We start from the raw sequence: 42,825 nt of genomic DNA, 5'->3' as shown, positions 1-42,825 counted from the left end.
CCCCACCCCCTAAACAACCCAAAAAACCCGGCGCTGGGGTGCTTGTCAAGGCATCTTTCCCGCCTTGACAAGCACCCCAGCGCCGTAGTCGCACTAAAAAATCGGGGTGCCCAGCCTCACCGCCGGGGCGCAATGTCGCCGCCAGGCGACGAGCCACCCGAGAACTCAGGAAGCAAACCCTCCAGCCCCAGCCCAATCCAACGCAAAGGCAGGCAACACACCAAGCACCAACGTAACCACAACACCCAAAGCAATAGCCGCAGTAGTAAACCCACCCGGCACCGTAACGGTAGGCCCATCAGCAGCAGGCTCAGAGAAATACATCAACACGATGACCCGCAGATAGAAGAACGCAGCCACCGCACTAAACACCAGCGCGACAACCACCAACGGCGCCATCCCATCCGACAACGCCGCCGAAAACACCACGAACTTCCCAACAAACCCACTGGTCAACGGAATCCCAGCCAACGCCAGCAGCAAGAACGTAAACACCCCAGCCAAAACCGGCGACCGCTTGGCCAACCCAGCCCAAGCGGAAAGATGCGTAGCCTCCCCGCTGGAGTCGCGAACCAGGGAAACCACACCGAACGCAGCCAACGTAGTGAACCCGTAAGCCAGCAAGTAGAACAGCGTGCTGGACAACCCATCCTCGGTCATCGCAATAGCACCCACGAGCAAGAACCCAGCGTGCGCCACAGACGAGTAAGCGATCATCCGCTTAACATCAGTCTGCGTCAGACCGAGAATCGCCCCGAGCGCCATAGAAATAATGGCCACGGCCCACATAACCCCGCGCCACTCCCAGCTAGTCGAGGAAAACCCGACGCTGAGCACACGCAAGATCGCCCCGAACGCGGCAACCTTCGTACAAGCAGCCATAAACCCGGTAACCGGAGTAGGCGCACCCTGGTAGACGTCCGGCGTCCAAGTATGGAACGGCCCAACCGACCCCTTGAACAACAGACCCACCACAAGCAGCCCAAGACCGGCGAACAACAACGTGTCCGACCGATCCGACCCAGCAGCAGCATGCGCGATGTCAGCAAGCTTCACCGAGTCCGCGTACCCGTACAGCAACGCCAGCCCGTACAGGAAGAACGCCGAAGAGAACGCCCCCAGCAGGAAGTACTTAACCGCCGCTTCCTGCGAGATCAACCGACGACGGCGAGCAAGACCACACATGAGGTACAACGGCAGCGACAGAACTTCCAACGCAATGAACATCGTCAAAAGATCATTAGCAGCACAGAACGTCATCATCCCGCCAAGCGCAAACAGCGTCAGCGGAAAAACCTCAGTCTGCGACGTAGTAGCCGCCTGCGCCCGATCCTGCACAGTCCCGGGCCGGATCGCCGCCTGAGCCACAAACGCACCACCAGGCTCAACCTTGCGGTCAGCGATGAGGAACACCGCCCCAAGCCCAAGCAGCAACAAAGTGCCCCACAGGAACAACGACGGCCGGTCCACCGAAATAGACCCGGAGAACGTCGTCGTACCAGCCTTAGAAGCAGAAGCACCAGTCGCGTACAGGATCAGCGAGACCCCGGCGGCGATGATCGCGCCGAGGGAGATCGTGACCTGGATCCCCCATCGCGTCGCCTTCGGTGCGAACGCTTCCACCAGCACGCCGATGCACGCGACGCCGAAGACGATCAGCATCGGCAGCACGGCCGCGTAATCGACTGAAGGCACTTCGATCGGCGCTGCCGGCGCCTGCGCCAGGAACATGTCGAGCACGGTTTACTTGCCTCCCTGCACGGCAGACAGCGTCGCCTGCACCGACGGGGTGATCGTGTCGAGCATCGGCTTGGGATAGAAGCCCAGTCCGATGATCAGGATGACCATGGGCGCGAGGATCGCGATCTCGCGTTTGCCCAGGTCGGTAATGGCCTTGCGAGCGCCGAGTTCCGGCGCGATCGCGGTGCCCGGACCGCCGCCGACGCCCACCAGGGCGTCGCCGCGAACCGGGCCTTGCATGATCCGCTGGTACAGCCACAGCACGTACGCCGCGGCGAGCACCATGCCCACGGTCGCGAGGATCGTGTACACCGGCTGGTCCACAAAGGACCCCAGCAGCACGAGGAACTCGCTGATGAACGAGTTGGTCCCGGGCAGCGACAGCGCGGAAAGCCCGGCCAGCAGCAGCATTCCGCCGAGCAGCGGGGTCACCTTCGCCATGCCGCCGTAGTCCGAGATCTTGCTCGACCCGCCGCGCATCACGATCAGGCCGATCACCACGATCAGCATCCCGGTGGAGAGGCTGTGGTTCAGCATGTACGACACCGAACCGACCATCGCCTGCTCGTTGAAGGTGAAGATGCCCAGCGCGATGAACCCGAAGTGGGCGATCGACACGTAGGCGATGAACCGCTTCATGTCGCGCTGCCCGGCCGCGAGGATCGAGCCGTACAGCACGCCGATCACCGACAGGATCAGCACCAGCGGCGCGAGCGCCTTGCTGCCCTCCGGGAACATCGGCAGGCAGTACCGCAAGAAACCGAACGTGCCGACCTTGTCCAGCACGCCGACCAGCAGCACCGCGACGCCGATCGGGGCCTGGCCCGCGGCGTCCGGCAGCCAGGTGTGGAACGGGACCAGCGGCGCCTTGATCGCGAACGCCAGGAAGAAGCCGAGGAACAGCCAGATCTGCGTGCCGGTCGGCGCGTCGCGCACCACCGTGACCAGCGTGGCCCAGTCGAACGTGCCCTTGCCGAGCTTGTCCGAGGCCAGCGAGTACGCCCCGATCGCCGAGGCCAGCATGATCAGGCCGCCGAGGAACGAGTACAGGAAGAACTTCACCGCCGCGTACTGCCGGTTCGCGCCGCCGTATCCGCCGATCAGGAAGTACATCGGGATCAGCATGATCTCGAACAGCACGTAGAAGAGGAACACGTCGGTCGCCGCGAAGACGCCGATCGTGATCGCCTCCTGCAGCAGGATCAGCGACAGGAACCCGCCCGCGCTGCGGCCGGCGGGCAGCTTGTCGGTGAGCCCGAGCGCGCCGACGACGATCGGCACCAGGAGCGCGATCACCGCGATCATGATGAGCGAGATGCCGTCGGTGCCGAACGAGATGTGGATGCCGAAGTTCGGGATCCAGTCCATCGTCGTGGCCTGCTGGATGCGCTCGCCCGATGGCGAGTAGCTCGCCCAGAACGGGATGATCAGCAGGAACTCCACAATGGACACGACGAGCGCCGTGGCGACCGCGGCCCGGTCGTTCCCCTTGAGGAACGCCAGCACCAGCGAGCCGGCCAGCGGCAGCAGGATGAGCGCCAGAAGCCAAGTCATGTCAGGAGAACCTCACCAGCAGAAGGGCCGCGAGAAGCAGGAACGTGCCGCCGAGCATGGACAGTGCGTACGACCGCACGAATCCGGTCTGCGTCCGGCGCAGCCGCCCGGACCCGCCGCCGAGTGCCGCGGCCAGGCCGTTCACCGCGCCGTCGACGCCGCGGTTGTCCACGTACACCAGCGCCCGCGCCAGCCAGGTGCCCGGACGGGCGACCAGGGTTTCGTTGAGCGCGTTGCCGTACAGGTCCTTGCGCGCCGCGCGGACCGGCCAGGCCACCCGCTCCGGGCGTTCGACCGGGACGTCGCGCGAGGGACGGAACAGCCAGACCGCCAGCAGCACGCCGAGCGCGGCCAGCACCAGCGTCGCCGCCGGGACCGTCCACGAAGGAATCGGGGTGTGCTCGGCCTCCTCGAACTGGCCGACCACCGGGGACAGCCAGTCGACGAACCGGTTGCCCAGCGCGAAGAACGCACCGGCGCCGACCGAACCGACCGCCAGGATCGCCATCGGGACCCACATGATCGGCTTGGACTCGTGCGGGTGGAAATCGCGTCCGTCCGAAGACTTGATGTCCTTCCAGCGCTGCTTGCCGAAGAAGGTCATCATCATCAGCCGCGTCATGTAGAACGCGGTGAGCCCGGCGCCGATCACCGTGGCGAGCCCGAAAGCCCAGCCGCGCCAGCCTTCCTGGCCGAACGCCGCCTCGATGATCGCGTCCTTCGTGTAGTACCCGGTGAGGAACGGGAAGCCGATGATCGCCAGGTAGCCGAGGCCGAAGGTGACGAAGGTGATCGGCATCTTCTTGGCCAGGCCGCCGAACTTGCGCATGTCGACCTCGTCGTTCATGCCGTGCATGACCGAACCGGCCCCGAGGAACAGCCCGGCCTTGAAGAAGCCGTGCGCCACCAGGTGCATGATGCCGAGCGCGTAAATCCCCGGCCCGAGGCCGACCGCCAGCATCATGTAGCCGATCTGGCTGACCGTCGAGTACGCGAGCACCTTCTTGATGTCGTCGTAGGCACAGCCGACGATGCACCCGAGCAGCAGCGTGACCGCGCCGACCAGGGTGACGACCAGCCGTCCGTCCGGCGTCGCGGTGAAGATGACGTTGGAGCGGGCGACCAGGTAGACGCCCGCGGTGACCATCGTCGCCGCGTGGATGAGCGCCGACACCGGGGTCGGGCCTTCCATCGCGTCCGGAAGCCAGGCCTGCAGCGGGAACTGGCCCGACTTACCGCAGGCGCCCAGCAGCAACAGGATCGCGATGGCGGTGATCGCGCCCGGCGGGATCTTGCCCTGCGCGACGCCCTCGAAGACCTGCGCGTAACCGGTCGACCCGACGTACTTGAACATCAGGAAGATCGCCAGCGCGAGCCCGACGTCGCCGACGCGGTTCATCAGGAACGCCTTCTTCGCCGCGGTCGCCGCGGACGGGCGGTTCTGATACCAGCCGATCAGCAGGTACGAGGCGAGACCCACGCCCTCCCAGCCGAGGTACAGCGTCACGAAGCTGTTGCCCAGCACCAGGATCAGCATCGAGGCGACGAAGAGGTTCAGGTACGCGAAGAACCGGTACCGGCCCTCGTCGTCGGCCATGTAGCCGATCGAATAGAAGTGGATCAGCATGCCGACGCCGGTGATCAGCAGCACGAACGTCAGCGACAGCGCGTCGATGCGCAGCCCGAAGTCCACTTGCAGCTGGGTCACCGGGATCCACGAGTAGATCTTGGTGTCGGTGACCGAGTGGCTGTCGGTGGAGAAGAACAGGATCACGGCGTACACGAAGGCGAGCGTGACGGTGGCACAGCCGAGCAGGTGCCCCCACGCCTTCGCGCGTTTTCCGGATAGCAGCAGAACCAGGGCGCCGAGGGCGGGAAGGGCCACCAGCAGCCACGATGATGCGGTCACTCGGTCGTCTCCCTCAGTACTTCAGCAGGTTCGTGTCGTCGACCGAAGCCGAGCGGCGGGTGCGGAAGATCGCCATGATGATCGCCAGCCCCACCACGACCTCGGCGGCCGCGACCACCATCACGAAGAACGCCATCACCTGGCCGTGCAGCCCGCCGTTGATGCGGGCGAAGGTGACCAGGGTCAGGTTCACCGCGTTCAGCATCAGCTCGATGCACATGAACACGACGATCGCGTTGCGGCGGACCAGCACGCCCACCGCGCCGATGCAGAACAACAGCGCGGACAGCAGCAGGTAATAGCTCGGGGTCACTTTCCGTCCCCTTCTTCTTCCTCGGCGGGCTCGGCCTTGCCGACGCCGCCGACCAGTGCGTGCGCGTCGGGCTTGGGGCCCTCGTCCGCGATGAGCTTGCGCTCGCGCATGAGCCGGATCGCCGAGGTGGACTCGATGATCTCCGACAGCGATTCCGGCGCGACCGAACCGTCCGGCAGCAGCGCCGGGGTCGACACCGAGCTGGCGGTGGCGAACACGCCGGGACCGGGCAGCGGCGACGGACGGTCGTGCTTGCCCTGGAAGCGCAGCTTGACCAGTTCGCGCTGGGAGAGCTTGGTCTTGCCGGTGCGGCCGGTGAAGGCCAGCACCATCGCGCCGAGCGCGGCGGTGATCAGCAGCGCCGAGGTGAGCTCGAACGGGAACAGGTACTGGGTGAAGATCAGCCGGCCGAGACCGCCGGGGCCGCCGCCGGTCTGCTGGTACGGGTCGAGCGGTTTGGCCGGGGTCACATTGACCATCGCGCGGAACACGCCCGCGGCGATCAGCGCGGCGAGCCCGATGCCGAGCACCGACGCGGCGAGCCGTTGCCCGCGAAGGACTTCGACCACCGAGTCCGAGCTGTCCCGGCCGACCAGCATCAGCACGAACAGGAACAGCATCATGATCGCGCCGGTGTAGACGATGATCTGGGTGAACCCGAGGAACGGCGCGGACTGCGTCATGTACAGCGCGCCCAGCGTCAGCATCGTGAGCACCAGCCACAGCGCCGAGTGCACGGCGTTGCGGGAGAAGATCATCCCGAGCGCGCCCAGCAGCGAGAGCGGGCCGAGGATCCAGAACGCGATGGCCTCGCCGGTCGTCACGGACGCGTCGACGCCGGACGCCGGTGCCTGCGCGAGAAGGGCGGCGATCACTTCTTCGCCTCCTGCTGCTGCGCGTTCGCGGCCAGCTCGGGACCGTTCACGTAGTAGTCCTGCTCGTTGTCGCCGAGCCGCATCGGGTGCGGCGGCTGCTCCATGCCCGGCAGCAGCGGGGCGAGCAGGTCTTCCTTGGTGTAGATGAGCCGCTGCCGGTCGTCGTCGGCGAGCTCGTAGAAGTTGGTCATGGTGAGCGACCGGGTCGGGCACGCCTCGATGCACAGGCCGCAGCCGATGCAGCGCAGGTAGTTGATCTGGTAGTCCGCGCCGTACCGCTCGCCCGGCGAGTACCGCTCTTCGTCGGTGTTGTTGCCGCCCTCGACGAAGATCGCGTCCGCCGGGCACGCCCACGCGCACAGCTCGCAGCCGACGCACTTCTCCAGCCCGTCCGGATGCCGGTTGAGCTGGTGGCGGCCGTGGTAGCGCGGTGCGGCCGGAGCACCCGCCTCGGGGTACTCCTCGGTCGCGACCTTCTTGAACATCATCCCGAAGGTGACGCCGAATCCCTTGATGGGATTGAGGAAGTCAGTTGCCGCCATCTTCTGTTCCTTCCTGTGCGGCCGCCGCGGTGACGCCGGCCGGCTTGCGCCGCGCGGCCTTCGCCTCCGCCTTGGCCAGCGCCTTCTGCCGCGGCGTCGCGTCCGGGACCCGCAGGTCCAGCGGCGGCAGCGGGTAGCCGCTTCCGGCCAGGTCGACGTAGTCCGATTCGGGCAGCTTCTTGTCCGGCAGCGCGAGGCTCAGCAGCACGAGCACCACCAGCACGATGCCGACGCCGACGAGGATCTGCGGCCAGCTCCACTGGATGGTCTTGATCGCGACCACGACCACGATCCACACCAGGTTGACCGGGACCAGGACCTTCCAGCCCAGTCGCATGAACTGGTCATACCGCAGCCGGGGCAGCGTGCCGCGCAGCCAGATGAAGCCGAACAGCAGGAGGAAGGTCTTGGCGAAGAACCAGAGGATCGGCCACCAGTTCTGGTTCAGCGGCGAATCGTCGCCGACGAACGGGAACCGCCAGCCGCCGAGGAACAGCGTGGTGCAGAACGCCGAGACGATCACCATGTTGACGTACTCGGCGAGGAAGAACATCGCGAACTTCATCGAGCTGTACTCGGTGTGGAACCCGCCGACCAGTTCGGATTCGGCCTCCGGGAGGTCGAACGGCGCGCGGTTCGTCTCGCCGACCATCGAGATCACGTAGATCACGAAGCTCGGGATGAGCATGTAGAAGTACCAGCCGTGCGTCTGCGCCTGCACGATCTCCGACGTCTGCAGCGAACCGGAGTAGAGGATCACCGCGACGATCGAGAGGCCCATCGCGATCTCGTAGGAGATCACCTGCGCCGCCGAGCGCATGCCGCCGAACAGCGGGTACGGCGAGCCGGAAGCCCAGCCCGCCAGCACGATGCCGTACACGCCGACCGACGAGCAGGCGAGGATCACCAGCACGCCGACCGGGAGGTCCATCAGCTGCAGCACCGTGCGGTGCCCGAAGATCGAGACGACCGGGCCGAACGGGATGGCCGACAGCGCGATCAGCGCGGGGACCGCGGACAGTACCGGCGCGAGGAAGTACACCTTGCGGTCGGCGGTGTCCGGGATGATCTGCTCCTTGAACGGGAGCTTGACCGCGTCGGCGAGCGACTGCAGGTAACCGCCGGGGCCGACCCGGTTGGGGCCGGGCCGGTTCTGCATCCGGCCGATCGCCTTGCGCTCCCACACGATCAGGAAGATCGTCAGGACCGGCCCGATCAGCAGGACCACGACCGCCTTGATCAGGACGAGCCACCACGGGTCGTCGGCGAGCAGCCGGGCGCGTTCGGCCGCGTCCGGGTACTCGGCGAGGAACTGCGTGAGCTGCGGGCTCACTGGTCACCTCCGGAGATCTGCACGAGCGCGCCGTGTCCGGCGGCGAGTGCGGCGCGGACGGCCGAGCCGTCGGAGTTGCCGGGCAGCCACACCACGCCGTCCGGCAGGTCGGCGACCTCGACCGGCAGAATGATCGACCCGCGCTCGTTCGACACCCGGACGGTTCCGCCTAGTCCTTCAGCGGTTTTCGCCGAAAGCCGCGCGACCGGCGGCCGCTGGGTGCCCTTGAGGTGCGGTTCGTCGTCCTGCAGCGAGCCGTTGTCGATCAGCTGCCGCCAGGTGGCGAGCACTGCCTTGCCGTTCGGGACCGGGGCCGTGGAGGCGGCGACCGAAGGTGCGATCACCGACGGGGCGACCGGCGCGAGCTTCGCGAAGTCGCCCGCGGCGGCCGCCGGGGTCTGGGTGAACAGGTCGGCGTCCATCTCGACGGCCAGCGTGTCGAGCACCCGGCCGTCTGACAGGGAACCGGTGCCCTCCAACGTGATGTCGAAGTCGCGGCGGCGGCCCTCCCAGTTGAGGTAGCTGCCGGACTTCTCGACCGCCGGGGCGATCGGCAGGACCACGTCGGCCCGTTCGGTGACCTCGCTCGCCCGCAGTTCCAGGCTGACCACGAATCCGACGTTGTCGAGCGCGCGGCGGGCCAGGTCCGGGTCCGGCAGGTCGTTGGGGTCGACGCCGCCGACCACCAGCGCGTCCAGCTGTCCGCCGGAAGCGGCCTGGAGGATTCCGGTGACGTCGCGGCCCGGTTCGGCCGGAAGCTCGGCGCCCCACTGCTTGCCGACCTCGGCGCGAGCCGCGTCGTCGGCGACCGAGCGGCCGCCGGGCAGAAGCGTGGGGACACAACCGGTTTCGAGTGCACCCCGGTCGCCCGCTCGGCGCGGGATCCACGCCAGCCGGGCTCCGGTGCGGGCGGTGAGCCGCACCAGTGCGGAGAACAGGCCGGGGATTTCCGCGGCCCGCTCGCCGACCAGGATCACCGCGCCCTCGCCGCTGAGCGCCGCGTCGACGTCGGCCGCGTGCTGCGCGATGCCGTCCACCGCGGCCGCTTCGCCACCGGGTACGCAGGCCAGCAGTTCGCCGAAGGTCTTGCGCACCGAGGAGGTTGTCCACTGTCCCAAGTGGACAACGCGGGTGCGGTTCTTGCGGGCCGCCTTGCGCAGCCGCAGGAACACGATCGGCGCTTCGTCCTCGGGTTCGAACGCCACGCACAGCACCGTCTTGGCCTGTTCGAGCTCGCCGAACGTCACGCCGGTTTCCGGCGTGGTGCCCACGACCGTCGAGCCGAGGAACGCCAGCTCCTCGTCCGAGTGCGCGCGGGTGCGGAAGTCGATGTCGTTGGTGCGCAAGGCGATCCGGGCGAACTTCGAGTACGCGTAGGCGTCCTCGACGGTCAGCCGGCCACCGGTGAGCACCGCGCCGCCCTTGCCCTCGCGGGCCTTCAGCAGCCCGGCCGAGGCGATCCGGAGCGCGTCGGTCCAGGACGCTTCCTCCAGCTCGCCGTGCTCGTTGCGGACGAGCGGACGGCGGATCCGGTCACCGGCCTGCACGTAGCGGAACGCGAAGCGGCCCTTGTCGCACAGCCATTCCTCGTTCACCTCCGGGTCGTCGCCAGCCAGCTTGCGCTGGACCTTGCCGCGGCGGAAGTCGGTGCGCTCGGCGCAGCCGGACGAGCAGTGCTCGCACACGCTCGGCGCCGACACCAGGTCGAACGGCCGCGACCGGAACCGGTACGCCGCGCTGGTGAGCGCGCCGACCGGGCAGATCTGGATCACGTTGCCGGAGAAGTAGCTCTGGAACGGCTCGCCGCCGGTGGTGCGGGAGGCCAGATCCAGCACGTCGGCGGTTTCCGCGGTGCCGATTTGCTGGTGCGCGCCGCGTTCGAGCAGCGCGATGAACGGATCGCCGGCCACCTGGTCGGAGAACCGGGTGCAGCGCTGGCACAGCACGCAGCGTTCCCGGTCGAGCAGCACCTGCGACGAGATCGGCAGCGGCTTCGGGAACGTGCGCTTCGTGTCGACGAACCGCGATTCCGCGCGGCCGTGCGCGAGCGCCTGGTTCTGCAGCGGGCACTCGCCGCCCTTGTCGCAGATCGGGCAGTCGAGCGGGTGGTTGATGAGCAGCAGCTCCATCACGCCCTGCTGCGCCTTGTCCGCGACCGGCGAGGTGAGCTGGGTCTTGACCACCATGCCGTCGGCGACCGTCATCGTGCACGAGGCCTGCGGCTTCGGCATCGGACGGCCGCCCATTTCGACCTCGACCAGGCACTGGCGGCACGCGCCCGCCGGGTCGAGCAGCGGGTGGTCGCAAAACCGCGGGATGCTCGTGCCGAGCCGCTCGGCGGTGCGGATCAGCAGTTCGCCCTTGGGGGCGATGACCTCTTCGCCGTCGATGGTCAGCTTCACGTGACCTTCGGGGACCGGCGTTTCAGCCGTCTCAGGCTTGTCGGGGGCGATCGTCATGATGCCTGCGCTCCCACCAGTTCTCGCTTGTTGCTCTCACACAGAGCCAGGAACTCGTCCCGGAAGTACTTGATGCCGCTCTGGATCGGCGACACCGCGCCGTCGCCGAGCGCGCAGAACGAGCGGCCGAAGATGTTGTCGCACACGTCGAGGAGGGTGTCGATGTCCTCTTCGGTGCCGTGTCCCTCGACCATCCGCTCGAGGATCTGCGCCAGCCAGTACGTGCCCTCGCGGCACGGGGTGCACTTGCCGCAGGACTCGTGCTCGTAGAACTGCGTCCACTTCATGACCGCCCACGGCACCGAAACGGTCTCGTTGAAGACCTGCACCGCGGTGGTGCCGAGCATCGAACCGGCCTCGGCCGCGCCCTCGAAGTCGAGCGGGACGTCGAGGTGCTCGGCGGTGAACATCGGGGTCGACGAACCGCCCGGAGTCCAGAACTTGAGCGGGATGCCGTCCTTCATGCCGCCGGCCAGCTCCAGCAGCTCGCGCAGCGTGGTGCCGAGCGGGCATTCGTACTGGCCGGGCTTTTCGACATGACCGGAGATCGAGTAGATCTTCGGGCCGGGCGACTTCTCGCGGCCCATCTCGCGGAACCACGACGAACCGGCGTTGATGATGTACGACGCGCTCGCGATGGTCTCGACGTTGTTCACCGTCGTCGGCGCGGCGTACAGCCCGGCGGCGGCGGGGAACGGCGGCTTGAGCCGGGGCTGGCCGCGGCGGCCTTCGAGCGAGTCCAGCAGCGCCGTTTCCTCGCCGCAGATGTACGCGCCGGCCCCGGCGTGCACAGTCAGCTCGAGGTCCCAGCCGCTGCCGAAGATGTTCTTGCCGAGGTAGCCCTTCGCGTACGCCTCGCGGGCGGCCGCGTTGAGCCGGCGGATGCAGTGCAGCGCCTCGCCCCGGACGTAGATGAAGCAGTGGTGCGACCGCATCGCGTACGAGGCGATGATGCAGCCCTCGATCAGCGAATGCGGGTCCGCCATCATCAGCGGAATGTCTTTGCAGGTACCGGGTTCGCCTTCGTCGGCGTTGATCACCAGGTAGTGCGGCTTGTCTTCGTTGGGCGGCATGAACGACCACTTCACGCCCGCCGGGAAGCCCGCGCCGCCGCGACCGCGCAGGCCGGAGTCCTTGACCACCTGTACGAGTTGCTCGGGCGTGGCGGCCAGCGCCTTGCGCGCCGCGGTGTAGCCCTCGAGCGCTTCGTAGGTCTCGATGCGCCAGGATTCCGGGGACAGCCAGCGCTTCGTGAGGACCGGAGTGATGGGATCAGCCATTACTTCTTCTCCACTTCGGGGAGTGGGACGTCCTGCATGCCGGGAGCGGACCAGCCGCGGTCGGCCGCGATCTGCGCGCCGCGCAAGGTCTCGACCGCTTGCGACGGACCGTCCACCGCACTGCGGTACGCGACCTCGTCCTCCGGCCAGAACCCGGCGAGTTGCCGCTCCGCGCCCTTGAAGTCAGTCAGCGCCGCACCGCGCGTCGGGGCGGGCTTTTTGCCTGCCTGCAACGCATCGACGAGCGCGACCGCCTGCTCCGGCGTCTGGTTGTCGAAGTACTCGTAGTTGACCTGGAGCACCGGCCCGAGGTCGCACGCGGCGAGACATTCCGCGTGCTCCAGCGTGATCGAGCCCTGTTCACCCGGCGTGCCCGCGGTTTCCTCGTGCCCCAGCGGCTTTTCCGCCGAACCGAGGTGCGTCTGGAGCTTCTTGTAGATGTCGTCGCCGCCCAGCGCCGCGCACAGCGTGTTGGTGCAGACGCTCACCAGGTGCTCGCCGCACGGGCGGCGCTTGTACATGGTGTAGAACGTCGCGACCGCGCTGACCTCGGCGTCGGTCAGGTCGAGGTGCTGTGCGCAGAAGGCGATGCCTTCCTGGCTCACGTAGCCCTGCACCGACTGCACGAGGTGCAGCATCGGCAGCAGCGCCGAACGCGACATCGGGTAGCGGGCGATGATTTCCTTCGCCTCGCGGTGCGTGTCCGCGTCGAACACGTCCACCGCCGGGGTGTCGGCGAGAATGTCCTCGGCCAGCGACGGGTCGGGCGCGATCGCGGCGACATCGGTGTCGGCTCCCGCGGCCGCGTACGTCTTCGTCGCGTCGTGCGGACCCGGCTCCGGGACTGCGGTCGGGTTCGTCATCGGTCAACTCCCCCCAGAACCGGGTCGATCGAAGCGATCACGACGACGAGGTCGGCGACCAGGCCGCCTTCGGCCATCGCGGGCATCGCCTGCATGTTCACGAAACTCGGCTCCCGCAGGTGCACGCGCAGCGGGCGGGTGCCGCCGTCGGACACCAGGTGCGCGCCGATCTCGCCGCGCGGCGATTCGACCGGCGCGTAGACCTGGCCCGGCGGCACGTGGAAGCCCTCGGTGACGAGCTTGAAGTGGTGGATCAGGGATTCCATCGACTGGCCCATGATCTTCTTGACGTGGCCGAGCGAGTTGCCCATGCCGTCGCTGCCGATGGACAGCTGCGCGGGCCAGGCGATCTTCTTGTCCTCCACCATGACCGGGCCGGGCTCGGCCATCTTCGCGACCTGCTTCATGATCCGCAGGCTCTGGTGGATTTCCTCCAGCCGCAGCAGGTACCGCGCCCAGCTGTCGGCGTCGGTCGAGGTCGGGATGTCGAACTCGAGTTCGTCGTAGCGCGAGTACGGCTCGGTCTTGCGCAGGTCCCACGGCAGGCCCGCGGCGCGCAGCACCGGGCCGGTGACGCCGAGTTCGAGGCACGCGTCGAGCGGCAGCACGCCGACGTCCTTGAGCCGGTTGCGCCAGATCGGCTGGCCGGTGAACATCTTGTCGTACAACGGAAGCCGCTTGTCCATGATCTTGCAGAAGTCGAGGACCTTCTCGGCCCAGTCCTCCGGCAGATCCTGCGCGAGCCCGCCGGGCCGGATGAACGCGTGGTTCATCCGCAGCCCGGTCAGGTACTCCAGCAGGTGCATGGCTTCTTCGCGCTCGCGGAAGCCGAGCGTCATCGCGGTGGTGGCGCCGAGGTCCATGCCGCCGGTCGCGATGAACACCAGGTGCGAGGTGATCCGGTTGAGCTCGAGGAGCAGCACCCGCAGGATCTCCGCGCGCGGCGGAGCCTTGATACCGAGCAGCTTCTCGACAGCGAGGCAGTAGGCCATCTCGTTCGACAGCGGGGCGAGGTAGTCCGCGCGCGTCACGAAGGTGACGCCCTGGGTCCAGTTGCGGAACTCCGCGCTCTTCTCGATGCCGGTGTGCAGGTAGCCGACCACGGCGCGCAATTGCGTGACCGTCTCGCCTTCCAGCTCCAGCACGAGCCGGAGCACGCCGTGCGTGGACGGGTGCTGCGGGCCCATGTTGATGACCATGCGGTCGTCGTGCTGGGCGTCGCCGAGAACTTCGTCCCAGTCTCCGCCGGAGACGTGGTAGACGGGGCCTTCAGTGGTGTCCCGGACTTCCGCGTACTCGGCTTCCGTCGTTTCGTCGTTGATGGTCACGAGTACGACCTCCGCTGGTCCGGCGGCGGGATTTCCGCGCCCTTGTATTCGACCGGGATCCCGCCGAGCGGGTAGTCCTTGCGCTGGGGGAAACCGTCCCAGTCGTCCGGCATGAAGATGCGGGTGAGGCCGGGGTGGCCGTCGAAGACGATGCCGAACATGTCGTAGGCCTCGCGCTCGTGCCAGTCCGCCGTCGCGTAGACCGGGACCAGGGACGGGACGTGCAGATTGTCCATGTCCATGGTGATCTCGAGCCGGATCCGGCGGCGGTAGGTCATCGACAGGAAGTCGTAGACCGTGTGCATCCGCTGCGGAACATCGACGCCGTAGTCGACGCCGGTGACCGCCAGCAGCATTTCGAACCGCAGGCCCGGGTCGTTGCGCAGCACCTTGGCGATGTCGACGAGGTGCTCGCGGCTGACGTAGAAGGTGATCTCGCCGCGGTCAACCGTGGTCTGCAGGACTGCCGACGGCGGGATCTTGTTGTCCGCCAAGGCCGCCATGAACTCGTCGGCGAACTCGTCGAACCAGCCGCCGTACGGACGCTCCGCGGGCGGCGGGCTGTACGCGGGCAGCCGCAGGCCGCCGTAACCGGAGGTGTCCCCGCTGCCGCGGACACCGAACATGCCCTTGCGCTCGCGACCGGCGACGACCGGTTCGGCCGCTCCCGGGCCGTGCGCTTCGAGGCCGGCTTCGGGCCGCTCCGCGCTGGACTGCGGGCCGCCGGTTTCGGGAGTCTCTTCGGGGTTCTCAGGCACCGGTGCTCACTTCTTCGCGTACTTGATCGAGGACGGGATCAGCTCGGTACGGGCCCCGCTGGCCGCGCGGATCGCGGCGCGGCGGGCGTTGATCGGCTCGTCCTGGATCTTGGCGTGCAGCTTGAGGATCGCGTCGAGCAGCATCTCCGGCCGCGGCGGGCAGCCCGGCAGGTACATGTCGACCGGCACGATGTGGTCGACGCCCTGCACGACGGCGTAGTTGTTGAACATCCCGCCGGACGAGGCGCAGACGCCCATGGAGAGGACCCACTTGGGCTCGGCCATCTGGTCGTAGATCTGGCGCAGCACCGGGGCCATCTTCTGGGTCACCCGGCCGGCCACGATCATCAAGTCGGCCTGGCGCGGGGTCGCGGAGAACCGCTCCATGCCGAAGCGCGCGATGTCGTAGCGCGAACCGCCGACCGACATCATCTCGAACGCGCAGCAGGCGAGCCCGAAGGTCGCCGGCCACAGCGAGTTCTTGCGTGCCCAGTTGACCAGTCCCTCGAGGCTGGCCAGCAGGATGCCGTTGGGGAGTTTTTCTTCCAGGCCCATGGGTTCAGTTCCAATCCAGGCCGCCGCGCCGCCACACGTAGGCGTACGCGAACCCGACCGTCACGATGAACAGCACGATCTCCACCAGGCCGAAGACACCGAGTGCGTTGGCGTTCACCGCGAACGGGTAGAGGAACACCATCTCGATGTCGAACAGGATGAAGAGCATGGCCGTGATGTAGTAGGCCACCGGCATCCGGCCGCCGCCGACGAGCGGCTGCGGCGACGGTTCGATGCCGCACTCGTACGCCGCGGTCTTCGCGCGGTTGTACCGCTTCGGCCCGACGAGCGGCCCCAGCAGCACGGAGAACACGGCGAACCCCGCCGCGAGCACGAAAAGCAGGACGAGCGGCAGATACACGTTGAGTCCGGGCGCCGCCGGTCCGGGATCGGCCTGCGCCAGCACGGGCACCATCAGCACGGGGTCTTCGCCATCCTTTCCGCGCCGCTGCGGGTTGTTCTCGGGTGGTGGTCCGAGTCCTCGGTTGCGCACCCTAAGGGAGCTGGGTCACACCGCCGAGGGTCAGGGCGCCCTTACGGCCCGTGTCCGGCCCACCGTCTGCTTGTGAAATAGTTCACAAGCGACGAGTCGCGGTTGTGAAGCGATTCACAAAGCATGGGGGGAGTGTAGGACGTGAGTCACACTCTTGTCCCGAGGGGTTGCGGACTAAGGCAGTCCTTACTTGACCGGCCGGTTTCCCAGGCCCACCCCGCCCCGCAATGGCGAGACCAGCGGTAAAGGCCTCTTCAAGAACCGCGCCGAGACTCCCGGCCGACTCGATCTTGTGACGTATCACACTGACCGGCCGGACAACCGATTGCTCCAGCCGGGTAATGCTCCGGCCCCGGAACGCCTGTGCCGCCCCGAAACCCGGTCCCCGAACGCCCCGTCACGCCCGGCCCCAAGCGCCCCAATGTGGCATTGGGTGCATGTCACGCACCCAATGTGGCGTTCGGTGCGTCTGACGCACCCAATGCCACATTGGGGGTTTCTCAGTAGCGCGGGGGCGGCGGTTCGTTCCGGCGGAAGTTCGTGAGGGGAACCCTCACGTACCTCGGCAGCGCGCGCCAGGCTGAGGTCAGCGCGGGCTGGGGGTGGCGCGGGCGAGAGCCGCGATCAGCCGGTCCACTCCGTCGCCGCCGCGGGCGTCGTAGCAGCCGGAAAGTCCCTTGTACACCAAGGGAAGAAGCTTGTTGACCCGCAACCCGTACTTGGTGGCCGCGTGCATGATCTTCGGCTTCCCGATCAGCTTCGCGAACACGTTCCCGAGCCGGTAGTACCCGCCCATCAGCTCGCCGACAGCCCGCGGGTACCCCTCCAGCGCGCGTTCCCGCGACGGGCCTTCCGGCCGGGCCAGCGCCTGTACGACAGCCTCGGCCGCGAGCTGCGCCGACTCCATCGCCGCGGAAATCCCCTCGCCGTTGAACGGACTCACCATGCCCCCGGCGTCGCCGAGCAACAGCAGCCCGTCGCGGTAATGCGGAGTCCGATTGAACCCCATCGGCAACCCAGCCCCACCGACCTTGCCGATGGCGTTTTCCTCGCGATAACCCCATTCCTCAGGCGTCCCGTCAAGCCACTGCCGCAACAGCGCGCGATAGTCGGTGTTCCGGAAGGACGCCGAAGTCGACAGCATCCCCAGCCCGACGTTGACCGTCCCATCGCCCAGCGGGAACGCCCACCCATACCCAGGCAGCAGCTTCGGATCCCGAGGATCAGACCGATCCCACAGCTCAAGATGCCCCTCGATGAACGGATCATCATGCTTGGGGCTCTTGTAATACCGCCGAACAGCGACCCCCATCGGCCGCTTCTCGTTCTTGTCGATCCCGACACTCAGCGCGAGCCGAGCCGACACCCCATCGCAGGCAAGCACCAACGGCGCCCGATAACTAACGGGAGTCTTCTCCGGCCCAACCTTCGCCTCAACACCGACAACCCGGCCGGAAGCATTGGTGATCGCCCCGGTGACCGTGGTCCGCTCATACAACCGAGCCCCAGCCTTCACCGCGGTCTTCGCGAGCAGGTCGTCGAAGTCGTGCCGAGTCCGAGACACCCCGTAAGGCGGGTAGTCAGTGAGGTCCGGCCAGTCGAACTCAAGCGTCAGATCCCCGGTAAGGATCCGCAGCCCACGACTCCGCACCCAGCCCGCTTCCTCGCTGGTGTCGAGGCCGAGGTCGATCAGCTGCTTCACGCCGCGCGGGGTGAGACCGTCGCCGCACACCTTCTCGCGCGGAAAGACGGTTTTCTCCAGCAGCAGTACGTCCACGCCCGCCCGGGCGAGATAGGTGGCCACGGTCGAACCAGCCGGTCCAGCCCCGACCACGATCACTTCGGCGTCGTGGTCTGGGCTGCGGCGGCGCGAGGTCGTCATACCGCGAGTTTAGGCAGGCTTGCGCGCGCGGTGGATCGCGACGACGCCGAATGTGAGGTTCAGCCACTCGACCTCGGTCCATCCCGCACTCGCGATGATCTCCCCGAGCCCGCGCTGATCGGGCCAGGCAAGCATCGATTCGGCCAGGTAGGAGTAGGCCTCGGGGTTCGTCGAGGACCGGCTGCCGACCCAGGTGAGCAGCTTGAGGATGAACCGCCGGTAGATGAACCGGATGGGAGCGAAGGAAGGCGTTGAGACCTCGCAGATCACCAGCCGGCCGCCCGGTTTGACCACGCGGAGGATCTCCGCGAGCGCGCCCTTGGTGTCGACGAAGTTCCGCAGCGCGAGCGAGATCGTGACGGCGTCGAAGCTGTCGTCGGCGAACGGGAGGCACATCGCGTCCGCGGCGACCATCGGCACGTTCCGGTGCAGGCCGGCCTTGAGCATCCCGACGGAGAAGTCGGCGGCGAGGCACCAGGCGCCGCCGCGCGCGTACTCGACGGTGGACACCCCGGTGCCCGCCGCCAGGTCGAGCACCTTCTCGCCCGGTTTGGCGTCCAGCACGCGCGCCGTGGTGGTGCGCCAGCGCCGGTCGAACCCGAACGTCATGAACGAGTTCGCCCGGTCGTAACCGGACGCGACGCCGTCGAACATCGCGGCGACTTCGTGCGGATCCTTGTCCAGGCTCGCTCGGGGCATGGGTCCGAGATTAGTCCGTCCGTGCCGCGCGGTCGCGCGGGAGCAGGACGCTGGCGGCGATCAGCCAGGCGAGCCCGCCGAACCGGCCGACCGGGATCAGCGGATACAGCGCCGGAGTCAGCAGCGACAGCGAGGCAAGCACGGCCGCCGCGGCGACCACCAGCCCAGCGATCGACAGCCAGCGCGGCAAGAGGTTCAGGAACAAGGCGGGCACCGCGATCCCAGCGATCAGCAACGCCAGCGGCACCACGAACCCCGGCCCGCCGGACGCGAACGCGAGGCTGGTCAACGCCCTCGCCACTGCGGGTGTGTCACTGGCCTGCGCGGCGGTCCAGGTGATCAGCCCGCTCATCGCGAGCGCGGCCGCGGACAGCACGCCACCGGTGAGTCCGATCACCGCGCCCGGTGCCGCGACCCCGAGCCGCCGCTGTCGGCGATAGGCCGTCGCAGCCCACACCGCGAGCGGAACCGACGCGCCGAACACCGCGAACGCGAGTAACTGCACGACGCCCTGGTTGCCGCCGATATACGCCGCGACCTCCGCCGCGCTGGAATCCGGCCGCGTCCCCGCCGCCCCGAGGACCGCCGACGCGACGGTCAGTACCCCGAACGCCAGCGCCGGTGCCAATAGCGGCGGGCCGCCCTGCTGTCTGGTCATGGTCGTCATGGCAAACCTCCAGGTCAATTAGTTTCACCACTGTAACGATTACACTGGTGTAATGGATTGTCAAGCGATACGGTTCAGGGCATGCAAGGACCCCCGACGTTCGGCAGCGCCTTCCTGCTGGCCCAGCTGGGCGCACACGCGACCCAGCGCTTCGCCGAGCGCGTCGCGGACCTGGGCCTGACGCCGCCCCAGACCGGACTGCTCCGGGCGATCGCGCGCCGCCCCGGCGAGAGCCAGCAGGTGCTGGCCGCCGAACTGGGCACGCCACCCACCCGGCTGGTCGCACTGGTCGACGGCCTGGAGCAGCAGGGCCTGATCGAACGCCGTCGCAACCCGCAAGACCGTCGCCTTTACGCGGTTTTCCTCAGCGACAAAGGCCAAGAAACGATGGCCGCGCTGGCGAAAGCCGCTGCGGCGCATGAAGACGAGATGATGGCGGCACTGTCCACAGAGGAACGTTCAGTGCTGCGCGGACTGCTCGGCCGAGTCGCCGAGGACTGCGGACTCACCCCCGGCATCCACCCCGGCTACCGCGGCTAGTTGTCAGCCCAGCGCGGCGAGCATTCCGCGGACTGAGTTCGGCCACGCGAATTCCTCGGCTCGCGCTCTGGCGGCCGCGCGCCGAAGCTCCTCTGGACTGTCCAGCAACCCGGTCACCGCACTGGCAAAAGCGGGCGCGTAGTCATCCACCGCCGCCCCGCACCCGGGCCGCACGATCTCCCGCAGCGCCGAGGACGCCGAAACCACCACCGGCGTACCGGAAGCAAGCGCCTCCAAAGCCGCCAACCCGAACGTCTCGTGCGGCCCCGGAGCCAGCGAAACATCCGCACTGGCCAGCAACCGAGCCACATCGCCGCGTCCAGCCAAGAAGCCGAGGAACGTCACCGGCAAGCCCCTGGCCCGCCGTTCCAACGCCCGCCGCCGAGGCCCGTCCCCCGCGATCACCAACCGCACCCGTGCCCCGGACTCAGTCAGCTCAGCGACCGTATCCACGCTCCGCTCAACGTGTTTCTCCGGCGACAACCGACCACAATGGACAATCAACGCGTCAGCGCCACCGGCCAACGCCGTCCGCCATCCCGAATCCCGCATCGACGGCGCGAAGGTAGCCAGATCCACCCCCAACGGCACCCGCCGGACGTTAGGCGCGGCGATCCGTTCGAACTCCGCGTGGGCAAAGGCAGTAGTGCAAACCACCGTGTCATACGACGCCGCCATCCGCCGATTCGCGACATCCGCGACGTGCCGAGCCATCGCCCCCGGCAAGAGAAACTGCTCCAGCAACCGGTCCAGCCGCTCGTGCGAGATCACCATGCTGGGCACGCCATTCCGCCGAGCCCAGACGCCCATCCCCCGCAACGTCAGCCGGTCCGACACCTCCAGCCGATCCGGCTCCAGCCGCCGCAACACCGCCCGGACCCGCTGCGGGTCGACCGCGCGATAACCGCCGGTTCCGGGAATCTGCAAGGCGGGCAACGAATACCGGCACACCCCGGTCGGCAGGCTTTCCACCGCGTACCGCCGCCCCGGCACGACCAGCGTCACCCGATGCCCGCTGGCGACGTACCCCGCGCCGAGGTGATTCAGCGCGGTCCGCAACCCGCCGGACCGCGGTCCGTAGAAGTTCGCCAGCTGGACGATGTGCATGGCTCAAGCCGCACGCGCGACTCGGCCCTGGACCGCTTCGTAGTGCCCGACCAGCTCCCGGCACACCGCGGGCCACGTCCGGCCCAGCACCACTTTCCGCGCCTTCTCGCCGAGCCGCGCCCGCAATGCCGCGTCCCGCAGGTCGTCGACCTTGGACACCAGCGCCGGGCCGAACGACTCGCGATCAGCGGGCAGCAGATAGCCGGTCCGGCCAGGCAGCACGAGGTCTTTGGGGCCGCCCGCGTCCGGCGCGAGCACCGGCAGCCCGGACGCCATCGCCTCCTGCACCGCTTGGCAGAACGTCTCGTGCGGCCCGGTGTGGACGAAGACGTCGAGGCTCGCGTACGCGACCGACAGCTCGTCGCCGTATTTCGCACCAAGGAAAGCCGCGCCAGGCAACCGTTCCCGCAGCGCAGGCAGCTCCGGTCCGTCGCCGATCACGACCACGCGCACCCCCGGCATCCCGGCCAGCACGGTCAGCCGGTCGACCTCCTTCTCCGGAGCGAGCCGTCCGACGAAGCCGACCAGCAGCTCGCCGTTCGGCGCGAGTTCCGCGCGCAGCGCCGGGTCCGCGTGCACCGGGGAAAAGCGGCTGATGTCCACGCCGCGCGCCCAGCGGTGCACGCGCGGAACGCCGTGCAGCTTCAGCTGTTCGATCGAGTCCGACGACGGCGCGAGCGTCCGGTCGGCCCGTGAGTGCAGCCGGCGCACCCAGCGCCAGGCCGCCCGCGCGCCGATGCCGAAGCCGTACGACGTGGCGAACCCGGCGATGTCGGTCTGGTAAACCGCGATCGACGGCACCCGCAGCCGTCTGGCCGCGGCGAGCCCGCGCGCGCCGACGACGAACGGCGAGGCCAAGTGCACGACGTCCGGTCCGAAATCGGCCAGCGCGGTCAGCACGGTGCGCGTCGGCAGGCCGATCGGCAGCGAGTTCACGCCGGGGAAGTCCAGCGCCGGAATGCGGACGACCGGAGCGCCGCGGTAACTCGCCGGACCCGGCCCCGGCGCGACGACCAGCACGTCGTGCGCGGATTCGACCAGGTGCTCGACGACCCGCAGGACGGAATTCGTCACGCCGTTCACCTGGGGCAGGAAACTTTCGGTGACTATGGCGACTCGCACGGCGTCACTGTCGCAAAACCGCAGGCAGGGCGGGCCAATCCCGCGTAACCGACCGGCCAACGGTGGCGAAACACTCCGCAGCGTCCGCGCTTGGGCGCCGACCGTCGAAGAATTCGCCACGACATGTCATCTTCCGGTCGTGTCCCGGACACCAGGACCGCCCAGACTAAGCAGGCATGACCCTCTTGTCTTCCAGGCCGTCGCGGCCCGTCGAACCCGGGCTGCTCTCCCGAGCGCTCGAGGTCGCGGGGCGGCTGGCGAACGACGCCACCGACGTGATCACCGCGACCGCCGGCCGCGGCGCGCACCCGGCGACGCTGGATTCGCCGTTCGACTGGGTCACCGACACCGATCGGATCCTGGAACGGCACACCCGCCGCGTGCTGACCGCGGAGTTCCCCGGAATCCCGGTGGTAGGCCACGAATTCGGGGCCGACCACGGCGCGGACGTCGCGGAATACCGCTGGGTGGTCGATTCGGTGGACGGCACGGCGAACTACGTGGCCGGAGTGCCCTGGTGCGCGTACAGCCTCGCCCTGGTCGACGCGAGCGGCCCCGTGGTGGGCGTGGTCGCGGACCCGTACCGGGCGCAGATCTACGCCGCCGCCCGCGGCCGCGGTGCCCGGGCTAACGGGAAGCCGCTGAAGCTGGTGGACCGTTCGGGTACGGCCGGGGCGATTGTCTGCACCGAACTGGCGCGCAAGGGCCCGTGGCCGGGAATGGGCGAGTTCATCGAACGAGCGGCGGCCGCGCACGCGGGGGTGCGGGTGCTGGGGTCGGCCGCGCTGTCGATCGCGCAGGTCGCGCTGGGCCACGCGGCTGCGGCGGTTTTGCACAGCTACCACGAATGGGACGTCGCGGGGTCGGTCGCGATGGCGATCGAGGCGGGCGCGGTGGTGCTGGACAAGCACGGCGAGGACGCGGCGCTGCCTACGGACGGGTTGCTAGTCGCCGCCCCTGGGGTCGCCGACGAGGTGCTCGGCTGGTGGCAGGAAACCGTCGGGACCTGAGTGCCTGAAGTACGTGAGGGGAACCCTGAGGGAATCAGAGTCCGTGAGGGTGGCCCTCACGGACGTTGAGCCGAAGAATCAGACCTTCGCGGGGATCGGTTCCGGAGCGGCAGCGGACCGGTCCCGCTTGATCAGCCGACGCAGCCACCACAGCAGCGGGCCCGCGACCAGCCACGTGATCAGCACCGTCATCCCCACCGGCAGCAGCGTCAGCGTCGCCGTCCGGCCGGCGACGCGGGTCAGTTCCGGGTTGGTCGCGTCGTACTCGATCGCCACCAGCTGGCCGGCGGCGAGGCCCGACGGATACAGCACCCCGGTCGGCGGGCTGTGCACGATGCCGTCCGGCGTCTGGTACTGGATGATCGTCCGGTCGAACGCCACCGACTCGACCGTCGCGGTCGCGGTGCCCAGGTGCGATTCGATGGCGTTGTCGTTGCGGAACGCGGCGAAAACGAGACTCACGCACATCACGGTGAGCAGCACGGCTACGCCCAACACGGCGAACCACCCGATCCGCCGCGCCTGCACGCTCCTTGCTGCCACACCCAGAGTTTAGTCGGGTGCGCCGACCAGCTCGGCACTCGGCAGCCAATGCGCCCGGTAAAACACGTGCAGGCTGTACGTATTGACCAGCACCTGAGTTGTGCAATTCAGGTCCGAACACGCGTGGTGCGGAGTTTCCTCGCCCGGGGCAGAGCCCGGAGCGAGGAAGGCGAGGTCGAAAAAGTACTCCGCCGTGAATCGGAAGACTGCCGCGCTGCCGGTCAGGAACAGCGTGTCAGCGTGGATCCGGTCGTACAGCCGGTCCCGGGTCCGCCAGTGCGGCCGCTCCACCGGACGCCGATCAGCCGGGATTCGCACCGTGTGCGGCCGGGCCGGGCCAAGCGCCGCCCTCAGCCGAGGCCAGTGCGATGCCCGCAGCTGCGCGGTGTGCTGGCTCAGCACGAGATCCAGCGGACGACCGGTGTGCTCCGGCGCGGCGGGAGTCCGGCCAGCGCGCAACGGCAGGTGGATGACCGTATGCCGGGACCGCGCGGCCAGCAGCCACAACGCCCCGATCCGATACGCCGCGCGGCGGTCGACGCACATTTGCGGATACCGGTCGTTTTCGTACAACACCGCGGTATCCAGAGCGGGAGCAGGGCGCAGCACCCGCCACTCCCGGCCGTCGAGCCGGGCGTGGCGGAGCTGCGCCCGCACTTTCATGGCCACCGAATCCTCCTGCAGAGAGCGGAACTCTCCAGGATCCCGCGGCCAGGCAAGCGAATTTCAGTGCCGGTCGGCCTCGGCCAGCGCGCGGTGGTTCGCCTGGATCTGGTCCCACGCCTTCGGCTTCGCCGGAGCAGCGGCGAACGCCCGGGCCGCGACCGTCCCATTAGGACCGACGGCAGGCTTGCCCTTGGTGAACAGCCAGGTCTGGAACAGCTCCTGCAACGGCTTGCCCGACACCTTCTCCGCGAGCGCCACGAAGTCCGGGATCACCGCCGCCTTGCCCGCCTTCGCGACCTGCCACTGCTGCAGGATCGAGAAGAACGCGTCGTCGCCGACCGTCTTGCGCAGCGCCTGCACGGCCATCGCGCCCCGGTCGTACACGGCGCGGTCGAACTGCTTCGGCTCGCCCGGGTCGCCCGGCAGGACCTGCCAGAACGGGTCGTCAGCGGCGTAAGAGTCGTACGCGTACTGCGCGAGTTCCGCGGTCGTGCCCTCGCCCTGGTGCTCGGACCACAGGTACTCGGCGTAGGACGCGAAGCCCTCGTTCAGCCAGATGTCGCTCCACTTGCCCAGCGAAACGTTGTCGCCGAACCACTGGTGTGCGTTCTCGTGCGCGATCAGCGTGGTGTTGGAGCCGGCGGCGAAGTTACGCGCGCCGTACGTCGGCCGGGTCTGGTTTTCCAGCGAGAAGGTGATTCCGCTGGTCACGACGCCGCCCTCGGCCTCGAACGGGTAAGGCCCGAACTTCGACGCCAGGAACTCGTCGACCTCCGGCGTCCGCTCCACGCTCGCCTTGGCCGCGTCGAGCGAGTCGCCGAGATCCGCGCCGTAGGCGGTGATGAACGGCTTGCCGTCCGGCGTGGTGGACTGGACCACGTCGTACTTGCCGACGATGAACGACGTCAGGTAGGTCGCCTGCGGCTTGGTGCTGCGCCAGTTCCACCGCGTCCAGCCCGCGCGCTTCTTGGTCTTGCGCACGAGCGTGCCGTTCGTGATGGCGGAGAGGCCGTCGGGAGCCTCGATCGACACGTCGTAAGTCGCTTTGTCGGTCGGATGGTCGTTGGAGGGGAACCACCACTGCGCGCTCTGCGGCTCGTCGACGCCGAGCGCCCCGAAAGCGCCCTTCTTCCACGTGTTCAGTCCGCCGACCTTCTCCGTCGACGGGCTGTCGGAGTAGCTCACGACGACCGTCGCGGACTGGCCCTTCAGCAACGGCTGCGCCGGGGTGATCACCAGCTCGCCGTCGCCGTTTTGGTTCGCGAACTGCGCGGGCCGGTTGTTCACCAGCACGTTCGACGCCTTGAGCGCGAAGTCCAGGTCGAACCGCGAGAGGTCCTGCGTCGCGGTGAGCAGCAGCGTCGTGGTGCCCGACAGAACGTCGGTTTCCGGCTGGTAGCTCACGCGGATGTCGTAGTGCTGCACGTCGGTGCCGCCGTTGCCGGCGTTCGGGTAGTACGGGTCGCCGACGCCGGGCGCGCCCGGTGCCGGCACTGCCGAAGCGGTGCCCGCCAGCAGCACCGTCGCGACTCCAGCCGCAACCGCCCCGATCCCGGCCCGAGTTCTCGATCGCATTGTTCCTCCAAGGTGGCCAATGCGACCGAACGTATCCACGTGAGCACCTGGCAGGTACGTCCGAACGACGGGTTCTTACCCACTGGGAAGATCACCCGGATTCGGCGATCCACCACGCGATGGCGATCGGAATGCCGTACAGGATCGGGCCCGCGTACAGCCCCGGCCACGGCCCCCACCCGCGCCGCACGGCCAGCCCGGCCATCGCGAACGAGCCGCCGATCGCCGCGAACCAGCCGACCCACGGCAGCGAGGCGACCGCCTGCTGTCCGGCCGCGCTGCAGATCGCCCTGCTGTCCCCGGCGAAGCAGTTGTCGCTGGCCAGCACCAGAAACGACGAGAAATACGAGCACACCAGCCCTATCAGGGCCAGCGCCGCCACCGCCGCGCTGAACCAGGCCCACCGGCCTCGCGGGCGCAGGTCCGCCTCGTTCACGAAATCCCCCATTTTCACCGGCCCCCGCCGGTTAAACCGTCCCCACCGCTTCCGCGACCGCCGACTTCAGCCGCGCGTGGAGATTCCGGTGCTGCGCCCGGTCGATCCGGACCTCGACCACCCGCAGGCCCGGCGCCGGCTGCAACGCGGCACGGAATTCTTCGACCGTCTCGGCCACCACGTGCGGCACCCGGTAGCCCGCGCAGAGCGCACCCAAATCCGCGCCGTGCGGCGTGCCGAAGACCCGCTCGAAGCTCGCCGAGTGTTCCGGCGCACCCTGCTCCAGCAGCGAGAAAATGCCGCCGCCGTCGTCGTTCAGCACCACGATCGTCAGGTCCGGCAACTGCTCCGCGGGCCCGGTGAGCAGGCCGGACGCGTCGTGCAGGAACGTCAGGTCGCCGAGCAGCGCGTACGACGGCGCGCGGTGCACGGTGGCCGCGCCGATGGCCGTCGACACCGTGCCGTCGATCCCGGCGACGCCGCGGTTGCGGTGCACCAGGACGTCCGGACGCAGCCGCCCGGCCAGCGCGACATCGCGCGTCGGGTTCGAGGAGCCGACCACCAGCAACGCGCCCTCCGGCAGCGCGTCGACCAGCTCCGTCGCCACCCGCACGCCGCTCGGCCACGGCTCGGCGGCCAGCGCCGTCGAAACCGCCTGACTCGCTGCGGCGTCCGCGCGCTGCCAGCTCGCCAGCCACTCCGGGTCCGCGGGCTTCGTCGGTTCGGCGAACCACTGCCCGACCTGGCGGACGTTGTGCGCGGGCGCGGGCCAGTCCGAATCCGGCCGCACCAGCAGCACCTCGACCTCAGGGTCCGACAGCACCTTCTGCACCTGCCGGAACACCGTCGGACGGCCGAGGCACAGCACCTGCTCGGGACGGTGTCGCGAGATGAACTCCTCGACGCCCAGCAGCCAAGCACCGGACGACATCGCGGTCGCGCCGGACAGGCCCAGCCCGCCGGTCTCCGAAACCACCGGCCAGCCGTGCTGTTCGGCCCATTCGCTGGCCGCCTGCGCGCCGGTGTCGCACGCGATCACCAGGCCGTGCCGCGCCGAGGGCACCACGAACGAGGGCAGCGCGCCGAAGTCCGGCAGCTCGGTCCAGCGTTCGCCGTCCGGGCGGCCTTCGAGCGATTCGTACCACTCGCCGTCATCGTCGAGGTCCGGAACCAGCGGTTCGCGGAACGGGATGTTCAGGTGCACCGGTCCGCAGCGCCACTCGCCGTACGCGGCGTTCCACGCGCGGCAGATCTGGCTGCGCCAGTAGGAGTTCTGCCCGGCCCGGCGCTCGGCGACGGCCAGCTCGTCGAAGTAGCGGACCGCGTCGCCGTACAGCTCGTACTGGTTGATCACCTGGCTCGCGCCCGCGGAACGCAGCTCCGGCGGACGGTCGGCGGTGAGCACGATCAGCGGCACACCTGCCCGGTCGGCCTCCAGCACGGCCGGGTGGAAGTTCGCCGCCGCGGTGCCGGAGGTGCAGACCACCGCCGCCGGACGACCGGTGCGCGCCGCGATGCCGAGCGCGAGGAACGCCGCGCCGCGCTCGTCGATGCGGACGTGCAGCTTCAGCCGTCCCGAAGCGGCGGCGTCGTAGAGCGCGATGGACAGCGGCGCGTTGCGAGATCCTGGACACAACACCACGTGCGACACGGTGTTGCGGACGAGTTCGTCGACGATGACCCTGGCCTGCGCGGTGGAGGGGTTCACCGGCAGACCTCCGCTTGAGCGCCGTCCGGCCGGCCCTCTCCGGCAGCGGCGTCCGGCACAGCGATCATGTCCACAGGTCCTATTCTCCCAAACGTGGATGACGCCCGAGTTTCCGAGCTGTTCGACCCCGCCGCCTGGTCCGAGGTCGAAGGGTTCTCCTTCACCGACATCACCTACCACCGTTCGCGAGACGCCCGCTCCGGCAAACGGGTGGTCCGGATCGCTTTCGACCGTCCGGAGGTCCGCAACGCCTTCCGCCCGCACACCGTCGACGAGCTCTACCGGGCGCTCGACCACGCCCGGATGAGCTCGGACGTCGGGTGCGTCCTGCTCACCGGCAACGGCCCGTCGCCGAAGGACGGCGGCTGGGCGTTCTGCTCCGGCGGTGACCAGCGTATTCGCGGACGCTCCGGGTATCAGTACGCGAGCGGGGAGACCTCGGACACGGTCGACCCGGCGCGGGCGGGCCGGCTGCACATCCTCGAGGTGCAGCGGTTGATCCGTTTCATGCCGAAACCCGTGGTCGCCGTGGTGCCCGGCTGGGCCGCGGGCGGCGGGCATTCGCTGCACGTCGTGTGCGATCTCACCCTCGCCTCGGCCGAGCACGCGCGGTTCAAGCAGACCGACGCGGACGTCGGCTCGTTCGACGCCGGCTACGGCTCGGCGGGCCTCGCCCGGCAGGTCGGGCAGAAGTTCGCGCGGGAGATCTTCTTCCTCGGCCGCGACTACACCGCCGAGCAGATGCACCGGATGGGCGCGGTCAACGAGGTCGTTCCGCACGCCGAACTGGAGCGGGTCGCGCTCGAATGGGGCTGGACGATCATCGGCAAGTCGCCGACCGCGCAGCGGATGCTGAAGTACGCGTTCAACGCGATCGACGACGGGCTCGTCGGTCAGCAGCTGTTCGCCGGCGAAACCACCCGGCTGGCGTACATGCAGGACGAGGCCGTCGAAGGCCGCGACGCGTTCCTGGAGAAGCGCGACCCGGACTGGTCCGACTACCCGTACTACTACTGAGAAGGTCGTTCGCCGTGCACGTGGTGTGGCTCGACGGCAGCGCCGACGCGCTGACCGCCCTCGACGCGGCCCTGGCGGCAGCCCTCGACGGCGGTCCGGCGGTGCTGCCGCTGAACTCGGCGGATCCGTCGGCCCCCGCGCTGCTCGAAGCGATGGCCCCGGAGCAGCCAGTCGAGCCGGACACCGCCGTGGTGATCGCCACGTCCGGGTCCACCGGAGCGCCGAAGGGAGTGCTGCTGTCGCCGCGAGCGCTCACCGCGTCCGCGACGGCCACGCACGCCCGGCTCGGCGGCCCCGGGCACTGGCTGCTCGCTACGCCCGCGCACTACATCGGCGGCCTGCAGGTGCTGATCCGGGCACGGCTGGCGGGCACGAAACCGGCGTTCCTGACCGGCGTCGGCTTCCGCCCGGACGAGTTCGCCGCCGCGGCCGCGCCCGTGCTGGCGGAGAACGGGCCGCGCTACACCGCGCTTGTGCCGACCCAGCTCGTCCGGCTTCTCGATGACGGGGGCGCTGGCCTGGTCGCCGCGAAGGCGTTCGACGGGATCATCCTGGGCGCCGCAGCCACCTCGCCGAAGCTGCGCGCGCAAGCGGCCGAGGAAGGTGTGCGGATCGTTCCCTCGTACGGGATGAGCGAGACCGCCAGCGGCTGCGTCTACGACGGCATTCCGCTCGACGGCGTCCGCGTGGAACCCGACGCCGACGAGCGGCTGTGGATCTCCGGCCCGGTCCTGTCGCACGGCTACCGTCTCGCGCCGGAACTGACCGCGGAGTCGTTCCGGGACGGCTCTTTCCGTACCTCCGACCGCGGCCGCCTGCTGCCGGACGGCCGGGTCGAGGTGCTCGGGCGTGCGGACGACGTGATCAACACCGGCGGGGTCAAGGTGTCCGCCGCCGCGATCGAACGACTGCTCGGTGCCCAGCCCGGGGTACGGGACGCCTGCGTCGTCGGCATTCCTGATCCGCAGTGGGGCGAGGCAGTGGTCGCGATGGTGGTGGCTTCGGCAGACGAGGCCGCTTTGCGAGCCGCCGTGCGCGCTGAGTTGGGTGCCGCCGCGACACCGAAACGCATCGAGTTCACCGACGCGCTCCCCTTGCGCGGTCCGGGAAAGATCGACCGCCAGGCAGTGGTCGCCGCCCTCCGAACGCACTGAGCGGGTTCACCGAACGGGTGAAGATCGCATGGCGTTGAATGGACCCATGGCGACAGTCAGTGAGTGGATCGAAGGCGCGCGGCCGAGGACGCTGCCGAACGCGATCGCGCCGGTCGTGGCCGGGGTCGGGGCGACGATCGCGCTCGACGCGTTCTCCTGGTGGCGTTCGCTGCTCGCGCTGCTGGTCTCGCTGTCGCTGATCATCGGCGTGAACTTCGCCAACGACTACTCCGACGGCATCCGCGGCACCGACGAAAACCGCGTCGGCCCGCTGCGTCTCGTCGGCTCCGGCGCGGCGAACCCGAAGGCCGTGCTGCGCGCCGCCCTCACCGCCCTCGGCCTCGCCGGAGTGCTGGGCCTGACGCTCGTCGCGTTGAGCGGGTATTGGTGGCTGCTCGCGATGGGCGCGCTGTGCATTCTCGGCGCGTGGTTCTACACCGGCGGCAAAAAGCCTTACGGCTACTACGGTTTGGGCGAACTCGCGGTCTTCGTCTTCTTCGGCTTGGCCGGTGTCCTCGGCACGGTCTACGTGCAAGCTGGTCGCGTCAGCTGGGATGCGCTGGGCTGCGCCGTGGCCGTCGGCTCGTTCTCGATGGCCGTGCTGGTGGCGAACAACCTCCGCGACATCCCCACCGACATCGAGTCCGGCAAACACACCCTCGCGACCCGCATGGGCGACGGCGGCACGCGCAAGCTTTACCTGACCCTGGTGACGGTGCCGTACGCGCTCACTGTGCTGATGGGCTTCTGGCACCCGCTGCTGTTCATCACGTTCGTGACCGCGCCGCTGCTGCTGAAGCCGATCAAGGCCGTCGGCGGTGGCGGGAAGGGCCGGGAGCTGATCCCGGCCCTGCGCGACACCGGCATGGCGATGCTGGCGTGGGCGGTGCTGAGCGCGGTCGCGCTGGCGCTCTAGCGACCGCTTCGGTAGCGGCCCGGCGTGGTCCCGATGACGGCGGTGAACGCCGCGATGAAGCCGCTGGGATTGGCCCAGCCGCAGGCATAGGCGGTGCGGACGGTGTCGTGGCCGTCGGCGAGCAGCACCAGCGCGTGGTAGATGCGGAGCTGGGTGCGCCACTCGTAGAAGGTCATGCCGAGCTCGTCGTGGAAGAGCCGGCTGAGCGTGCGCGCGCTGGCTCCGATCGACTTCCCGAGCTCGGCCAGAGTGGCGTTGTCCGCCGGATTCTCGTGCAGCCGCTCGGCAATCGCCCGCAGCCGGTCGTCTCGGGGCGCGGGCAGTTGCAGTGGCGGGTCGGGTGCTTCGCGGAGTTCGTCGACGAGGACCCGGTGGAGGCGGGTGAGGGCGGAGCCGCGGTAGCCGGAGCCCTCGTAATTGCGGGGGCCGGTCAGCGCGAGCAAGACCTCGCGGGCCAGGCCGGAGGTCCGGAACACGGCTGGCCGGTCCGAAACGAGCCGGGCCAAGGACGGCGCGAGAAAGACGATCCGGATGTCAGTGTCGCCGTGAGCACGGTGGAAATGCGGGAACCCGGCGGGCGTCCAGGCGACTCGGTTGGCGGGCGCGAGCGACGTGCCGTACTCGGTCTGCACGACTAGAACGCCGCGGGCCGCGTAGACCAGATGTCCTCGCTCATGCGACTGCAGCTCGCTGGTTTCGCCGGACGGCCAGAGATGCCTGCCGCCGGAGGGCCACAGGTAGGAAGTGGTTTGGCGGGAAACGGGCATCAGTTGGCATTCTAGCGTTAACAAGCCACGCGGAGTTCTTGAAAGGCTTTCTCCCGAGAGATTCCGTTGCGGCTCAAGGGAGAAATGCATGTCGACGTTCGTTCTCGTCCCCGGCGCTTGGCACGGCGGCTGGGTCTTCGAGGAGGTGGTGCCGCTGCTGGAGCGCTCCGGACACACCGTGCACGCCCTGACCCTGACCGGTCTGCGGCCGGACGACGACGCCGCGACGGTCGCCGGAGCCAACCTCGATACCCACGCCGACGACGTACTGGCACTACTCGACCGAGCCAACATCACCGACGCAACACTCGTCGGCCACAGCTACGGCGGGTTGGTGATCGCCGCCGCGGCCGACCGGGCAGGCGGACGGGTCTCCCGGGTAGTGCATCTCGACGCTTATGTGCCTCGCGACGGCGAATCGTGCTGGTCCTCCACCACCGAGGCATACCGGCAGGCATTCGTGGCCGGCGCCGCGGACACCGGATACGCGGTCCGTCCGCCGGAACGCGACGGCCGAGATGCCCGCCGCCGTCCGCATCCGCTCGCCTCGCTACTCCAGACGATCCGGCTCACCGGGGAGTTCGCCAAGGTTCCCCGGCGCGAGTTCGTTTACTGCTCCGGCTGGGAGGGCACGCCCTTCACCGAACTCCGGAACCGGCTCGAAGCCGACCCGGACTGGCTCGTCCACGTCCTCCCCACCGCCCACAACGCGATGCGCGAAGACCCGGAAGGCGTCGCGAAACTGCTGAACGACTAGACCTTCGAACCCGGCCGGTGAGCAGGAACTCGCCGGTCCATCCCCTGCTCGCCGAGCCATTCGGCTGAAGCGGATCGGGGAGGTCGGGCGGTGACGGCAAGGGCCGGGAACTGATCCCGGCCCTGCGCGACACCGGCATGGCGATGCTGACCTGGGCGATGCCGACCCGGGCGATGCTGGCCTGGTGGGGCCGACCAGGACGGGACTGGCCTGGGCGATGCTGGGTTGGCGATGCCGACCCGGGCAATGCTGGGTTGGGCGATAACGACCCGGGCGGGGCTGACCAGGGCGGGACTGGTCCGGGCGATGCTGGCCTGGGCAGTGCCGACCCGGAGGACGCCGACCCGGGCGGGACTGGCCCGAGCGATGCTGGCGTTGGCGGTACTGAGCACGGTCGCTCTAGCGACCCGCGGCGATCGCCTGCCACTCCACGAACTCCGCCAACCCGTGCGAGCCGTATTCGCGGCCGACCCCGCTGGCCTTGAAACCGCCGAAGGGCGCGTTCCCATGCCGCGGCGCTCCGTTGACGTGGAACGTGCCCGTGCGCACCGCCCGCGCGATCTCGATGCCGTGCTCCGCGTCGGCGGTCCACACGCCGCCGCTGAGCCCGTAGTCGGAGTCGTTCGCGAGCCGGATCGCTTCCTCCTCGGTGTCGAACGGGATCACCACGAGCACCGGCCCGAAGATCTCCTCGCGCGCGATCCGCATGTCGTTCGCGACGTCGGCGAACACCGTCGGACGCACGTAAAACCCGTCCGCCAGCTCGGGATCCGCGAGCGGCTCGGCACCGCCCGCCGCGATCCGCGCGCCCTCCTCGACGCCCAGCCGCAGGTACGACAGCACTCGCTCGTACTGGTCTTCGCGCACGATCGGCCCGACGAACGTGTCTGGCTTCGCGGGGTCGCCGACCACGAGCCCGTCGGCCATTTCCGCGAGTGCGGCGACGACCTCGGCGTACCGCTCGCGCGCCGCGAAGATCCGAGTGTGGGCCACGCACATCTCGCCGTTGTTGGCGAACGTCGCGGTCCGGATCCCCTCAGCGACGGCCTTCGGGGCCGCGTCCGCGAGCACGATCGCCGCGGACTTGCCGCCGAGCTCCAGCCCGACCCGCTTGAGCTGCTGCCCGGCGAGCGACGCGATCCGCCGTCCGGCCGCCGTCGAGCCGGTGAACGAGATCTTGTCCACGCCGGGGTGCGTCACCAGGTGCTCGCTCACGTCGCGGTCGGCCGCGAACACGCTCACCACCCCCTCGGGGAAACCGGCCTGCTCGAAGATCTCCGCCAGCACCATCGCGTCGAGCGCGGTTTCCGGCGCGGCCTTGAGCAGCACGGGATTGCCCGCCAGCAGCGCCGGGATCAGCTTCACCAGCGCGGCCGAATGCGGCGAGTTCCACGGGATCACCGCCGCCACCACGCCGACCGGCGCGGCGCGCACGATCGTCCGGTTGCCCGCCTCGTCGGTCAGCGTCTCCTCCCAAGAGAACTCGCGCGGTCTCGAGCCACGCGGCCGTGCGCTCCGGGAGGTTGTGCTGCGTCCAGCCGGTGAACCAGCTCGGCGAGCCGTTCTCCGCGGTGATCAGCTCGGCGATCTCATCGGCGCGAGCGGCGTGCAGTTCGTTGAACCGCTCGACCAGCCGTAGCCGCTCGGCCAGCGGGGTTCTGCTCCACGGTTCGAGCGCCCGCCGCGCCGCCGCCACCGCACGGTCGACGTCCGCCGTCGAGGCTTTCGGCGCGGTGCCCACCAGCGCCCGGTCGTGCGGCGAACGGATCTCGAAGGTGTCGGTCGTGGCGGGTTCGGTCCACCGGCCGCCAAGGAAGAGCTGGTCGTAGGTGCGCATCGGGATCTCCTGTCCAAGTTAACGGAACACTGCTCTCTTGTTCTCGAAGCTAACAGCACACTGTCCTTTTATCAAGAGAGCAGTGTCCTGTTACACTTCGAGGCGTGTCCGAGTTCCAGCGCGCCCGCAGCCCTGAGCAGGTGGAAGCCCGCCGCGAAGCGATCCTCGATGTGGCCGAAGAGCTGATGACGGAGTCGTCCGTCGGCGAAATCAGCATGCGCGAACTGGCCCGGCGAGTGGGCTTGTCGGCGTCGAACGTCGCGCGCTACTTCCCCACCCGGGAGGCCGTCTACCTGGAAGTGCTCGACCGCGCTCGCGGCGCGTGGCTCGATTCGCTCACCCTGGAAGGCGACCTGTCGGAGGTCGCCGCGACCCTCGCCCGTTCACTCGCGACGCGACCGGTGCTGTGCGAACTGATCAGCGTGCTGGCGAACGTGCTGGAACGGAATGTCTCGACGGAGATCGCGCGGGATTACAAACTCCGGTCGGCGAAGCACAACGCCCGCACCGCCGACCTGCTGCACGCCGCGCTGCCAGGTCTTTCCGCGGAGACCGCGCAAGAACTGTCGTCCGCGATCTTCATGTTCACCGCGGGAATGTGGCCGCTGGCGCACCCGAACGAAGCCGTCCGGGAAGCCATCAAGGATCCGCGCCTGGCCGGCTCCCGCCTCGACTTCGAAGACCGTTTGCGCCGGTTGATCGTCGTGCTGACGCTGGGCTACCAGGAGGTCAGGCGTCGAATCGGCCAGTGAGCAGGAACTCGTCGAACCGCGCCCGATGCGGAGCAAGATCGATCCCCTGCTCGCCGAGCCATTCGTCGGAGTAGTACGTGTTCGCGTACCGCTCGCCGCCGTCGCACAGCAGCGTCACCACCGAACCCGCCTGACCGTCCGCCAGCATCCGCGAGATCAGCTGGAACGCGCCGTACAGGTTGGTCCCGGTCGAGCCGCCCGCCCAGTGGCCGGTGCGGTCGCGCAGCAACCGGATCGCCGCGAGGGAACCGGCGTCGGGCACCTGGAACATCTCGTCGATCACGCCGGGCACGAACGACGGTTCGCAGCGCGGCCGTCCGATGCCTTCGATCCGCGACGGCATGCCGGTCGCGTAGTCCGGCGCACCGGTTTCCCACGCGCCGTAGAACGACGAGTTTTCCGGGTCCACCACGCAGATCTTCGTGGTGTGCCGCTTGTACCGGACGTAGCGGCCGAACGTCGCGCTCGTCCCGCCGGTGCCCGCGCCGACGACGATCCACGACGGCACCGGATGGCGTTCGGCACGCATCTGCGCGAACACCGATTCGGCGATGTTGTTGTTGCCGCGCCAGTCCGTCGCGCGCTCGGCGTAGGTGAACTGGTCGAGGTAATGCCCGTTGCACTCGGCGGCCAGCCGCTCAGCCTCCGGGTACATCGCCGGGGCCGCGTCGACGTAATGGCATTCGCCGCCGTAGAACTCGATGAGCGCGATCTTTTCCTTGCTCGTCCGCCGCGGCACGACGGTCACGAACCGCAGGCCGAGCATCCGCGCGAAGTACGCCTCGGACACCGCGGTCGAGCCGCTGGACGCCTCGACCAGCACGGTGTCCGGGCCGATGTGCCCGTTGACCAGGCCATACAGGATCAGCGAGCGCGCGAGCCGGTGCTTGAGCGAGCCGGTCGGATGCACCGACTCGTCCTTCAGGTAAAGGTCGATGCCCCATTCCGGGGGCAGCGGGAAGACGTGCAGGTGCGTGTCGGCGCTGCGGTTGGCGTCGGCCTCGATGATCCGGACGGCTTCCCGGACCCAGGCGCGGCTGTGCGGCTTGCTCATGCCGCGGAATCGTCGGCCGAGGTCTCGCCGCGCAGCTGCGAACGCAGCTGGGCCCGAGCACGCGCGCGGGATTCGTTGCGCTTGGCCAGCCCTGCTGTCACGCGCTGGTTCAAGCCGCGCAAAAGCAGCAGGCCAAGCGGAAGGCCGACGACGAGCCCGATCAGCAAAGAGACCAGCAGCGGCACGCCGACCAGCGAAAGCACGACCGCGACCACCGCGACGAGCGCGAACCGCGCGATCAAGTACACCGTCAGGTCACGGGGAAGGTGGTCCGGTGTCTCGCTCACACCGAAACAGGCTACGCCCCGCTCGGCGAGTCTTCGTCCAGGCCCGCGTTGTTGGGGCGGCCCTCGAACCGGGTGGAGAGCACGACTGTCGTATTGGTGCGGCCGACGCCGGGGATGCGGCGCAGCCTGCCAAGGGTGAGCTCCAGCTCGTCGACGGTCGAAACCCGCACCTTTACTACGAAGGCCTCGTCGCCCGCGACCGCGTAACAGCTCTCCACCTCGGGCAATTCGCCGAGCGAGGTCGCGACGTCCTCGTCGGTGGCGGTGTCGGTGGGATGGATGCCGACCAGCGCGGTGACGCCGAGGCCGACCGTGTTCGGGTCGACCATCGCGTGGTACCCGGTGATCACGCCCGCCGCCTCGAGCTTTCCGACGCGTTCGTGCACCGACGACGCGGAGAGCCCCACCGTCCGGCCGAGGTCGGCGTAGGTAGCGCGGCCGTTGGCCCGCAGCTCGGCGATGATCTTCCGGTCCAGCTGATCCACCGGCCCATTATGCGGCGCGGGCCCGCGACCGGCTCATCCCGGTAGGTCCCGGATTGTCTCCTGCGTCACAGCAACCTCGACGGCCGACAGCGCCCGCACTCGACCTTTGCCTGGTCTTTACCCGGATCTCGCCGCAGCCGGTTGGAAAATGCCTGGTCAGCGGGGCGCGAACGGGCCCTGAGCGATCCTGAGAATCTGCTGAGTTATGTCCCTTTTGCACTTTAAGGGCTCTTTACCCAAGGACAACCGTTCGAGTACCCGACGGGTGAAGTGCCACGATTGCCGCGTTGGCCACCCGGGCGCGAAGGGCGAAATCGCCCGATGCCCCCGGTATAGCAAGTAGGGCGTTAAGGAGGCGGAAAATGACCGCAACCATGGGCGGACGGTTGCTCACCCCGGGTGAGGTGGCCGCTCTGTTCCGGGTGGACCCGAAGACCGTGACCCGCTGGGCCACCGCGGGCCGCATCGGCTCGATCCGGACGCCGGGCGGACACCGCCGGTTCCGCGAGTCCGAGGTGAACGACCTGCTGGCCGAACTCACCACGGACGCCAGCGAACCGACCCGCAAGATCTGATCCGCGGGTCACGCAGACGACGAAGGGTCGTGAGTGGCAAGGGGTGCCTCCCGCATCGCTTGCCGGTCACGACCCTTCGCCGCGTTCCGGGCCTGCCGCGCCCGCCGTCCCGTCCCCCCGTTCAGCCGAATTGCGGCTAATCTGGGGGGCCAGCACGACGGAAGGGACCCGGGCATGATTCCTTTGCTCGCAGCGGTGGGCGCAATTACCATCGCCGTTCTGTTGTGGCGGGCCCTTGGCGCACAGCGGATCAGCGTCCCGCAGCGCCGCCCGGCCGTCGCCCCTGACGACGATCCCGAATTCCTGCGCAAGCTGTCTGAACAGCAACGCAACCGCCCGACCGACGACAACGACTCCTGACGGCTGGCTCAGGAAGAGAATCCGTCGGCCACAGTCGCCGCCAGTTCCAGCAGCGCAAGCCGCGTATCCCCGCCGAGACGCTCCAACTCGATCTCCGCGCCCTCTTCCAGATGCGCATCGAACGGAATCCGGCACACCGACCGCACCTTCGCGCCGAAGTGCGCGGCCAGCTTGTCCAGATCGACCGAACTCCCCTTCGGCCGCACCGAGTTGATCACCACGACTGACCGTTTCACCAGGTCGCCGTAGCCGTGCGCCTCGAGCCAGTCCAGCGTCGCCGAAGCGCTGCGCGCCCCGTCGACCGAGCCCGACGACACGACCACCAGCGAATCCGCGACGTCGAGGACGCCCTTCATCGCCGAGTGCATCAAACCGGTGCCGCAGTCGGTGAGCACGATGTTGTAGAAGTGCTCCAGCAGGTTCACCGTACGCCGGTAGTCGTTCTCGGAGAACGCCTCCGACACCGCCGGATCCTGTTCGCTCGCCAGGATTTCCAAGCGGCTCGACCCCTGCGACGTGTACGACCGGACGTCGCTGTAGCGCGTGATCTTGTCCGCGTCCCGCAGCAGGTGCCGCACGGTCGCGGTGGTCTCGATGGCGATCTTCTGCGACAGCGTCCCGCGGTCCGGGTTCGCGTCCACCGCCACGACGCGGTCGCCGCGCAACGACGCGAAGGTCGCGCCGAGCGTGGTCGTCGTCGTGGTCTTGCCGACGCCGCCCTTGAGGCTCAGCATCGCGATCTTGTAGCACCCGCGCAGCGGCTGGTTGACCCGCGCGATCAGCTCGCGCCGGCGCGTGTCCGCGGGGCTCTCGCCCGGGTTGAGCAGCTTGCCGGTGCCCAAGTAGACCGCCTTGCGCCAGCCTGACTGCGGCGTCCGCTTCTGCTGCTTCACCAGGTGCGCGGTCGCCAGCTCGTCCGCGCCGGACGCAGGCTGCGGAAGTCCCTGAGCGGAGGGAACGGCACCCGGAGCGGGAACCGGCGTGCCAGCTTGAGCGACTGGCTGATACCCGCCCGGAGCGGCATACGGCTGCTGCTGTGCCGGAGGCTGCAGCGGCGGCAGATTCTGGTCGTAGTGCGGCTGGTACCCGCCCGGCTGCGGCAGCGGCGGATACGCGCCCTGCGGCGGCGGGTCGACGACCTGCGTCGGCTGCGCGTCGTACGGCCCGGTGCCGGGGTGCGGCGTCGAGTCGGTGCGTTCCTCGGAGAACATGGCAGCCGGTTCCTGGGCCTGCTCGGACTGCTGTTCCCCGGCAGTCTCTTCACTGGGTCCGGTCACCGTTGCCAACCTCCCGGGTACGTCGAAGGGCCCCTGGCGACGACGGTAGTCGCCCGAGGCCCGGTCCGGGCGGTGGACCCCCGGCTCAGCTCACTCCGGCGTAGGAATGCAGTCCGACGGTCACCAGGTTGACGAAGAACAGGTTGAAGATCGTCGCGGCGAACCCGACGATGTTGATCACCGCCGCGCGCGTTCCGCGCCAGCCCGCGGTGGCCCGGGAGTGCAGGTATGCCGCGTAGATGACCCACGCGATGAACGCGACGGTCTCCTTCGGGTCCCAGCCCCAGAACCGGCCCCACGCGGCCTCGGCCCACACCGCGCCGCACAGCACGCCGAAAGTGAAGATCGGGAACGCCACGATCGTGGCGCGGTAAGCGATCCGGTCGAGCACGTCGGCGGCGGGCAGCTTCGGGCCGAAACCGGCGAACTTGGCCGGGTTGCGGTCGTGCGCGGTGCGGAAGAGGTAGAGGACGCTCGCCACGCCCGGCACCAGGAACACGCCGGAGCCGATGATCGCGGCGGACACGTGGATCACGAGCCAGTACGACTGCAGCGCGGGCACGACCGGCGCGGCCACTGTGTACAGCATCGTGCCGTTGATGAACATCAGGATCACGACGGGCAGCAGCAGGAAGCCGGTGAGGTGGCGGACCGGGAACTTCTTGATCACCACGAGCCACGCGACGACGGTGATGAAGGTGACCGCCATGCCGTACTCGTACATGTTGCCCCACGGCGCGCGGTGCACCGCGAGTCCGCGCAGCACGATCGCCGACAGCTGCAGCAGCGCGCCCAGCACGAGCAGCGCCGCGCCCATCCGGCCGATCCGCTCGGCGCGGCCGACCGCGCGCGGGGCCTCGGGCTCGACCGGTGCGTCGCCGTCTTCGATGCCGGCGTCGTCGGCGTCGTTGGTGTCGGGCCCGCCAGCGCCGACCAGCACGCGCTTGCGGCTGCGCTCGGCGGCGAGCCGGCCCTTGGCCCCGAACGCCTGCTCGAAGAGCGTGAACAGCAGCGCCAGCACGTAAATCGCCACTGTCGTCGTGTACAGCAGGTCGCTGTACTGCGAGAGAGTCTCGTTGATTTCCATGCCTCAGCTGCCCTTCCGGCCCGTGACCAGCCGTTCGCTGATCCGCTGGAATTCCTCGCCGTATCCGGCTTGATCCGTGCGCGCGAGCCCCGCGACCTCGATCACGGTACTCGCGCTCTCGTCCTTGCCCGGCCGCACCCGCACCCACACGCGACGCCGCTTGACCAGCAGCGACGCACCGAGCCCGGCGAACATCACGATCGCGAAGCCGAGCACGAAGCCCTGCGTCGGATCGTGCGAGATCTGGAGGTTGACCCATTTGTTGACGCCGTCGAAACGCACCTTCGTGCCGTCGTCGAGCGTCACTTCCTGGCCGACCGCCAGGTTCTTGCGCGCGACCCGCTTGAGCCGGCCGTCCTGAACCCGGGACTGGTCGACCGAGAACACCGACTGGCCGCGGCCCGCGTCGAGACCGAGGTCGCCGCGCAGCACGTCGACCGCGACCATCGGGTTGTTCAGCTGCGGCGCGGTCGAGGTGAGCACGCCGCCGTGGATGAACGACGACGGGGCGAACAGGCCGGTGATCGCGAGCTGCTTGGTGCGCCGCTGGACCTCGTCGGTGACGCCGGGCTGGTCGAACTTCGTCGCGCCCTCGGACAGCATCGTCGCCGAGTTGGTGAACATCCACTGGGTGTTCTGGGTGCGCTTCTCGCCGTTCGGGAAGGTCACCGTGAACTGCGGCGAATAACCGTTGCCCAGCAGGTAAACCCGGTCGCCGACGGTCCGCAGCGGCTCGTTGACCTCGAGGTCGTACGGCTTCCACGTGCCGGTCTGCAGGTCTTCGCCGGACTGGTACTCGATGTGCGAGTGGTAGTAGTCGGCCTGGTTGGTGGCGGTGTAGCGAGCGGTGAAGTCGTTGACCTTCACGCAGAACGGGTTGAGGTCGGTGCCGTCGACGCGCAGCCCGGCCTCGAACGAGTCGTAGTTGTAGATGCCCGAGTTGCAGAACTGGCCGCCGTTGGCCTGCACGATGACCTGGCCCTCGTAGCTGTAGAGCTTGCCGAGGGCGAAGAAGATGATCAGGCCGAGCATGCCGAAGTGGAAGAGCAGGTTGCCGGTCTCGCGCAGGTAGCCGCGTTCGGCGGAAATGCTGAACCCGCCGCCGTCTTCCTCGCGCTCGACGCGCCGCCAGCCGGACAGCTGCTTGCGCACGTCCTCGCGGATCGTCTCCGGCGTGCGCGCGGTGCGGGCGATCCGGTGGTGCGGCATGCGCGCGAGATTGCGCGGCGTCAGCACCGGCTTGGCCCGCATCTGCTTGACGTACTCGAAGCTGCGCGGCGTGAGGCAGCCGATCAGCGAGATCATCAGCAGGATGTAGATCGCGGAGAACCAGACGCTGGAGTAGACGTCGTAGAACTCCAGCTTGTCGAGCAGCGAACCCCACCAGCCGTGCGCGCTGATGTACTCGTCGACCTTCGGCGCGTTCAGCCGCCGCTGCGGCAGCAGAGCGCCGGGAAGCGCGGCGAGCGCCAGCAGGAACAGCAGCACCAGCGCGGTGCGCATGGACGTCAGGCCGCGCCAGGTGTTGCGCAGGAAGGCCAGCGCCTGCTTGGCCGCGGACGGGCGGTACGGGTTCGGGTTCTTCGGGGGCGCTTCGGTAGTGGTCACAACGGCAGCTCGAGATCGGAGGCGACGGAGTTGCGGAGCCAGCCCATGACGTCTCCCCACAGCCCGGTGACCAGCAGGATGCCGACCACCATCAGCAAGACCCCGCCGAAGATCTGCACGCGGCGGCCGTTGCGGCGGAGCCAGTCGGTGGCGCGCACGGCCCAGCGGGCGCCGAGCGCGATCAGCAGGAACGGGACGCCCAGGCCGAGGCAGTAAACGAGCACCAGCACGTACCCGCGCACCGCGGCCCCGCCGGTCGCGCTCGCGAGGCTCGTGACGGCCGAGAGCGTCGGCCCGATGCACGGCGTCCAGCCGAGCCCGAAAACCGCGCCGAGCACCGGCGCGCCCCAGAGGCCGCCGCCGGGCACGCGGTGCGAGCGGACCTCGCGCTGCAGCCCCGGGATCCAGCCGATGAAGACCAGGCTCATGAGGATGGTGAGGATTCCGCCGATGCGCTGCAGCAGATCCTCGTTGACCAGCAAGGTGTTCGCGAGCCAGACCAGCGTGCCCATGGTCGCGACGAACACCACGGTGAACCCGAGCACGAACAGGCCCGCCGCGCCGAGAACGGCGTAGCGGCCCTTCTTGCGCTCCTCGCCGTCGCGCACCGCCGGGGCGTCCGCGCCGACGAGAGCCGCGAGGTAGGCGAGGTACCCGGGCACGAGCGGCACCACGCACGGCGACGCGAACGAGATGGCCCCGGCCAGCAGCGCAACACCCGCGGCGAGCAGCAGCGGCCCGGAGAGCGCCAGCTCGGACACGGAGTTCACGCACTTGAGAGTAGGCAGTGAGCTGGACGTGAGGCGGGCGGGGCCCGCTCACAGGACCTACGCCACAGCCGCTCCGGGACCTTGGTCCTGCGGTCCTGTGCCGCCCCAATGTGGCATTGGGTGCGTCAGACGCACCGAACGCCACATTGGGTGCGCCACATGCAC

Annotated in this window: 42 protein-coding genes and 1 pseudogene; 9 read left to right on the top strand and 34 right to left on the bottom strand. The window is 68.8% G+C overall.

Features of this window, described 5'->3' with window-relative positions:
• Positions 1-165: 165 nt before the first annotated feature.
• The 17 genes from nuoN to ACWDNU_RS31015 all read right to left on the bottom strand — a co-directional run bounded on the left by nuoN (position 166) and on the right by ACWDNU_RS31015 (position 19,241).
• On the bottom strand, positions 166-1,731 hold the full coding sequence (nuoN, locus tag ACWDNU_RS31095) for an NADH-quinone oxidoreductase subunit NuoN (protein ID WP_370940588.1): 1,566 nt from the start codon (positions 1,729-1,731) through the stop codon (positions 166-168).
• 12 nt (positions 1,732-1,743) lie between these two features.
• Positions 1,744-3,282 carry an NADH-quinone oxidoreductase subunit M gene (locus ACWDNU_RS31090; protein WP_449671501.1) on the bottom strand — a complete coding sequence of 513 codons (1,539 nt, stop codon included), beginning with the start codon at positions 3,280-3,282 and terminating at the stop codon, positions 1,744-1,746.
• A 13-nt stretch (positions 3,283-3,295) separates the two neighbouring features.
• Entirely contained in the window at positions 3,296-5,203 is a 1,908-nt protein-coding gene (nuoL, locus tag ACWDNU_RS31085) for an NADH-quinone oxidoreductase subunit L (protein ID WP_370932285.1), read from the bottom strand.
• A gap of 13 nt (positions 5,204-5,216) precedes the next feature.
• Positions 5,217-5,516, bottom strand: coding sequence for an NADH-quinone oxidoreductase subunit NuoK (nuoK, locus tag ACWDNU_RS31080; protein WP_033291119.1), 300 nt, complete (start codon positions 5,514-5,516; stop codon positions 5,217-5,219).
• Positions 5,513-6,391, bottom strand: a complete 879-nt coding sequence (locus tag ACWDNU_RS31075) for an NADH-quinone oxidoreductase subunit J (protein WP_449671499.1) — start codon at positions 6,389-6,391, stop codon at positions 5,513-5,515. Before ACWDNU_RS31075 ends, nuoK begins: the two co-directional genes overlap by 4 nt.
• A complete protein-coding gene (gene nuoI / locus ACWDNU_RS31070; protein WP_182890363.1) occupies positions 6,388-6,933 on the bottom strand; it encodes an NADH-quinone oxidoreductase subunit NuoI in 546 nt (181 codons plus the stop codon). The genes ACWDNU_RS31075 and nuoI overlap by 4 nt, the downstream gene beginning before the upstream one ends.
• Positions 6,920-8,266 (bottom strand): NADH-quinone oxidoreductase subunit NuoH, encoded by a 1,347-nt coding sequence (gene nuoH / locus ACWDNU_RS31065; protein WP_370932287.1) that lies wholly within the window; start codon positions 8,264-8,266, stop codon positions 6,920-6,922. The genes nuoI and nuoH overlap by 14 nt, the downstream gene beginning before the upstream one ends.
• Positions 8,263-10,725: an NADH-quinone oxidoreductase subunit G gene (locus ACWDNU_RS31060; RefSeq protein ID WP_449671498.1), complete on the bottom strand. Its 2,463-nt coding sequence runs from the start codon at positions 10,723-10,725 to the stop codon at positions 8,263-8,265. The genes nuoH and ACWDNU_RS31060 overlap by 4 nt, the downstream gene beginning before the upstream one ends.
• Positions 10,722-12,005, bottom strand: a complete 1,284-nt coding sequence (gene nuoF / locus ACWDNU_RS31055) for an NADH-quinone oxidoreductase subunit NuoF (protein WP_009072060.1) — start codon at positions 12,003-12,005, stop codon at positions 10,722-10,724. Before nuoF ends, ACWDNU_RS31060 begins: the two co-directional genes overlap by 4 nt.
• Complete coding sequence (gene nuoE / locus ACWDNU_RS31050) at positions 12,005-12,868, bottom strand: NADH-quinone oxidoreductase subunit NuoE (RefSeq protein WP_449671497.1); 864 nt, start codon at positions 12,866-12,868, stop codon at positions 12,005-12,007. The genes nuoF and nuoE overlap by 1 nt, the downstream gene beginning before the upstream one ends.
• Positions 12,865-14,196, bottom strand: coding sequence for an NADH-quinone oxidoreductase subunit D (locus ACWDNU_RS31045; protein WP_370932291.1), 1,332 nt, complete (start codon positions 14,194-14,196; stop codon positions 12,865-12,867). The genes nuoE and ACWDNU_RS31045 overlap by 4 nt, the downstream gene beginning before the upstream one ends.
• Entirely contained in the window at positions 14,193-14,954 is a 762-nt protein-coding gene (locus ACWDNU_RS31040) for an NADH-quinone oxidoreductase subunit C (protein ID WP_370932292.1), read from the bottom strand. The genes ACWDNU_RS31045 and ACWDNU_RS31040 overlap by 4 nt, the downstream gene beginning before the upstream one ends.
• Positions 14,955-14,960: 6 nt before the next feature.
• Positions 14,961-15,509: a NuoB/complex I 20 kDa subunit family protein gene (locus ACWDNU_RS31035; protein ID WP_009072052.1), complete on the bottom strand. Its 549-nt coding sequence runs from the start codon at positions 15,507-15,509 to the stop codon at positions 14,961-14,963.
• Positions 15,510-15,513: 4 nt separating this feature from the next.
• Positions 15,514-15,924: an NADH-quinone oxidoreductase subunit A gene (locus tag ACWDNU_RS31030; protein WP_037818926.1), complete on the bottom strand. Its 411-nt coding sequence runs from the start codon at positions 15,922-15,924 to the stop codon at positions 15,514-15,516.
• Between the two features lie 664 nt (positions 15,925-16,588).
• Entirely contained in the window at positions 16,589-17,884 is a 1,296-nt protein-coding gene (locus ACWDNU_RS31025; protein WP_370932293.1) for a geranylgeranyl reductase family protein, read from the bottom strand.
• Positions 17,885-17,893: 9 nt separating this feature from the next.
• Entirely contained in the window at positions 17,894-18,583 is a 690-nt protein-coding gene (locus ACWDNU_RS31020; protein WP_344288263.1) for a demethylmenaquinone methyltransferase, read from the bottom strand.
• 10 nt (positions 18,584-18,593) lie between these two features.
• Positions 18,594-19,241: a DUF4386 domain-containing protein gene (locus ACWDNU_RS31015; RefSeq protein WP_370932294.1), complete on the bottom strand. Its 648-nt coding sequence runs from the start codon at positions 19,239-19,241 to the stop codon at positions 18,594-18,596.
• A 90-nt stretch (positions 19,242-19,331) separates the two neighbouring features.
• Between ACWDNU_RS31015 and ACWDNU_RS31010 the strand changes: the two genes are divergently transcribed.
• Positions 19,332-19,790, top strand: coding sequence for a MarR family winged helix-turn-helix transcriptional regulator (locus ACWDNU_RS31010; protein ID WP_370932295.1), 459 nt, complete (start codon positions 19,332-19,334; stop codon positions 19,788-19,790).
• Positions 19,791-19,793: 3 nt separating this feature from the next.
• Here the strand turns inward: ACWDNU_RS31010 and ACWDNU_RS31005 are convergent, their stop codons facing one another.
• Both ACWDNU_RS31005 and ACWDNU_RS31000 read right to left on the bottom strand, forming a co-directional pair.
• Positions 19,794-20,897 carry a glycosyltransferase gene (locus tag ACWDNU_RS31005; RefSeq protein ID WP_370932296.1) on the bottom strand — a complete coding sequence of 368 codons (1,104 nt, stop codon included), beginning with the start codon at positions 20,895-20,897 and terminating at the stop codon, positions 19,794-19,796.
• Between the two features lie 3 nt (positions 20,898-20,900).
• Complete coding sequence (locus ACWDNU_RS31000; RefSeq protein WP_370932297.1) at positions 20,901-21,971, bottom strand: glycosyltransferase family 4 protein; 1,071 nt, start codon at positions 21,969-21,971, stop codon at positions 20,901-20,903.
• A gap of 224 nt (positions 21,972-22,195) precedes the next feature.
• Between ACWDNU_RS31000 and ACWDNU_RS30995 the strand changes: the two genes are divergently transcribed.
• On the top strand, positions 22,196-23,029 hold the full coding sequence (locus tag ACWDNU_RS30995; RefSeq protein WP_354750209.1) for an inositol monophosphatase family protein: 834 nt from the start codon (positions 22,196-22,198) through the stop codon (positions 23,027-23,029).
• Positions 23,030-23,107: 78 nt separating this feature from the next.
• Here ACWDNU_RS30995 and ACWDNU_RS30990 read toward each other — a convergent pair whose 3' ends face one another.
• The 5 genes from ACWDNU_RS30990 to menD form a co-directional block, all read right to left on the bottom strand.
• Complete coding sequence (locus tag ACWDNU_RS30990) at positions 23,108-23,497, bottom strand: DUF3592 domain-containing protein (protein ID WP_449671500.1); 390 nt, start codon at positions 23,495-23,497, stop codon at positions 23,108-23,110.
• An 84-nt stretch (positions 23,498-23,581) separates the two neighbouring features.
• Complete coding sequence (locus tag ACWDNU_RS30985; RefSeq protein ID WP_449671496.1) at positions 23,582-24,241, bottom strand: hypothetical protein; 660 nt, start codon at positions 24,239-24,241, stop codon at positions 23,582-23,584.
• Between the two features lie 57 nt (positions 24,242-24,298).
• A complete protein-coding gene (locus tag ACWDNU_RS30980) occupies positions 24,299-25,813 on the bottom strand; it encodes a M1 family metallopeptidase (protein WP_370932300.1) in 1,515 nt (504 codons plus the stop codon).
• 91 nt (positions 25,814-25,904) lie between these two features.
• Positions 25,905-26,249: a hypothetical protein gene (locus ACWDNU_RS30975; protein ID WP_370932301.1), complete on the bottom strand. Its 345-nt coding sequence runs from the start codon at positions 26,247-26,249 to the stop codon at positions 25,905-25,907.
• Between the two features lie 31 nt (positions 26,250-26,280).
• Positions 26,281-27,957, bottom strand: a complete 1,677-nt coding sequence (menD, locus tag ACWDNU_RS30970; RefSeq protein WP_449671495.1) for a 2-succinyl-5-enolpyruvyl-6-hydroxy-3-cyclohexene-1-carboxylic-acid synthase — start codon at positions 27,955-27,957, stop codon at positions 26,281-26,283.
• Between the two features lie 93 nt (positions 27,958-28,050).
• On the opposite strand from menD, the gene ACWDNU_RS30965 reads away from it, so the two are divergent.
• Genes ACWDNU_RS30965 through ACWDNU_RS30955 form a run of 3 tightly spaced genes read left to right on the top strand, consistent with a single transcriptional unit; the run spans position 28,051 to position 31,044 of the window.
• Entirely contained in the window at positions 28,051-28,974 is a 924-nt protein-coding gene (locus ACWDNU_RS30965) for a 1,4-dihydroxy-2-naphthoyl-CoA synthase (protein ID WP_037818864.1), read from the top strand.
• 14 nt (positions 28,975-28,988) lie between these two features.
• Entirely contained in the window at positions 28,989-30,128 is a 1,140-nt protein-coding gene (gene menE / locus ACWDNU_RS30960) for an o-succinylbenzoate--CoA ligase (protein WP_449671494.1), read from the top strand.
• 46 nt (positions 30,129-30,174) lie between these two features.
• Positions 30,175-31,044 (top strand): 1,4-dihydroxy-2-naphthoate polyprenyltransferase, encoded by an 870-nt coding sequence (locus ACWDNU_RS30955; protein WP_449671493.1) that lies wholly within the window; start codon positions 30,175-30,177, stop codon positions 31,042-31,044.
• Here ACWDNU_RS30955 and ACWDNU_RS30950 read toward each other — a convergent pair.
• On the bottom strand, positions 31,041-31,811 hold the full coding sequence (locus ACWDNU_RS30950) for an AraC family transcriptional regulator (protein ID WP_449671492.1): 771 nt from the start codon (positions 31,809-31,811) through the stop codon (positions 31,041-31,043). The two genes, ACWDNU_RS30955 and ACWDNU_RS30950, sit on opposite strands and share 4 nt — an antisense overlap.
• Positions 31,812-31,899: 88 nt before the next feature.
• On the opposite strand from ACWDNU_RS30950, the gene ACWDNU_RS30945 reads away from it, so the two are divergent.
• Positions 31,900-32,568: an alpha/beta fold hydrolase gene (locus tag ACWDNU_RS30945; RefSeq protein ID WP_449671491.1), complete on the top strand. Its 669-nt coding sequence runs from the start codon at positions 31,900-31,902 to the stop codon at positions 32,566-32,568.
• 399 nt (positions 32,569-32,967) lie between these two features.
• On the opposite strand, the gene ACWDNU_RS30940 is transcribed toward ACWDNU_RS30945, so the two are convergent.
• Both ACWDNU_RS30940 and ACWDNU_RS30935 read right to left on the bottom strand, forming a co-directional pair.
• Positions 32,968-34,002, bottom strand: a complete 1,035-nt coding sequence (locus ACWDNU_RS30940) for an aldehyde dehydrogenase family protein (protein WP_449671490.1) — start codon at positions 34,000-34,002, stop codon at positions 32,968-32,970.
• A 169-nt stretch (positions 34,003-34,171) separates the two neighbouring features.
• Positions 34,172-34,405 (bottom strand): annotated as a pseudogene (locus ACWDNU_RS30935) (aldehyde dehydrogenase family protein); the annotation flags it as partial.
• A gap of 104 nt (positions 34,406-34,509) precedes the next feature.
• Between ACWDNU_RS30935 and ACWDNU_RS30930 the strand changes: the two are divergent.
• The gene (locus tag ACWDNU_RS30930; protein WP_449671489.1) at positions 34,510-35,157 is read left to right on the top strand and encodes a TetR family transcriptional regulator; all 648 of its coding nucleotides are present in this window, start codon (positions 34,510-34,512) and stop codon (positions 35,155-35,157) included.
• Here ACWDNU_RS30930 and ACWDNU_RS30925 read toward each other — a convergent pair.
• From ACWDNU_RS30925 to ACWDNU_RS30915, 3 genes are read right to left on the bottom strand one after another with little or no spacing between them, the layout of a single operon-like run.
• Positions 35,135-36,211 (bottom strand): L-cysteine desulfhydrase Cds1, encoded by a 1,077-nt coding sequence (locus ACWDNU_RS30925; protein WP_354746215.1) that lies wholly within the window; start codon positions 36,209-36,211, stop codon positions 35,135-35,137. The two genes, ACWDNU_RS30930 and ACWDNU_RS30925, sit on opposite strands and share 23 nt — an antisense overlap.
• The gene (locus ACWDNU_RS30920) at positions 36,208-36,498 is read right to left on the bottom strand and encodes a DUF4229 domain-containing protein (RefSeq protein WP_037818858.1); all 291 of its coding nucleotides are present in this window, start codon (positions 36,496-36,498) and stop codon (positions 36,208-36,210) included. The genes ACWDNU_RS30925 and ACWDNU_RS30920 overlap by 4 nt, the downstream gene beginning before the upstream one ends.
• Positions 36,499-36,509: 11 nt before the next feature.
• Entirely contained in the window at positions 36,510-36,983 is a 474-nt protein-coding gene (locus ACWDNU_RS30915; protein WP_162834336.1) for an Lrp/AsnC family transcriptional regulator, read from the bottom strand.
• Between the two features lie 362 nt (positions 36,984-37,345).
• Here ACWDNU_RS30915 and ACWDNU_RS30910 point away from each other — a divergent pair, with 362 nt between their 5' ends.
• Complete coding sequence (locus ACWDNU_RS30910; RefSeq protein ID WP_009072010.1) at positions 37,346-37,558, top strand: BldC family transcriptional regulator; 213 nt, start codon at positions 37,346-37,348, stop codon at positions 37,556-37,558.
• 174 nt (positions 37,559-37,732) lie between these two features.
• Complete coding sequence (locus tag ACWDNU_RS30905; RefSeq protein ID WP_370932309.1) at positions 37,733-37,918, top strand: hypothetical protein; 186 nt, start codon at positions 37,733-37,735, stop codon at positions 37,916-37,918.
• An 8-nt stretch (positions 37,919-37,926) separates the two neighbouring features.
• Here ACWDNU_RS30905 and ACWDNU_RS30900 read toward each other — a convergent pair whose 3' ends face one another.
• From ACWDNU_RS30900 to ACWDNU_RS30885, 4 genes are all read right to left on the bottom strand, one after another.
• The gene (locus tag ACWDNU_RS30900; protein ID WP_449671488.1) at positions 37,927-39,195 is read right to left on the bottom strand and encodes a MinD/ParA family ATP-binding protein; all 1,269 of its coding nucleotides are present in this window, start codon (positions 39,193-39,195) and stop codon (positions 37,927-37,929) included.
• An 85-nt stretch (positions 39,196-39,280) separates the two neighbouring features.
• Entirely contained in the window at positions 39,281-40,282 is a 1,002-nt protein-coding gene (gene ccsB / locus ACWDNU_RS30895; protein WP_449671487.1) for a c-type cytochrome biogenesis protein CcsB, read from the bottom strand.
• Between the two features lie 3 nt (positions 40,283-40,285).
• Complete coding sequence (resB, locus tag ACWDNU_RS30890) at positions 40,286-41,890, bottom strand: cytochrome c biogenesis protein ResB (RefSeq protein WP_370932312.1); 1,605 nt, start codon at positions 41,888-41,890, stop codon at positions 40,286-40,288.
• Positions 41,887-42,660: a cytochrome c biogenesis CcdA family protein gene (locus ACWDNU_RS30885; protein WP_344288218.1), complete on the bottom strand. Its 774-nt coding sequence runs from the start codon at positions 42,658-42,660 to the stop codon at positions 41,887-41,889. Before ACWDNU_RS30885 ends, resB begins: the two co-directional genes overlap by 4 nt.
• Between the last annotated feature and the right edge of the window lie 165 nt (positions 42,661-42,825).

Source organism: Amycolatopsis sp. NPDC003676, assembly GCF_053587275.1.
The sequence above is the reverse complement of the archived record's forward strand: the minus strand, read 5'-3'. Positions and strand labels throughout refer to the sequence as shown.

Bases quoted from the DNA above. Each gene is read 5' to 3' on its own strand.
- nuoN (WP_370940588.1), bottom strand. From the start codon at position 1,731: ATGTTCCTGGCGCAGGCGCCGGCAGCGCCGATCGAAGTGCCTTCAGTC.
- nuoI (WP_182890363.1), bottom strand. From the start codon at position 6,933: ATGGCGGCAACTGACTTCCTCAATCCCATCAAGGGATTCGGCGTCACC.
- ACWDNU_RS31060 (WP_449671498.1), bottom strand. From the start codon at position 10,725: ATGACGATCGCCCCCGACAAGCCTGAGACGGCTGAAACGCCGGTCCCC.
- nuoF (WP_009072060.1), bottom strand. From the start codon at position 12,005: ATGGCTGATCCCATCACTCCGGTCCTCACGAAGCGCTGGCTGTCCCCG.
- nuoE (WP_449671497.1), bottom strand. From the start codon at position 12,868: ATGACGAACCCGACCGCAGTCCCGGAGCCGGGTCCGCACGACGCGACG.
- ACWDNU_RS31035 (WP_009072052.1), bottom strand. From the start codon at position 15,509: ATGGGCCTGGAAGAAAAACTCCCCAACGGCATCCTGCTGGCCAGCCTC.
- ACWDNU_RS31030 (WP_037818926.1), bottom strand. From the start codon at position 15,924: ATGGTGCCCGTGCTGGCGCAGGCCGATCCCGGACCGGCGGCGCCCGGA.
- ACWDNU_RS31025 (WP_370932293.1), bottom strand. From the start codon at position 17,884: ATGACGACCTCGCGCCGCCGCAGCCCAGACCACGACGCCGAAGTGATC.
- ACWDNU_RS31020 (WP_344288263.1), bottom strand. From the start codon at position 18,583: ATGCCCCGAGCGAGCCTGGACAAGGATCCGCACGAAGTCGCCGCGATG.
- ACWDNU_RS31015 (WP_370932294.1), bottom strand. From the start codon at position 19,241: ATGACCAGACAGCAGGGCGGCCCGCCGCTATTGGCACCGGCGCTGGCG.
- ACWDNU_RS31010 (WP_370932295.1), top strand. From the start codon at position 19,332: ATGCAAGGACCCCCGACGTTCGGCAGCGCCTTCCTGCTGGCCCAGCTG.
- ACWDNU_RS31005 (WP_370932296.1), bottom strand. From the start codon at position 20,897: ATGCACATCGTCCAGCTGGCGAACTTCTACGGACCGCGGTCCGGCGGG.
- ACWDNU_RS30995 (WP_354750209.1), top strand. From the start codon at position 22,196: ATGACCCTCTTGTCTTCCAGGCCGTCGCGGCCCGTCGAACCCGGGCTG.
- ACWDNU_RS30990 (WP_449671500.1), bottom strand. From the start codon at position 23,497: ATGTGCGTGAGTCTCGTTTTCGCCGCGTTCCGCAACGACAACGCCATC.
- ACWDNU_RS30980 (WP_370932300.1), bottom strand. From the start codon at position 25,813: ATGCGATCGAGAACTCGGGCCGGGATCGGGGCGGTTGCGGCTGGAGTC.
- ACWDNU_RS30955 (WP_449671493.1), top strand. From the start codon at position 30,175: ATGGCGACAGTCAGTGAGTGGATCGAAGGCGCGCGGCCGAGGACGCTG.
- ACWDNU_RS30950 (WP_449671492.1), bottom strand. From the start codon at position 31,811: ATGCCCGTTTCCCGCCAAACCACTTCCTACCTGTGGCCCTCCGGCGGC.
- ACWDNU_RS30945 (WP_449671491.1), top strand. From the start codon at position 31,900: ATGTCGACGTTCGTTCTCGTCCCCGGCGCTTGGCACGGCGGCTGGGTC.
- ACWDNU_RS30925 (WP_354746215.1), bottom strand. From the start codon at position 36,211: ATGAGCAAGCCGCACAGCCGCGCCTGGGTCCGGGAAGCCGTCCGGATC.
- ACWDNU_RS30910 (WP_009072010.1), top strand. From the start codon at position 37,346: ATGACCGCAACCATGGGCGGACGGTTGCTCACCCCGGGTGAGGTGGCC.
- ACWDNU_RS30905 (WP_370932309.1), top strand. From the start codon at position 37,733: ATGATTCCTTTGCTCGCAGCGGTGGGCGCAATTACCATCGCCGTTCTG.
- ccsB (WP_449671487.1), bottom strand. From the start codon at position 40,282: ATGGAAATCAACGAGACTCTCTCGCAGTACAGCGACCTGCTGTACACG.